General features: G+C 60.6%; 57 protein-coding genes and 4 pseudogenes (1 of these 61 cut by a window edge). 35 read left to right on the top strand and 26 right to left on the bottom strand.

All coding sequences use genetic code 11. From position 1 onward, the window contains the following. Window positions 1-313 precede the first annotated feature (313 nt). Together NL528_RS14500 and greA are read left to right on the top strand one after the other, a co-directional pair. On the top strand, window positions 314-1819 hold the full coding sequence (locus NL528_RS14500) for an ATP-binding protein (RefSeq protein WP_309183338.1): 1506 nt from the start codon (window positions 314-316) through the stop codon (window positions 1817-1819). Window positions 1820-2064: 245 nt separating this feature from the next. Then, window positions 2065-2546, top strand: a pseudogene (greA, locus tag NL528_RS14495) (transcription elongation factor GreA). Window positions 2547-2654: 108 nt separating this feature from the next. Here greA and NL528_RS47100 read toward each other — a convergent pair. From NL528_RS47100 to NL528_RS14485, 3 genes and pseudogenes are all read right to left on the bottom strand, one after another. Continuing rightward, window positions 2655-2764, bottom strand: a pseudogene (locus NL528_RS47100) (NAD-dependent epimerase/dehydratase family protein); the annotation flags it as partial. Window positions 2765-2869: 105 nt separating this feature from the next. Then, the gene (locus tag NL528_RS14490) at window positions 2870-3748 is read right to left on the bottom strand and encodes a LysR family transcriptional regulator (protein WP_309183337.1); all 879 of its coding nucleotides are present in this window, start codon (window positions 3746-3748) and stop codon (window positions 2870-2872) included. Between the two features lie 6 nt (window positions 3749-3754). Further along, window positions 3755-4375 (bottom strand): hypothetical protein, encoded by a 621-nt coding sequence (locus NL528_RS14485; RefSeq protein WP_309183336.1) that lies wholly within the window; start codon window positions 4373-4375, stop codon window positions 3755-3757. 423 nt (window positions 4376-4798) lie between these two features. Between NL528_RS14485 and NL528_RS47095 the strand changes: the two genes are divergently transcribed. From NL528_RS47095 to NL528_RS14475, 3 genes are read left to right on the top strand one after another with little or no spacing between them, the layout of a single operon-like run. Continuing rightward, a complete protein-coding gene (locus NL528_RS47095; protein WP_375144013.1) occupies window positions 4799-5053 on the top strand; it encodes a DUF3551 domain-containing protein in 255 nt (84 codons plus the stop codon). A 60-nt stretch (window positions 5054-5113) separates the two neighbouring features. Beyond that, window positions 5114-5542, top strand: coding sequence for a DUF202 domain-containing protein (locus NL528_RS14480; protein ID WP_309183335.1), 429 nt, complete (start codon window positions 5114-5116; stop codon window positions 5540-5542). Between the two features lie 49 nt (window positions 5543-5591). After that, on the top strand, window positions 5592-6695 hold the full coding sequence (locus NL528_RS14475) for a sulfite oxidase (RefSeq protein WP_309183334.1): 1104 nt from the start codon (window positions 5592-5594) through the stop codon (window positions 6693-6695). 1102 nt (window positions 6696-7797) lie between these two features. On the opposite strand, the gene NL528_RS14470 is transcribed toward NL528_RS14475, so the two are convergent. Further along, window positions 7798-9276, bottom strand: a complete 1479-nt coding sequence (locus NL528_RS14470; protein WP_309183333.1) for a cytochrome c peroxidase — start codon at window positions 9274-9276, stop codon at window positions 7798-7800. Window positions 9277-9586: 310 nt separating this feature from the next. Here NL528_RS14470 and NL528_RS14465 point away from each other — a divergent pair, with 310 nt between their 5' ends. The 21 genes and pseudogenes from NL528_RS14465 (at window position 9587) to NL528_RS14365 (ending at window position 26608) form a co-directional block, all read left to right on the top strand. Next, entirely contained in the window at window positions 9587-11065 is a 1479-nt protein-coding gene (locus tag NL528_RS14465; RefSeq protein ID WP_309183332.1) for a catalase, read from the top strand. Between the two features lie 217 nt (window positions 11066-11282). Next, window positions 11283-11494, top strand: a pseudogene (locus NL528_RS47090) (aminotransferase class I/II-fold pyridoxal phosphate-dependent enzyme); the annotation flags it as partial. 128 nt (window positions 11495-11622) lie between these two features. Further along, a complete protein-coding gene (gene hemH / locus NL528_RS14455) occupies window positions 11623-12705 on the top strand; it encodes a ferrochelatase (RefSeq protein WP_309183331.1) in 1083 nt (360 codons plus the stop codon). 93 nt (window positions 12706-12798) lie between these two features. After that, complete coding sequence (locus tag NL528_RS14450) at window positions 12799-13743, top strand: LysR substrate-binding domain-containing protein (protein ID WP_309183330.1); 945 nt, start codon at window positions 12799-12801, stop codon at window positions 13741-13743. A 574-nt stretch (window positions 13744-14317) separates the two neighbouring features. Continuing rightward, a complete protein-coding gene (locus tag NL528_RS14445; RefSeq protein ID WP_309183329.1) occupies window positions 14318-14758 on the top strand; it encodes a single-stranded DNA-binding protein in 441 nt (146 codons plus the stop codon). After that, entirely contained in the window at window positions 14755-15003 is a 249-nt protein-coding gene (locus NL528_RS14440) for a hypothetical protein (protein ID WP_309183328.1), read from the top strand. Before NL528_RS14445 ends, NL528_RS14440 begins: the two co-directional genes overlap by 4 nt. Further along, on the top strand, window positions 14996-16345 hold the full coding sequence (locus NL528_RS14435; RefSeq protein WP_309184899.1) for an AAA family ATPase: 1350 nt from the start codon (window positions 14996-14998) through the stop codon (window positions 16343-16345). Before NL528_RS14440 ends, NL528_RS14435 begins: the two co-directional genes overlap by 8 nt. Window positions 16346-16369: 24 nt before the next feature. After that, entirely contained in the window at window positions 16370-16720 is a 351-nt protein-coding gene (locus tag NL528_RS14430) for a hypothetical protein (protein WP_309183327.1), read from the top strand. 997 nt (window positions 16721-17717) lie between these two features. Then, window positions 17718-17927, top strand: coding sequence for a hypothetical protein (locus tag NL528_RS14425; RefSeq protein WP_309183326.1), 210 nt, complete (start codon window positions 17718-17720; stop codon window positions 17925-17927). A 149-nt stretch (window positions 17928-18076) separates the two neighbouring features. Beyond that, a complete protein-coding gene (locus NL528_RS14420) occupies window positions 18077-18403 on the top strand; it encodes a hypothetical protein (protein ID WP_309183325.1) in 327 nt (108 codons plus the stop codon). 413 nt (window positions 18404-18816) lie between these two features. After that, window positions 18817-19440 (top strand): recombinase family protein, encoded by a 624-nt coding sequence (locus tag NL528_RS14415; RefSeq protein ID WP_309183324.1) that lies wholly within the window; start codon window positions 18817-18819, stop codon window positions 19438-19440. An 870-nt stretch (window positions 19441-20310) separates the two neighbouring features. Then, complete coding sequence (locus tag NL528_RS14410) at window positions 20311-20952, top strand: hypothetical protein (RefSeq protein WP_309183323.1); 642 nt, start codon at window positions 20311-20313, stop codon at window positions 20950-20952. After that, window positions 20945-21691: a terminase large subunit domain-containing protein gene (locus tag NL528_RS14405; protein WP_309183322.1), complete on the top strand. Its 747-nt coding sequence runs from the start codon at window positions 20945-20947 to the stop codon at window positions 21689-21691. Before NL528_RS14410 ends, NL528_RS14405 begins: the two co-directional genes overlap by 8 nt. Window positions 21692-21707: 16 nt before the next feature. Then, window positions 21708-22406: a hypothetical protein gene (locus NL528_RS14400; RefSeq protein WP_309183321.1), complete on the top strand. Its 699-nt coding sequence runs from the start codon at window positions 21708-21710 to the stop codon at window positions 22404-22406. Window positions 22407-22423: 17 nt separating this feature from the next. After that, a complete protein-coding gene (locus NL528_RS14395) occupies window positions 22424-22741 on the top strand; it encodes a hypothetical protein (RefSeq protein WP_309183320.1) in 318 nt (105 codons plus the stop codon). Next, window positions 22738-22923: a hypothetical protein gene (locus tag NL528_RS14390; RefSeq protein WP_309183319.1), complete on the top strand. Its 186-nt coding sequence runs from the start codon at window positions 22738-22740 to the stop codon at window positions 22921-22923. The genes NL528_RS14395 and NL528_RS14390 overlap by 4 nt, the downstream gene beginning before the upstream one ends. A gap of 78 nt (window positions 22924-23001) precedes the next feature. Further along, on the top strand, window positions 23002-23340 hold the full coding sequence (locus NL528_RS14385; RefSeq protein ID WP_309183318.1) for a hypothetical protein: 339 nt from the start codon (window positions 23002-23004) through the stop codon (window positions 23338-23340). Window positions 23341-23386: 46 nt separating this feature from the next. Next, window positions 23387-24031: a hypothetical protein gene (locus tag NL528_RS14380; RefSeq protein ID WP_309183317.1), complete on the top strand. Its 645-nt coding sequence runs from the start codon at window positions 23387-23389 to the stop codon at window positions 24029-24031. Between the two features lie 138 nt (window positions 24032-24169). Beyond that, entirely contained in the window at window positions 24170-24370 is a 201-nt protein-coding gene (locus NL528_RS14375) for a hypothetical protein (RefSeq protein WP_309183316.1), read from the top strand. Further along, window positions 24360-26339, top strand: coding sequence for a hypothetical protein (locus NL528_RS14370; RefSeq protein WP_309183315.1), 1980 nt, complete (start codon window positions 24360-24362; stop codon window positions 26337-26339). The genes NL528_RS14375 and NL528_RS14370 overlap by 11 nt, the downstream gene beginning before the upstream one ends. Before the next feature lie 20 nt (window positions 26340-26359). After that, window positions 26360-26608 carry a hypothetical protein gene (locus tag NL528_RS14365; RefSeq protein ID WP_309183314.1) on the top strand — a complete coding sequence of 83 codons (249 nt, stop codon included), beginning with the start codon at window positions 26360-26362 and terminating at the stop codon, window positions 26606-26608. Between the two features lie 581 nt (window positions 26609-27189). Here the strand turns inward: NL528_RS14365 and NL528_RS14360 are convergent. Continuing rightward, window positions 27190-27495: a hypothetical protein gene (locus NL528_RS14360; protein ID WP_309183313.1), complete on the bottom strand. Its 306-nt coding sequence runs from the start codon at window positions 27493-27495 to the stop codon at window positions 27190-27192. Between the two features lie 406 nt (window positions 27496-27901). Between NL528_RS14360 and NL528_RS14355 the strand changes: the two genes are divergently transcribed. Together NL528_RS14355 and NL528_RS14350 are read left to right on the top strand one after the other, a co-directional pair. Beyond that, window positions 27902-28405: a hypothetical protein gene (locus NL528_RS14355; RefSeq protein WP_309183312.1), complete on the top strand. Its 504-nt coding sequence runs from the start codon at window positions 27902-27904 to the stop codon at window positions 28403-28405. Beyond that, on the top strand, window positions 28395-28577 hold the full coding sequence (locus tag NL528_RS14350) for a hypothetical protein (protein ID WP_309183311.1): 183 nt from the start codon (window positions 28395-28397) through the stop codon (window positions 28575-28577). Before NL528_RS14355 ends, NL528_RS14350 begins: the two co-directional genes overlap by 11 nt. Window positions 28578-28700: 123 nt before the next feature. Here NL528_RS14350 and NL528_RS14345 read toward each other — a convergent pair whose 3' ends face one another. Then, on the bottom strand, window positions 28701-29030 hold the full coding sequence (locus NL528_RS14345) for an Arc family DNA-binding protein (protein WP_309183310.1): 330 nt from the start codon (window positions 29028-29030) through the stop codon (window positions 28701-28703). A 77-nt stretch (window positions 29031-29107) separates the two neighbouring features. On the opposite strand from NL528_RS14345, the gene NL528_RS14340 reads away from it, so the two are divergent. The 4 genes from NL528_RS14340 to NL528_RS14325 are packed head-to-tail and all read left to right on the top strand — an operon-like array spanning window position 29108 to window position 30998. Continuing rightward, a complete protein-coding gene (locus NL528_RS14340) occupies window positions 29108-29278 on the top strand; it encodes an Arc family DNA-binding protein (RefSeq protein WP_309183309.1) in 171 nt (56 codons plus the stop codon). Continuing rightward, on the top strand, window positions 29279-29704 hold the full coding sequence (locus NL528_RS14335; RefSeq protein WP_309183308.1) for a hypothetical protein: 426 nt from the start codon (window positions 29279-29281) through the stop codon (window positions 29702-29704). Continuing rightward, window positions 29704-29889 carry a hypothetical protein gene (locus NL528_RS14330; RefSeq protein ID WP_309183307.1) on the top strand — a complete coding sequence of 62 codons (186 nt, stop codon included), beginning with the start codon at window positions 29704-29706 and terminating at the stop codon, window positions 29887-29889. Before NL528_RS14335 ends, NL528_RS14330 begins: the two co-directional genes overlap by 1 nt. Next, window positions 29886-30998 (top strand): hypothetical protein, encoded by a 1113-nt coding sequence (locus tag NL528_RS14325; protein ID WP_309183306.1) that lies wholly within the window; start codon window positions 29886-29888, stop codon window positions 30996-30998. Before NL528_RS14330 ends, NL528_RS14325 begins: the two co-directional genes overlap by 4 nt. A gap of 190 nt (window positions 30999-31188) precedes the next feature. On the opposite strand, the gene NL528_RS14320 is transcribed toward NL528_RS14325, so the two are convergent. From NL528_RS14320 to NL528_RS14235, 18 genes and pseudogenes are all read right to left on the bottom strand, one after another. Next, window positions 31189-31413, bottom strand: a complete 225-nt coding sequence (locus NL528_RS14320; protein ID WP_309183305.1) for a hypothetical protein — start codon at window positions 31411-31413, stop codon at window positions 31189-31191. A 107-nt stretch (window positions 31414-31520) separates the two neighbouring features. Further along, a complete protein-coding gene (locus tag NL528_RS14315) occupies window positions 31521-31646 on the bottom strand; it encodes a hypothetical protein (RefSeq protein ID WP_309183304.1) in 126 nt (41 codons plus the stop codon). 24 nt (window positions 31647-31670) lie between these two features. Continuing rightward, window positions 31671-32315, bottom strand: a complete 645-nt coding sequence (locus NL528_RS14310; RefSeq protein ID WP_309183303.1) for a molecular chaperone TorD family protein — start codon at window positions 32313-32315, stop codon at window positions 31671-31673. A gap of 11 nt (window positions 32316-32326) precedes the next feature. After that, a complete protein-coding gene (locus NL528_RS14305) occupies window positions 32327-32959 on the bottom strand; it encodes a DUF3306 domain-containing protein (RefSeq protein ID WP_309183302.1) in 633 nt (210 codons plus the stop codon). Beyond that, complete coding sequence (locus NL528_RS14300) at window positions 32956-33429, bottom strand: DUF3305 domain-containing protein (RefSeq protein WP_375144012.1); 474 nt, start codon at window positions 33427-33429, stop codon at window positions 32956-32958. The genes NL528_RS14305 and NL528_RS14300 overlap by 4 nt, the downstream gene beginning before the upstream one ends. 26 nt (window positions 33430-33455) lie before the next feature. Then, window positions 33456-34472: a DUF6352 family protein gene (locus tag NL528_RS14295; protein WP_309183301.1), complete on the bottom strand. Its 1017-nt coding sequence runs from the start codon at window positions 34470-34472 to the stop codon at window positions 33456-33458. Continuing rightward, window positions 34469-35005, bottom strand: a complete 537-nt coding sequence (locus NL528_RS14290; protein ID WP_309183300.1) for a DUF6505 family protein — start codon at window positions 35003-35005, stop codon at window positions 34469-34471. Before NL528_RS14290 ends, NL528_RS14295 begins: the two co-directional genes overlap by 4 nt. Further along, window positions 35002-36753 (bottom strand): annotated as a pseudogene (locus tag NL528_RS14285) (4Fe-4S binding protein); the annotation flags it as partial. The pseudogene NL528_RS14285 and the gene NL528_RS14290, both read right to left, overlap by 4 nt. Before the next feature lie 82 nt (window positions 36754-36835). Further along, a complete protein-coding gene (locus NL528_RS14280; RefSeq protein ID WP_375144011.1) occupies window positions 36836-37834 on the bottom strand; it encodes a formate dehydrogenase subunit gamma in 999 nt (332 codons plus the stop codon). A 45-nt stretch (window positions 37835-37879) separates the two neighbouring features. Continuing rightward, window positions 37880-38482 carry a formate dehydrogenase FDH3 subunit beta gene (fdh3B, locus tag NL528_RS14275; protein WP_309183296.1) on the bottom strand — a complete coding sequence of 201 codons (603 nt, stop codon included), beginning with the start codon at window positions 38480-38482 and terminating at the stop codon, window positions 37880-37882. Between the two features lie 12 nt (window positions 38483-38494). Continuing rightward, on the bottom strand, window positions 38495-41449 hold the full coding sequence (locus NL528_RS14270) for a formate dehydrogenase subunit alpha (protein WP_309183294.1): 2955 nt from the start codon (window positions 41447-41449) through the stop codon (window positions 38495-38497). 11 nt (window positions 41450-41460) lie between these two features. Then, the gene (locus NL528_RS14265; RefSeq protein WP_309183292.1) at window positions 41461-41670 is read right to left on the bottom strand and encodes a formate dehydrogenase; all 210 of its coding nucleotides are present in this window, start codon (window positions 41668-41670) and stop codon (window positions 41461-41463) included. Between the two features lie 204 nt (window positions 41671-41874). Then, window positions 41875-42021 (bottom strand): DUF2474 domain-containing protein, encoded by a 147-nt coding sequence (locus NL528_RS14260; RefSeq protein WP_309183288.1) that lies wholly within the window; start codon window positions 42019-42021, stop codon window positions 41875-41877. Further along, a complete protein-coding gene (gene cydB, locus NL528_RS14255; RefSeq protein WP_309183286.1) occupies window positions 42021-43028 on the bottom strand; it encodes a cytochrome d ubiquinol oxidase subunit II in 1008 nt (335 codons plus the stop codon). The genes NL528_RS14260 and cydB overlap by 1 nt, the downstream gene beginning before the upstream one ends. A gap of 2 nt (window positions 43029-43030) precedes the next feature. Further along, window positions 43031-44464 (bottom strand): cytochrome ubiquinol oxidase subunit I, encoded by a 1434-nt coding sequence (locus NL528_RS14250; RefSeq protein WP_309183283.1) that lies wholly within the window; start codon window positions 44462-44464, stop codon window positions 43031-43033. A gap of 595 nt (window positions 44465-45059) precedes the next feature. Then, on the bottom strand, window positions 45060-46679 hold the full coding sequence (locus NL528_RS14245; RefSeq protein ID WP_309183281.1) for an MFS transporter: 1620 nt from the start codon (window positions 46677-46679) through the stop codon (window positions 45060-45062). Window positions 46680-46729: 50 nt separating this feature from the next. Beyond that, window positions 46730-47965, bottom strand: a complete 1236-nt coding sequence (gene hemA, locus NL528_RS14240; RefSeq protein ID WP_309183279.1) for a 5-aminolevulinate synthase — start codon at window positions 47963-47965, stop codon at window positions 46730-46732. 182 nt (window positions 47966-48147) lie between these two features. Then, the gene (locus NL528_RS14235; protein ID WP_309183278.1) at window positions 48148-48549 is read right to left on the bottom strand and encodes a DUF983 domain-containing protein; all 402 of its coding nucleotides are present in this window, start codon (window positions 48547-48549) and stop codon (window positions 48148-48150) included. 31 nt (window positions 48550-48580) lie between these two features. Here NL528_RS14235 and NL528_RS14230 point away from each other — a divergent pair, with 31 nt between their 5' ends. From NL528_RS14230 to NL528_RS14220, 3 genes are all read left to right on the top strand, one after another. After that, window positions 48581-50002, top strand: a complete 1422-nt coding sequence (locus NL528_RS14230; protein WP_309183277.1) for a PLP-dependent aminotransferase family protein — start codon at window positions 48581-48583, stop codon at window positions 50000-50002. Window positions 50003-50439: 437 nt separating this feature from the next. After that, window positions 50440-51054 carry a tetratricopeptide repeat protein gene (locus NL528_RS14225; RefSeq protein WP_309183275.1) on the top strand — a complete coding sequence of 205 codons (615 nt, stop codon included), beginning with the start codon at window positions 50440-50442 and terminating at the stop codon, window positions 51052-51054. A gap of 186 nt (window positions 51055-51240) precedes the next feature. After that, window positions 51241-51594: a hypothetical protein gene (locus tag NL528_RS14220; RefSeq protein WP_309183274.1), complete on the top strand. Its 354-nt coding sequence runs from the start codon at window positions 51241-51243 to the stop codon at window positions 51592-51594. 50 nt (window positions 51595-51644) lie between these two features. On the opposite strand, the gene NL528_RS14215 is transcribed toward NL528_RS14220, so the two are convergent. Both NL528_RS14215 and NL528_RS14210 read right to left on the bottom strand, forming a co-directional pair. Next, a complete protein-coding gene (locus NL528_RS14215; protein ID WP_309183272.1) occupies window positions 51645-52028 on the bottom strand; it encodes a hypothetical protein in 384 nt (127 codons plus the stop codon). Window positions 52029-53775: 1747 nt separating this feature from the next. After that, window positions 53776-56407: the 3' end of an AAA family ATPase gene (locus NL528_RS14210; RefSeq protein ID WP_309183271.1), read on the bottom strand. The gene runs 3626 nt beyond the window's last position; only the last 2632 of its 6258 coding nucleotides appear in the window; its start codon lies beyond the right edge, outside the window; its stop codon occupies window positions 53776-53778.

Here is a 56407-nt window from a genome sequence, read left to right as displayed (position 1 = left end):
ATAAACCATTGTGCCAACGACCGCTTTCGCGGCAATATCGGCCGTTCGACGAATTGCCATGCGCTTGTCGTCCGTGTCGACACAGGTCGCAGACCGAACGATGTCGATCTGGCCGCGCTCACGCATCGCCGACAACCTTCGTCCACAACCTCGGCAGCCGCCTCCGGTGCGCGAAGTGTGCGGAGGTCGGCATTCATCCGGGCTGATGGCGTTCGAGCAGCCGTGGAGAACACGGAGTGGTCGGCCATAGGTGCTCGACGGGCTGCGATCAGGTTGTTAAGCCCGCCTCCGCAGGGAGACTTTGAGTCGAGACATGACCGTTGCGATCGAGATGGGACACACGACGGCAGGCGCCCCGGCGACTTTGGACCTTGAGGAACTGCTGGCGACCCGCCTGCTGGTGCAGGGCAATTCGGGCTCCGGCAAATCCCATCTGCTGCGCCGGCTGCTGGAACAGAGCGCCCCCTGGGTGCAGCAGACCATCATCGATCCCGAAGGCGACTTCGTGGCGCTTACCGACCGTTTCGGCCACCTCCTGATCGATGCCGAGGACCATACCGAGCGGGGCCTGCAGGTCGCCGGCGAGCGAGCGCGCATCCATCGCGTCTCCACGGTGCTCAATCTCGAGGGGCTCGACGCCGAGAACCAGATGCGGCGCGCTGCCGCCTTCCTCGGCGGGCTTTTCGAGGCCGCCCGCGACCACTGGTACCCGATGCTGGTGGTGGTGGATGAGGCACAGCTCTTCGCGCCGGCAGTCGCCGGTGAGGTTTCGGACGAGGCGCGCAAGCTCTCGCTCGGCGCCATGACGAACCTGATGTGCCGTGGCCGTAAACGCGGGCTTGCGGGAGTCATCGCCACCCAGCGACTGGCGAAGCTCGCCAAGAACGTCGCGGCCGAGGCGTCCAATTTCCTTATGGGCCGAACCTTTCTGGATATCGACATGGCGCGCGCCGCCGACCTTCTGGGCATGGAGCGGCGACAGGCGGAGGCCTTCCGGGATCTGGAGCGCGGGCAATTCATGGCGCTCGGACCGGCCCTCTCCCGCCGTCCGCTGGGGCTGCGCATTGGTCCAACGGATACCACGCCGCGCAACGCGACCCCGCGCCTGATGCCTCTGCCGGAAGCGACACTGGACGCACGCGCCATCATCCTGGCAGCGCCGCCGCCCGAGAATAATCGGCCCCCGCGCCGGTCGTCGCCAGATCTCCTCGGCCAGCTCATGGCGGCGAAAACCGCGGCGCTGGAGATCCGTCCCGAAGCGGTGGAGCAGCCACTCAGCGCTGAGGAACTGGCGGAGCGGCGTCAGCGAGTGGACCGTATTCTGGGCGCCGTCATGGCGGAACCCGACGCGGGATTCCGTGCCATCGGCCTCCTCTATCAGGAGTTCGTGGTCCGCTGCCGAATAGAGGGCCTCGGTTCGGCCGTGCCGGACCTGGGTGATTTCCGTCGCATGCTGACGCACGCCCGCGCCGGGCTCGGCTCCGATATGGCAGAGGATGACGGGTGGCAGGATGTCTCGGTCCGCGCCTCACTTCTGCCGGAGGATATGCAGGGCGTCTTCATGATGATCGCCCGCGCCGCGAAGGAAGGTTGGCCCTGCCCGGGCGACGCAGCGATTGCCCGCGCCTATGGCTCACATTCGTTGCGCCGTGCACGGCGTCTGCTGACCTACATCGAGGAGCAGGGCCTCATCGTTTGCCAGCTTGACGGTGCCGGTCGGCGGATCGTGACGCTCGTCGAACTGGCCTGGGCGACGGCACCGGGCGACCCCAATGCCGAGGAACTGCCGGCGGAGCAAGGCTGCAGTTCGGCTCTATGATGCGACGGTCGAGCACGCACTCAGAAAATACCACGCATCAAGCCGCGGCTGTCTGCAGCAGAGGACTGCCATAGCGCTTCCGTCGAGTGATACACAAACGAGGCAACTTGATAACGGCGCCCGTCTCGGTCCGCGGTATATGATTCGCAAAAATCGCTGAGCGTTGCGCTAGAGTTCCTTTGACGAGTCGGCGCTCTTGTCGCCGAACCGCTTTTTGCATATCTCGCGTAAAAGGAGTTCTGAGCTTGAGCGTTGCTTTCACCAAGGAAGACAGTGCCGAAACTGCGTCGGAGACTTTGCTTCCCGACCGCCCGGTTTCACCTCATCCGAACCTTGTTACGGAAGCCGGATTGAGGGCTCTGGAATTTCAGCTCCACCAGGCTCGCGAGGCATACGAGACCGCGCGGAAGATCGAAGACGTCAATGAACGACGGCGGCAAGCAGCAACCCCTTTGCGTGATGCGCGCTACTTTGCGGCGAGAGTTCGGACGGCTCAGGTCGTCACCAATCCAACGTCGACTGACACTGTCGCCTTTGGGAGCACCGTGACCTTCAGGCGCGACGATGGGCGCGTGCAGAAATATCATATCGTGGGAGAGGACGAAGCGGACCCTAAGGCCGGTTCGATTTCCTTCGTATCCCAGTGGCAAGGCTTCTGATCGGCAAAGCTGTTGGGGATGTCGTCGGTACATCCGGTCAGGAGCTTGAGATCATTGCGATCTCGTAGCACGCCCGCACCGGCCGCTTTGCGCCGCGTTCGGGCTTGGCGGCCGCCTTTCGAAAGCAACGTAGGCTAGGCTTCGAAATAGCTCGGCTGGTCGATATCGGAGATAAGCCCCGACTGTTTTGGCTTCCAACCCAGAAGCGCATGCCCCGCCGCGATCAGTTTCTTTGGACAACGGCGGAGCCGACAAATCCGGTGGCACCGGTAACAAAGACACGCATGAGGTAGTCTCCAAGTTTACGTAGTTGAGACTGTCCGCGCACAAGTCATTCTGGTAAAGTAGTGGCATTATAGAGGTATAATGAGTAGCAGAAATTGATTTTCATTTACATCCGGAACGAGGCAAACAAGGCTTTTTCCGCCTGGCTCGCATATCGCTCCCTGTGCCGCAAGACGAAGAACGAGCGCTTCGGCAAATCGATCTTTACTCGATGAAGCGTTCCTGCAGCCAGTGACGACGCTATAACCAGATCCGAAATCGCCGTGGCGCAATCCCCGGATTCCACGGCAACGCGTACGGCTTCGTTCGATGGCAGCTCAAGCCGGAGATCAAGGTCCGATAGCTTCATGCCGAGCTTCTTGAGCGCAGCCTCGAACATGGAGCGGGTGCCGGAGCCCGGTTCTCGCAGAATCCAGCATGTCTCGGTTAGAAGTTTTGGCGTGATGCGCGCCTTGCCGATCCACGGATGGCTCGCTCCGACCACTACGGCCAACGAATCGCCTTCTATTTTCCGGATGGCCAGCGAGGGATCGTCAACCTCACCCTCGACGAAACCGAGGTCTGCATCTCCTCGATGGACAGCTTGGGCGACTTGCTCGGTGTTTGCGATCGTGACGTGCAGATCGATTCCTGGATGGGCCTTGCGAAACGCCTCGATGCGTGGCGGCAGCCAATAATTTGCGACAGTCTGGCTGGCTGCCACGTTCAACGAGCCACGCTTGAGGCCAGCCAAATCATTTAAGACCTGTGCCGCGGCCTTGGCGCGAGCCACAACCGCGCGTGCCTCATTGAGGAAATCGCGGCCCGTCTGGGTCAGTACGATGCCGCGGCCGACGCGGTCAAACAGCTTGATTGCGTAACGCGTCTCCAGCGCCGCGATCGCGGCGCTCGTTGCTGATTGCGTCAAATTCAATTGGCGCGCGGCCTGCGTAACATGCTGCTTTTCGGCCACCGCGATGAAGATGCGAAGCTGCTCCAGAGTCATAGCGCGTTACTCCATCAATTCGATCAGCGTGAGGCCGAAGCCCGCGATGAACAGGAAGGCGAGTGCACCGGGCAAGGCAGGCCGAAAGCCTTTCGCCGTCAGCCTGCCGATGTCAGTCTCCAGGCCTATCGCGGCCAATGCAATCGAGAGAAATGTCGCCGCGGCGACAATCCATGCCTTGGCATCGGCAGCGATCGGATCGGCGAACATCACGACCGATCCGAAGACGGTTACACACGCGATTGCGCAGGCAGCCTCTTCATCAAGGGCATCGGTAACGGTATTGGTGGCAATACGAAGCAGCCAGCGGAGACGCAATGTCACGCCCTGTTTCGCCCAGGCCACCGTCCCGGCGATGTTGTAGAACGCAATTCCAACCATCATGGACAGGATCACGGGACTGAAGGTCGCCATGCCCGGCAGTTGTCTGATAGCGAGCGCCGCTCCCGCGATAACCCAATTCGGGAACAGGCCCGGCAGAATTTCGGGGGTGCTCCGGCCGGGCCCTCGTTGGACGGCGGAAGGAAGGCGGGCGTCGGCACCGTCGTTCAGCGATTCGGCAAGTTTGTTGCTTGAGATAAACGTCATGAGTTGGCTCCATCGGCCTTCCAACTCGATATCGGTCATCTCTATCGATCAATCTAACAGATAATAACGGTAAAACCAATCGTTTTCATATCTTGATCAAGGCTTGGCTCGCGTGGTGGAAAAGGCGATGGCGCAGGTTTATGCGCCGATCCCGCGACGCCATGGTCAACAGTGTCTGGTCAACTCATCAAGTTTCGAAGCGAAACGGGATACTGCATGCGCTGTCTCATGATCGCATCCGGTCTTCCCGACACGATCGGCAATGCCGTGCAAGCTCGAGCGCCCTGAAGATTACCGCGCCGCGTCGTGCTCCGAACAACCCGGCACAGCTAGTCTCCGGCGGTCTCATCTATCGATCGCATCGATTGGAAAGATGAAAACAATGAATTGGATTGCTGAAACGGGCACGCCTACGTTGACCAACATCACCAACGCTCAACAACAGACGAATGGAGAGACGAAATGCGACGATCTCTTATGATCCTGGCACCCCTTCTTACCTCGGCGTACATTCTTGGCGGGCCAACGCAAGCAGCTGCTCAGACATATCCAGTCTGCCTCGCCGGCGGCTCTACCGATGCAGTCCAGTGCGATTACGTGAACCTTGAACAATGCCGCGCCACCGCGTCCGGCGGCCTGGGCTATTGCGTCATGAACCCTGCCTACAGCTCCAATGCGTATGCGAGCTATCGCGCCGCCGGTAAGCGCATTCACTAATCGATGGGGATCGGGAGACCCGCGCCGCTCGCGAATTGATGTGCGAAGAGTCGTCACGATTTGGTCGGCGCGGAGCTTCATGTTCGTTGCACGAAGAGAGATTCAATGATCGCTAACTACACAAACCACGCGGCGAACGAGCGAACCTTTCTTGCGTGGATACGCACCGGCCTCGCCGTAGCGGCATTTGGATTTTTTCTCATCAAGCTGAACGTCTTTGTCGATGCGGTCGGTGGCGGAAGCATACCCCGTCTTGCTCCGGACGACGCCGGCGCGTTCGTCGCGGTCGCGACCCGCTATGCCGGACTGGCAATGGTTACGATCGGAATCGCCATCATCGCACGAAGCAGCTTCGCCTTTGTACGCACGCGGCGCGCGATCGATCGCGATGAGGTTATCCAGATCCCGCAGTCCCGTGCGGAGTTGCTACTTTCGGCGGCGCTCGCAATCGCCGTGCTGATTTTCTGCATCAATCTCGCGCGGATTTGACATTCTTGCCGCGCGATTCAATTTCGAAACCCGACAGGAGAACTCTGCGATGGATATGAAAACCGACAACTGGTCCGGCACGGCGACGCGCCCCGTTGGACTGATCATCCGGCAAAAAGGCCCGAATAATCTGGAAATGCCATTCGATCAGCTCGGCGACTTCATCACGCCGTCCGAGCTGTTCTACATTCGCAGTCATTTCCCCACGCCGGAGCTGGATCCGCTCGCCTATCGGCTATCGATAAGCGGCGCCGTGCGAAACGAACTAAGCCTGAGCTACGCCGATATCCGCGCCATGCCTTCACGGACCTGCGTCGCCACATTGGAATGCGCCGGCAACAGCCGCGTGTTCATGGTGCCGCCGGTGCCCGGCGCACAATGGCAACTCGGCGCGGTCGGCAATGCCGAATGGACGGGTGTTCCCCTCTCCATACTGTTGGAGCGGGCCGGACTCGCGGACGAGGTTTGCGAACTGGTGCTCGAAGGCGCCGATCGCGGCGTGCCGAAGGAAGAGCCCAAGCCCCCGGGTCCGATCTCCTATGCCCGCAGTATCCCGAGGACGAAGGCGATGGAGTCCGATGTGTTGATCGCCTACCAGATGAACGGGCAGGACCTGACGCCCGATCACGGCTATCCACTCCGCGCCATCGTGCCGGGGCATTACGGCATGGCGTCGGTCAAGTGGCTGACCGACATTGTTGCGACCACACAGCCTTTCCAGGGCTACTGGCAGACGTCGGACTACGGCTATTGGGATGATTCCGAGGGGACACCTGTGCGCCGGCCGCTCGCCGAAATGAAACTGAAGTCGCAGATCGCACGTCCACGCGTGTACGAGACGCTCGAACCCAATCGCTCCTACACTATTTTCGGCGCCGCATGGGCGGGGGACACCGATGTTGCCGAGATCTGGATCAGCCTCGACGGCGGCGCATCGTGGGTTCAGGGCGATTTCGTCGACCCGATCAACCGCCACGCATGGCGCCGCTGGAAATACGATTGGATCACGCCGGCACAACCCGGCGGTTATACGCTGTTGGCGCGTGCGGTGGGAGCAGACCAACGTGGCCAGCCAGACGCTCACAATCCAAATTTCGGCAGCTATGTGATCGATCACCCGCTGCCAATCGAGGTCTTTGTGGCTGCGGTTTGAATTGCGGCATACGCCGCTCGAAGTGAACCGGGGGGCGGGAATGTCCGGCAGCCAAAACCGGACCTTCCTCAAATGTGCCGTTAGACCCAGAGCTGACTTCACGGCCGGGCGCCTGTTCTCCGGACGGATTACGGGCGCAACCCCACGTGTCTGCGTTCACCGGCAGGGTGAGCTGAAACGTGGCACCGTGGGGTAGGTTTGCCGTGGCCGTTCATTTTGTTCTCTGTTCGCGTCGCCGGGAAACCCATTCGCGTCCCTTCAGCGTGCCCGCTCAAATCCCCTTCATAGGTCCGGCGCGACCGAGCCGACGTCGGCGTTTGGGCGAACGGCCGCTTTGCGCGGCGGGCCGCCATAACCGGTCGTTTCTCCGAGATCCGACTTTGATCCAGGCGATCGTCCAGAGTTAGCGGGGCTCAGCCATTGACGAATTGCCAGGTCACCTACGCGGCGACCGTCAATTCGATTGAACTCCCTAAAACCCAATTTAGTCGTTTTCGTTGCGCCCACGCTTAGCGTTGCGTCTTGAACGATGCGTGCAGAACTAAAATGTCGCGGCACCTGTTTCTGCGTCGCGCGCCCTCCGCCAACCATAGGCGAGCATCGACAACCACTTGGTCAAGTTACCAAGCCATCGGGTCCTTTCAGACCAAGCCGGCCTTCCCGAGCGCAGTGAGGGCCAATGATCCGCCACCGCCGACCATCACTTGGCCCAACCTATCCGCAAGCGTTTTCTTTGGTGGCTGCGGCAAGGGTCGCGTCAGCGGCCCACAAACGCACGGTTGCCGCGGCCCGGCCGATATACAGAGTATCGCGCGATGACGAAGAGCGTTGTGCACCGTCTTGCAAAAGTCGTCCACTCCGGAAGCAGGAGAAGCTTTGCTGTTCGCAAGAAGGTTTGCGGCACGCACGCCAAGGTCGGACTCGTTGCTGCGGTTTTTTTTCGTCTTGGATTACGCCGTCGAGACCAAGGCGATTTCTACTCTGGAGTCATCGCCAGATCTGTTCAAAGTCGTGCGCTAAATCACCGTCAGCGTGATGTGTGCGTGGACTTAGGAAATTCTATCGGTTCTACTTTCAGAGCATTTTTTTCAAGCTTCATCACCTACTGCCGATCGAGAGGCATAAAGCCGTCCGTCAGCGTCTGCATGAAGGCGACGAGCGCGTCCTCTTCTGTGTCAGACAGGCCTAGATTCCCGACTTTGCTCGTGTTCATGTTGTCGGTCGATTCTGGCGCAGGCCAGCATGTCGTGCCCTCACCGGCGTCGCCAGGCTTGCATCGGGGCAGAACGTCACGCGTGTTGTAGAAATGCACGATCTCTTTCAGGCTGGTAAAGTATCCATTATGCCCGTAAGCCTTCACGAATGCTGGAGACGGCCGCTTGTCGACATTGCGCAGTGTCGGCACTTGCATTCGCGCCTGGTTGTCGGGCGCGAGTTTCAGCCATCGCTGATCCACCGCAGAGGGCTGGCTCAGCAGATGCCCTTGCTTGAGAAAGGTGCCGACGCCGCCATCGACGAATGAAGATCCATTCGGATTTGCGGCATAGCCCAATGCGTCAGGCCGGTTTTCCTCATAGTAAGGAAGCCTCGGGTTGGCCGGCGTGCCGATATTGCTGGCGGTGAAGTCGGTGAACAACGGGTCTTCGCCGGGTCCGCCGTCACGGTGACACTCGTTGCATCGTGCCTTACCGCGGAACAGGTCGTATCCCTGCTGCTCCTGCGGCGTGAACGGCGTCTTTTGCGCGCGTACCGCGTCGAACTTTGAGGTGAACGACGTCACCTCGGCTGACGCCTCATAGCCAGCGATGGATTGCGCCATCTGGTCGAAGGTGGTGCCGGCCCGGCCGCGATCGATCCGGCTCAGATGAATAGGCAACGGATCGCCGGCGGTCGCTGGCCCGGGCCGATCGCAGACCTCCGCCACGTCGCCCGGCCATGCGATCGCAAAGCTCTGCGGCCCCCACACGCTCTCGAACAGGACGCGATAAGGCCGCTGCGAGGCGCGATAGACCGCGCAGGCGATATCGGGCAGGCCCATTTCCACCGGATTGGTCGGCGGGCCTTGCGCCTGCTCGGCGGCCGGGTTGCCCAGCCGGCGTCCGGTCGCGCGCATGTCCCAGAAATTGCCGCCGACGAGGTCACCCTGCCCGGGATTGTAGTGCAACACCGGCGACAGCGGCGCGTAGGCGTGCGACTGCGGCTTGCGATCGGAAAATCGCGTGCGCACTGAGCCGGGATAGGCGCCGGTGGAGCGGTTCAGCTCCGATACCGGACCGGTAAAGCCGGTCTCGGGCATATGGCAGAACGCGCATGCCTCGTTGCGGTATACCGACAAATTCTTGTCGTACAGCATCACCTTGCCAAGCAATTCGATTTGCTGGATCTGATTGTCCGGCGGCGCAGCAAGGCGCTCGATTGTCTGCGCTTCGATGCGGTCAATCTCGACCTCGACCTGCGCAATTTCCTGGAGCGCCTGAGGAGAGAGCTTCGCGTTGGCCTCCTGCGCGTTTGGCGCATCGGCGCCCAGCGTGGCAACGAAGATCGCAGCTGCGATCGAAAAGAGCGTGCGCCGTGTCTTCACTTTGGAACCCTGCAAGCCAGCGCTAAGCGGCACGTGCAGAACATAGCACCGTAGCCCGACCGCTTTAAGACGGAGTGCCCCGGCGCGACAATTCCGGCGTGACCTGCCTCATGCGGCGTGTTCAGGCAACGCCTGGAATACGACGGCTTATCTGTGCGCTTTCGTAAGCGAACGCGCACACTCATAGGAAAGGCCTATAAGAGTCTGCGGAAGTATATATTTCCTCTAATAATCATCGCCTCCTATCTTCGGATTCGGCACCACCGAACCTCGATGGCGCCAGCCCAGGACCATCAAAGGAGGCCAGACAATGAGTAATAAACTGACGACCGCATTCGGCGCCCCTGTCGTTGACGACAACAACATTATGACCGCCGGCCCGCGCGGACCCGCGCTACTGCAGGATGTGTGGTTCCTGGAGAAGCTCGCCCACTTCGACCGCGAAGTGATTCCCGAGCGGCGCATGCACGCGAAGGGCGCCGGCGCCTTCGGCACCTTCACGGTGACACACGACATCACCCGCTACACCAAGGCCAAGATCTTCGCCGAGGTCGGCAAGCAGACCCAGATGTTCGCTCGCTTCTCGAGCGTCGCCGGCGAGCGCGGCGCGGCCGATGCCGAACGTGACATTCGGGGCTTCGCCCTGAAATTCTACACCGACGAAGGCAACTGGGATCTCGTCGGGAACAACACGCCGGTCTTCTTCATCAAAGACCCGCTGAAGTTCCCCGATCTGAACCATGCCATTAAGCGCGATCCGCGCACCGGAATGCGCAGCGCCGACAACAACTGGGATTTCTGGACGCTGCTGCCGGAAGCGCTGCATCAGATCACGATCGTGATGAGCGAGCGGGGCATCCCGAGGACCTGGCGCCATATGCACGGCTTCGGCAGCCATACCTACAGCTTCTTCAACGCTCAGAATGAGCGCTTCTGGGTAAAGTTCCACTTCCGCACGCAGCAGGGCATCCAGAACATGACGGATGCCGAAGCGGTCGCGGCGATCGGCGGCGATCGCGAGAGTCACATGCGCGATCTCTTCGAGGCCATCGAAGGCGGCGATTTCCCACGGTGGACGCTCTATGTGCAGATCATGACGGAGGAGGAAGCCGACAACTATCCGATCAATCCGTTCGATCTGACCAAGGTCTGGCCGAAAAAGGACCATCCGTTGATCGAAGTCGGGGTCATGGAACTCAATCGCAACCCGGAAAACTTCTTCCAGGATGTCGAACAGGCCGCGTTCGCCCCGACAAACATCGTCCCTGGCATCAGCTTCTCTCCGGACAAGATGCTCCAAGGCCGCCTGTTCTCCTACGGAGACACCCAGCGCTACCGGCTCGGCGTCAATCACTCGCAGATTCCGGTAAACGCCCCGAAATGCCCGGTCCATAGCTACCATCGCGACGGCGCGATGCGCGTCGATGGCAATGGTGGCCGCGGCACCCATTATGAGCCGAACAGCCGCGGTGCGCTCCAGGCGCAACCCGATTTCTCGGAGCCGCCGTTGAAGACCGAAGGCGCGGTAGCGCGCTGGAACCACCGGGAGGATACCGACTACTTCTCGCAGCCGGGCAACCTCTTCCGCATGATGTCGCCCGCCCAGCGGCAGGTGCTGTTCGACAACACCGCGCGCGCGATCAATGGCGCTTCTCAGCCCGTCGTCGAGCGCCACATCGCCAACTGCACGCAGGCCGATCCGGCCTACGGCAAGGGCGTGGCCGACGCGATCGCCAAGTTCGCTCGATCGAGGATCGTACCCAACCCTGTGACCGAGGCAGCCGAATAGCATCTGATGCCTCAACCCTCGGGTAGATCGGCAACGCCCCCAATGCCGTCTGCCCTTGGCACCCTGTCCGCGCTGACCCCTCTCAGCGCGGACAGGTCATCCAGCGAAAAGCGCCGAAGGACGAACTGACCATGGTCGACTATGTCGCTCATTTTGAAGCGACGCTCGCCGCGCTCAAGGACGAGCGCCGTTACCGCGTCTTCGCCGATCTCGAACGCCGGTGATGGTCGGCGATCCCGATCTCTGCAAGCGGGCAGTGACCTGCTGCTGGAACGGCATGGGATCTACATCCAGCCAATCAATTATCCGACCGTGCCGCGCGGCACCGAGCGGCTGCGCATCACACCGGGCCCATTCCACGGGGCCCGCCTGATCGCGGAACTCGCACAGGCCATGATGGCGGTATGGCAGGAACTCGGCCTGGCACTCGGCGATGCACGAGCGCCGTCACGAACGGGCGGAAACGATAGGTGCCGACGGCTGAAGCGTCGGCCCTCCCCGCAACGGCAGGCCAATCTCGCTCGGTGCCCAATCATGGCGATTACTTCGAGGCACACATGACCTTCTACCGCGCGAACCTTGCAAGCCTGACAAAGGAGGCGTTTTCGCAGCCTCCGAAAGCCAACTTCATCACCCCCCGCAAAATCGGCATTTTGCTGAGCAACCTCGGTACGCCCGACGCAACCGATTACTGGTCGATGCGACGCTATCTTTCGGAGTTTCTTTCGGATCGAAGGGTCATCGAAGCACCGCGTCTGATCTGGTTTTTCATTCTCAACGGGTTGATCCTCACGTCTCGCCCAGCCACGAAGGGGAAAGACTATAAGACGATCTGGAATCGCGAATTGAACGAGAGCCCGCTGAAGACGATCACGCGCGCGCAGGCCGAGAAACTGCAGGCCGCGATCGACGCCGGCCTGCTGGGTCCAAACTCGGTTGACGTCGTCGTCGACTGGGGCGTGCGATATGGAAATCCATCGCTCAAATCGGCTATCGACCGATTGGCAGATCAGGGATGCGACCGGCTCCTGCTGCTGCCGCTCTATCCGCAGTATTCCGCGGCCACGAGCGCAACGGCCTGTGACAAGGTGTTCGAGGCGCTGGCTAAGATGCGGCGGCAACCCGTCCTTCGTGTGGCCGCTCCCTATTACGACGACACCTCCTACATCGAGGAGATATCGCGCTCGATCACGGATAGGCGGGATGGTCTGAGTTTCGAGCCGGAGGTGGTCGTCGCCTCGTTCCACGGCATGCCGGCCGAGACGCTGGCCAAGGGCGATCCCTATTACGAGCACTGCCAGAGGACCGGGGAACTGATCCGCTTGCGCTTGAGACTGCCCATGGACAAGTTCATCGTCACGTTCCAGTCGCGCTTTGGATCGGCCGAATGGCTTAAGCCCTACACCGATGAAACAGTGAAGGCGCTTGCGGCCAGCGGCGTGAAGCGCATCGCTGTCCTGACCCCGGGGTTCTCGGCGGACTGCCTGGAAACGATCGAGGAGATCGGCGAGGAGAACGCCGGGTATTTCTTTGAGGGCGGCGGCGAGGAATTTGTCCGGATTCAATGCCTCAACGCCAGTGACGGCGGGATGCGCTTGATCGAGACCATCGTCCGCCGCGAATTGCAGGGATGGATCTAGCGTGGCGGAAGGCCCCCCGCCGGCGACATCTTTACAAATAGGATTGTCACAACCTTCGTTGATTATTGATAGTCATCTCCTATATCCTCGCGTATGAATGTCTCGGGCCTATCTCTTCGCGATCTTGAATACGCCGTCGCCGTTGCGGAGCTTGGCAGCTTCGTCAAGGCGGCCGAGCGGTGTCACGTCGCCCAACCCTCCCTCTCCGTGCAAGTGAGCAAGCTCGAAGCCCGACTCAAGACGGTCATTTTCGAGCGTACGACCAGGCGTTTGATCGTGACCGCGGAAGGTCAGCAACTCGTCGATCAAATGCGCAAGATATTGCTTGAGACCCGTGGCCTCCTCGACCTCGCCAGCCGCTCCGGCGAACCCTTCGGTGGCACGCTCCGGCTGTCCGCGATAGCGACACTCGGACCCTATTATTTCCCCCACGTCCTCCACGATCTGCGCGCGCGCTATCCCGCTCTCTCCCTCGTCCTCGGCGAAGGCAGAACCGACGATTTAATTGCGGCGCTGATCCGCGGTGATCTCGATGCCGTCATCATGTCGGCTCCCGTCATCGAACCGGGGTTGAGTGAAGCCCCTCTGTTCCGGGAACCCTTCGTAATGGCGTGTCCACGCGGCCATTCGGCCACGTCAGCGCGCGGCATGGGATGGGTGGGCCTGGAGGCCAACGAGCGCCTGTTGCTTGAAGATGGCCATTGCCTCCGCGAGCAGGCGATCGAGGCATGCTCCGAGATCGATGCCTCAAACCGCCACGCGACCAGTCTTGAGACCCTGAAATACATGGTCGCAGCGGGCGAAGGATGCACCTTGATGCCAGCACTGGCGGTCACCGAAATCAACGGCATCGAATATGTGCCTTTGCCGCTGGCCGGTTACTCGCGGACGATTGAACTGGTCTGGCGCCGCAGCGACCCGCGCGCCGATGATTTCGCCAATCTCGCCGCCCATCTTCAGAATTTTCGTCATCCTGGCATCGAGCATTGCGACAGCGCCTCACTGACAGGCTCGGATCGTTCCAAAAAAGCTCTATAGGCTATTTAAACTGGCGATCTAGGCATAACGAGCATGACGGCCTAAATCAACCACTTGGGCTGTCTCACCGCGCTAAAGGCACGTATTGGGGCGAAACGGCTTTTCCCGGCATTGTCTCAGCGGGCCGCCACCAGGACAGCGGGGTAATTCCACCTTCGACCACAGCCCTTCTCTTACCACTCACAGCCTGACGAGGTCTCGATGGCCACCGGGCGCTTCCTCTAAGCAGGTTGCGCAACATGACGTTCAAAACGGCGAGGCCCGTCATCGGGGACGGGCCTCTGAAGAAGTCTGATAACCGGCCTGGCAGCCTAGATCAGACAAATATCCCCGATACCGCGAAACCGCAAGCGCCTTTGCTGGCCGATACCGCCGGCGAGTCGGATTACGCTTTTTTCGCCAAACGCCCCGACGTCCACATTCGCACCAGGCTGCCATTCCCAAACGAATATCCGGTCTGTGTGCTCGCGCCTGGCCGCGCCGCCTACGTTCAAATCTTGATCGATCGCGACGCCGCGGGGGCGCCTAAACGGCGCGCGCGCCGACGGCTGCGCTTCGCGACAGGGGGGACGGCATGAGCGTTCACATCCTCATTTCCGGCGCCCTCTTCAAGAATCCCGAGCTGAAAACTTCGAAGACCGGCAAGACCTACGCCACCGCATCAATCCGGACAGCATCGGCAGACAACAACGCGGCCGATTTCTGGAACCTCCTGGTGTTCGGCGACACTGCGCAGGCCGAGCTGATGCGTCTCGGCGAGGGCGACAAGCTCAGCGCACAAGGCAGCGTCAAGTTGGAGATCTACAACGGCAAAATTTCGCGCACGGTCTTCGTCGACCATGTGCTTGCGCTGCGCGCTCCGCCAAAGGAGCGAAAGCCGAAGGCACCGCCAGCCGGCAGCAAAGCCGGCGATGAGATCGCGAAGCGATCGATCTTGCCCGACGCGACGCCAGAGACCGCAGCAGGAGGGCCAGCGTTTTTCAATGACGACGTTCCGTTCGAGGCCGCCCTATGATCAGCGCAGCCCTCCGGATCGATCATCATCAAAGCCCGAAGCCGGCGCCGATCGACGTTTTCCTGGCGCGCTGCGAGGCGCGCGCGCACCTCGTTTCGCATGGCCTTCACAGTTTGCAGGACTCGGTCGACACGTTGCAGGCAGCCGCGGTCGCGCAAGGCCTTGTCGCAAAATTCGGTCAGGACCGAATTCAATGGATCCTCGCCGAAGCTTTCGCACGGTGGAGGCTGAGTGACGATGGATAAGCTCGCCCTCATTAGCAAGGATCTTTCGCTCGCGCCGGCCGGCGCCAAGATGAGCCTGTTCGTCGACCGCGTCAGCATGATCGGCGGCACGGTCCCCGGCTTCAGCCGCGAGATGGTGAAGCAAGAGCTTTGGGATATAGCGACGGCGCACGACTTGGCAGGCGAGCCCGGCAGCGGCGCGGAAGAGGTCATCAAGTACCAGATCGAAAGCGCGGTCACACGGGTCGACGACGCGCGCGCGACGAACGGGCACGAGCCGCCACCGTGGGCCGAGATCCCGGAAAATGCTGATGCCGATCCGGATCACGCGCCGCCGCAGATCGAAATCACTTCGTTGCCGCCGCTCACATTGGACGAGTGGCGCGAGCGCGATCTGCCGCCCCCTGATTTCATCATGGGCAATTGGCTGACAACCACGACCCGTTGCCTGCTGACGGCTGCGACCGGATTGGGAAAAACCAATTTCGGCTTGGCTTTGGGAATGCGCATCGCCGCCGGCCAGGACTTCCTGCACTGGCAGGCGCGCCGCACCGCCCGGGTGCTCTACATCGACGGTGAAATGTCGCGCCGTCTGCTCAGGGAGCGCGTACTCGACGAGGAACGGCGCGTCGGCGCGAGCCCGAAAACGTTCTTTGCGCTCAGTCACGAGGATATCAAGGGGTTCAAGCCGCTGAATACGATCGAAGGCCAGGAGTGGATGAATGCCTTGATCAAAAAGCTGGGCGGGATCGATCTCGTCATCGCCGACAACATTATGTGCCTCACCGTCGGCGACATGAAAGATCCGGAACCATGGCAACAGACGATCCCGTGGGCTCTATCACTGACAAAGCGCGCAATCGGGCAAATCTGGATACACCATACAGGCCATGATGAAACCCGTTCCTACGGCGACAAAACCCGGGAATGGCAAATGGACACCGTCATTCACTGCGATGCGGTGAGACGCGACGAGACCGACGTGTCGTTTTCCATGTCGTTCAAGAAAGCTCGGGAGCGCACGCCGGCAACGCGGTTCGATTTCCAGGAGGTCAAGATCACCCTCGTCGATGACCGCTGGACACACGAGATCACCAATGCGCGCCTGCCCGGCAAGGTGTCTCCGCAGACCCAGAAGGCGCTCGATGCACTCATCAACGTCCTGGCAGGCGATGAAGTCGTGATGATGGGAAGCCGCCGCACCGCTCACCGCGACCAGTGGATGAGCGAGTGCAATGCCCGCGGCCTGGTCGACGTCAAGAGAAACGGGAAAAGCGCCATCACGATTTTCAACAGGTTCCGGCGCGAACTCGTCGCCGCAAACCGCATCGCCTGCGAGGGGGATTTGCAGTGGCCGCTCTAACCAAACAAAAGAGGAGAACCAGAAATGAACGCGGAACGAACCTGCCCAACATGTCGATTTTGGCGGCAGCACGAAGGCAGCTCCATTGAACGCGAGCACGGCGAGTGCCGTAGGCGGGCACCCGTACCCTTCTCCTCGACCACGACAGAAGTTGCTATGCCGCTCCTCAGTCTGCTCACGCAGGCGGTATACAAGATTGCCAAGATCGACATCGAAGACCTCGACCTGTTCCACCGTGAAGAGGAAGCGTTCGAAGGCGCCGCAATGGGATGGCGCAGTAACGAATGGCCCGAAACGTCGCTCGATGATTGGTGCGGTGAATGGGAAGGCAAGCCGTCCGCTGACGGTATCGGGATGGCTCGGGAACCCTCCTAAACCTCAAAACGGACCCCGTAAAACGCGCGCGTTAAATGCAAGAAGTCCAATAAAACCGCTTGTTCGAAACAGGGGTTTCATTGTTCGAGACCCCAAAAAACCCGGGAAAACCATTGTTTCCAAACAGCAAAAAAACGACGCGGAAACAATGAAAACCGAAATGCCGGAAACCATTGATAAACAAGGCTCGAACAATTGGAAACAACGTGGAAACAACCCCTCGAACAATGGAAACAATCCCCTACGGGGAGGCGGATGTTTCTCCGCCCCTCCGCGCTACCGCTCCCGTCGCCTGGGGCTCCTACGCTCCCGCGCTCCCTCTTCCCCTCGCACCCGGTGCCTCAACACCGTCCCTCGCCAAGCCGCTTTGGCTCAGCAAAGGGATTTTAGGGGAAATCAAATACCAGCCGGTGCCGAGCGCCGGTAGTGGGTCAATTTGATTGTGGCAGCCTCGCGCGCGGTTAAACTTTGCTCTATGCTTGGTAGGGATGGATCAGAAAAAATCACCTATAGAGCGCGCGTTCGAACTGGCTAAATCGGGACGGGCTGCCAATGTAGCCCAGATTCTGGATATGCTAAGACGCGACGGATACGCCACTACTCAGATTCAGGGGCCGGCTCTAAACACCCAATTGCGGGAAGCGATCAAAGCAGCGCGTGCGGAGCACAAATGACCCCCAAACGCCCCCGCGACCCCAACCAGCTTGCTACGTGACCGCCGCTTTCTTTTACGCGACGCTGGGTCAGCGGCCATTGTGGCCGGCGCACCTGATCGCCGACGATGCCCGGATCGAGATCGATCTCGCCGAGGAAGCGCGCCACAAGCGCGCCGCATACCGCCTCTCACGGACGATTGGCCGGCCGAGTTCGATCATGAGCCGTTCTGAGATGGTGCTGTCACGGAAGCGGCCCGCAGCACCGGCGAGCAGCCGCGCTTGCACCGGACCATGTGCCGCTACCTCAAACACCGCCATGTTGGCGGGAAATGAGACAAGAGATGGATAAGCCTTGGCTGGGGCTTTACCGCCGGCCGGCGTCGTGTTCCGATGCGCGGATGGAGCAGAACGATGAACGCATTGACCGGATTTTGGAGGAGGTCGCTCGCCTGCGCGAGCGCGTCAACTCGATCCCGACGGTAGCAGAGATATCCTGGTTTGTGATCGGCGCGGCGACGCTGATCGTGATCTACCGATACTTCGCGCATTAGTCAGCGCCCGGTGCGTGAGGCATCCCGCGAAAGCAGCGAACAAGGCACCCGCATCCCCTCCCTGTCTAACGTATTCGCGTGCTAGACTTTCAGCAAAGCTGACCGTAGCCAATGCTTGGCGCGGCAGCTCGACGGCGGGGGGTATTGCCATGACTGATGCTGATTTTCACTGGTCCGAATATATCAAAGCAGGCTCCGAAGCGCTCGTTTTACTAAAGGCTCTCTATCCCCTTTTGCCGCGAGGGGGTGCGGAAATAGAAGCCAAGATCGAAGCCGCCGAGCGCGCCCTGCAAGCGGCGGATGTCGCTCTAGCTAAGGGCTGGGGATATGAGCTGCACGACTGCACATTCCCACCGCAAATCATGCTTTACGATAAAAACGTGAAAGATCGCGTTTGCAAAAACTGCGGCTTTTCCTCGGGCCTCAATCGACCTTTGCCGCGCGGCCCGCGCGGCGGCTCTTGGATGTCGGCTTAGATTTCGCCGTCTTCTTCTTCCCAACCTTCAATATCCCCGTGCGGCTTTGGCTTCATACGCATAGGTGGCACGCATCCACGGCCGCGAATTTTTTTCGGCATGCCTTCCAACTCGCCGCAAAAAAAAGCGACCCCAGCGCTTCCGGGGGAGACCCTACGCTGAGGCCTTAAAGTCGTCCCCGCCGCTTGTCGTGTCGTGGGCGGCGGGGCCGCGCCAGCGATGCCCAGGCCAGGGACTTCACCCGCGCCACATAACAACGGCAAGTCGCGCGTCGCGTTCCCCTCGATCTCACCCGGTCCAATTAGGGTATGCTTCCAGCGAACCAGCCTTTTTATGGTTCAAATAATGGCGTTTGACAATTCAAAATGAACTGTTATGATGTGAACCATCCTAATCAAACCGAGGAATTCCGGATGTGCTACGTTCGCGCTTACCTCAGAGCCTCCACCGACGAACAGGACGCTAGCCGGGCCCGCGACCAGGTGCAGGCATTCGCGGCCGAGCGCGGGCTCACGATCGTCGCCTGGTATGTCGAGAACGAAAGCGGCGCCAAGCTGGCGCGGCCGGAGCTGTTCCGCCTGCTCGCCGATGCATGCTACGGCGACATCGTGCTTGTCGAGCAGGTCGATCGCTTGTCCCGCCTCACCGCTTCCGATTGGGAAGCGCTTAAGGCCGATCTGGCTGCCAAGCGACTTCGCGTTGTCGCGCTCGATCTGCCGACCAGCTGGCTGATGGCGACGAGTGCCGCCGATGAATTCACGGTGCGGATGTTCGAGGCGATCAACGGCATGCTGCTCGACATGCTGGCCGCGGTCGCTCGCAAGGATTACGACGACCGGCGCCGCCGGCAGGCGCAAGGTCAGGCGAAGGCGAAGGCCGAAGGCCTCTACAAAGGCCGCCCCGAGGATACCGAGCGCAATGCCGGTATCGCCAGCATGATCGCCGCTGGCCAGAGCTGGAGCAGCATACAGGCCGCGACCGGCTGCAGCCGCGCCACCATCAGCAAGATCGCGAAGCGCGCCAAGCAAGCCGCGTGACCAGATAACCAAATCGAGGTTGAGCCCCGCGCTTCGTTGCGGGGCTTTTCATTTGCTCGATCAGCGGCACCGCGACGGCTTTCCGCGTCGCGCATTCGTACAGACATTCTGTCGATCGATTTGCCGCGCCCTGCAAGCCTCGCTGATTGATTTTGCCTCGTCTCCGCTATCACCGCGCCCCGCTCGAAATTAACTCAACCAGCGGCGCTGCGCCTTAAGGCGCGCGTGCATCGGCGCGCGATCGTCGCTCGGCATGCCGGCGTCGCTGGCGCGCAATGCTCGGGGCGATGCCGCGGCCTGGTCGACGATTGGCAACACCCTTGCCGACGTTCACGATGCCAGGTCGAGCGACGCGATGCGCGTTGAAAGCGTGCGGCGTCCGGCGCCGTCGGCGCATCCGCGATGATCGTGGCCACATAGACGGCGAGGGTATAGCCCTCGGCTATAGGCTGAAGCGGATCGCCCCCGCCCCGGCGTCCATCAGGGCAATATTCGCGCCGGCCGGAGGGGGCTATACAATTTATAGCCCCTTGCTGCTCCAACCTTTTGCGGGTTCTTCAGAGACAGATCGCTTTGGTTGGCGCCGGTTTTGACCTCAACGCCGCGCTCCCGTCGTATGACAACGGATATTGATGCAGCCTGGTTTAAAAGCTCTGGCAGAGCGCTACCTCGACGAGGCGGCTTGCGCGACAACTTTTCCGTAGTATATTTGGGTCAATCTGCTTTCCGCTGCGCCGTCATTGGCAGCGCGGATCAGGCGCTTTGACGGGGTCTCGACGGCCACCAAAGCGTTCCATTACCACTCCGAAGGGGTCTCGACGGCCACCGGGTGCATCGTGACGGCATTTAAGCCGATCGGAGCCCGAGACCGTGACCGCCAGATCCAGACTTAAATCCAAGAAAGGCCCTGCTTGCACCGTTTGCAGGCATCCGGATCGCGCTCGCATCGAGGCGACGCGCATAGCCGGCGCCTCGCTCGACTCGATTGCCGCGAAATACGCGATCGGCAGGGACGCGTTATGGCGGCACATGGCGCGGCATGTCCCGGAAGACCTCCGGGCACAATACCTGGCCGATGTCCCGATCGCGGAACTGGCGCAGAAGGCGGCCTCGGAAGGCCTCTCGGTGTTGCAGTATCTCAGCGTCGTCCGTGGCACCCTGATGACCCAATTCCAGTTGGCTGCGAGCGTGAACGATCGCTACGGCACCAGCGCGCTGGCCGGCCGGTTGAACGAGACCTTACGCGAGATTGGTAGGATTACCGGCGAGATCATGCGCTCCCCCGGCGTGATGAACGTGAACACCAGCGTCAACTTCATCAACAGTCCGGTCTTCATGGACCTGCAGACGATGCTCATCAAGCGACTGGCGGGGCACCCTGCGGCCATGGCGGCCGTGCTCGAAGGGCTGGCCGAGCTCGAAGCCAGATCCGCACCGCGTCCGATGGCTGCGCCTATGATTGAGCAGCAGCTAGCGTCGAGCGCGGCTTCGCTAGGCGGCGCCCATGCTTAGCCCGTACCGGCAGCTGGCCCGGGCGCTCGACCCCTGCACTTTGGCGAGGGACTGCGGCATCGAGCCGGACGCAATCCAGTCACAGCTGCTCACCACGACGTCGCGCAAGACGCTTGTGCTGTGCTGCAGACAATGGGGCAAGTCGACCATCACCGCGATCGTGGCTTTGTGGGAGGCTCTATACGCCGCGCCGGCCATGGTCATCGTGATCAGCCCATCCCAGCCGCAGTCGACCGAGCTATTCAAGAAAATTCGCACAGCTTGGCAACAGCTGACTGGCGCGCCTGCCGCGGAACAGGAATCCTTGACGCGCATGGAGTTGAGCAACGGCAGCCGCATCATCAGCCTGCCGGGCTCAGAGAAGACTGTGCGGGGCTACTCCGCCGCCAGCCTCGTTATCATGGACGAAGCGGCTAGGGTTCCGGACGAACTGTTGCAGGCGGTGCGCCCGATGTTGGCGACCACCTCCGGCCGGTTCATTGCGTTATCGACGCCCGCGGGACGTAGGGGTTGGCTGTACGAACAGTGGGAGCGCGGGGAAGACTGGGAACGGTTCTCGGTCAAGGGCGTCGATTGTCCCCGCATTTCGAAGGAATTCCTCGCCGAAGAACTGCAGACTTTTGGGCCGATGCGTTTTGCCGAAGAATACGAGTGTGCCTTCATCGACCAGAACACCAGTGCGTTCTCAACAGCTCTAATCGAACAGGCCTTGCGCGATGATTTTTCGCCCTTCCTTTGACGTCATCCGGGGCCCTGTGGCTGACGTCGCCAGACGGCCCACCTTCGAGATGGCCGCGGAGGTCAGCCGCGAGGACGTGCGCTATTTCATTGGCGTCGATTTGGGCCAGAGCCACGACCCGACGGCCATTGCGGTGGTGCGGCGTGTTCGCTTTCTGGTGTCGCATGATGTTCAGCGTTCGACACCGATATGGAAGGAGGAAAAGCCAACGATCTATCAATGCGGCTATCTCGAGCGCGTGCCGCTCGGCACCGTGTATCCCGCGATCGTGGCGCATGTTGGCCGACTGCTGGAGCGTCCGATCTGGAGCGGCAAAATTGATCTGGCGCTTGATCAGACCGGCGTCGGCAAGCCGGTTTGCGACATGTTCACCTCCGCCGGACTGACTTTCACGGGCGTGATGATCACCGGCGGCGATGCCGAGACGAATGAGGGCAAGACCTGGCGGGTGCCGAAGATGACGCTGGTGTCATCCCTTCAGGCGTTGCTGCACGAAGGCAGATTGCACATTCAAAAAGAGCTCACCGAAGCGGCCGAGCTGGTGCGGGAGTTGCAGGATTTTCGCGTCAAATACACGGAAGCCGGCCACCTGACGTTCAGCGCGCGCGAGGGCAAGCATGATGATTTGGTGCTGGCGCTGGCAATCGCTGTGTGGCGCGCCCGCAAGCACATCACAAAAACCGAAAGCTTTTACATGAACTGGATAGAGCGATGAAACACGACAACGAAGCCTTGAAGGCGGCGGCACTGAAAGCGGGCATGATCGATTTGGACGGGCTGAAGCTCGCCGACATGAGCAAGGTGACGCTGGAACCAAACGGCGAAGTCACAGGCGCGGACCAATTGATGGTCGGGCTCAAAGAGCGCTGGCCGGATCTGTTCGCGAAACATGCGCGCAACATGACTCCCGAAGAAGCAGCCGCAAGGCTCGCCGAGCTCAAACGCGAATCGGAAAAGTTCAAACCGCTGGACCTGAGCAAAACGGCCAAGGAAATGTCGTCGGTCGAGCGCAAAAAATTCTTGGACGAATGCAAGAGGCGATTCGGATGATGGAATCGCAATCGATCAAGCCTGCCTACCAGATTCGCTTGCTCGAGCGCTTTGTCTTCTATGCCCCAGACCGCGGCGTGCACCTGTGGCGCGAATGGCCGGAAGGCGCGACCGTCACCGACGCCGACGCAATCGAACTGCTGACGAAGCTCGGCGCGCCGGTCGAAGTAGTGAGGGACTGAGGCCGCGCAAAAAATTGCGAAGCGGCCAGCAAAAAAGGAAAGGAAATTTCGACTATGGACGCCTCGTATCAGAACAACATGACCGCGTTTGCCGGCGGCGGCCAGACATTGGCAACGCAGATCAGCCGCACCTTTTCTAGATTCACCGTCGTCGCAACCACTGGCGATTCCGCGGTGCTTCCTGGCGCGGGCCCTGGCCTGGAATACACCATCAAGAACGCCGCGGCGAATAGCATGAACGTGTTTCCGGCCGCGGCCTCTCAAGGTGGCTTCAAGGGCGACGGCGCGAACTTTCCCGCGGGCGACGCCGTCAACACGCTCGGCGCCAATGTGGCCTTCGCGCTCGGAGCCGGCAAAAGCGTGCGGTTTTTTTGCGTGGTACTCGGCATCTGGGACACGCTCCCGACAATTCCGTAATGGGCCCGCGGCGAGGGGCCATGGCGCATTGAGAAAGGAACAGAAAATGCAAAAACAACAGATCGAGCAGCAAGCCGAAACCGCAGCCGCGATCGCAGCGGATTGGAAAAACTCGATTGCCAAAATCGAGACGCAGCTCAACGTCGCGGGCCTCGCCCTGATGAGAGCAAAAAAACAACGCGAGGTCCACGCGCTGAAAGCTTCTCTTGGCGATCCAGCCGCTATCGAAGCAATCAAAGCCGCGCGAAGCGAACAGCACACCGCCGAGCAAACCATTTCCGACTTACGAATAGCGTTGCCCGAGGCGGAAGCAAATTTAGCCATCGCAGAGAAGGCCGCCGAATCTGCACGGCGCGCGTTAGCGCGCTTCGCTGCAGAAGGCCTGATGCGAAAGCGTGTCGATGTGGCCGCCCAGATTGACATCGTGACCGCCGATTTCGCCCGCCTCTATGCCGAATACGAAAGGCTGGGCCGCGAGATTATTAACATGGAGGCGTTGCCGCGGAGCTCGGCCGGAATGAACGATCACGACGGTGCAACAGGAGCAAGGCGCGTGCGGGCCTCATTGCCGAAGTTTTTTTGGCGACTCTTTCCTGGCGCGATCACCGATGAAATGAAGCATGAACCGTTGGCGGTGTCGGAATCTCGGTATTGGAATCTGGCGCCCGAGCAAGCCGAGAAAGCAGCGTGAGGAATCTGCGGCGTCCGCTCGAACGTCCGCTGATCCGCCGCTGGCGACATGACTGGACGCTGCGGCGGCATTTCTTTTTTGATGGGTGCGCACCAAATGAACCGAAGAGCGCGGGACCGCAAAGTTGCTCAAGAAATCGTGGACGAGCTGACCGCGGCGTTGGGCCCGGTGATGCCGCAGACCCTGGCCGAACACCCTGCCGTCGTCGAGCGCATCTTCGAATCCGTTTTTAATGCGCATGGAATCGTCGCCGAACATGCCGGTCGGAACGTCCTCCAGTGCGTGCCAAGAATTCTCGCGAATCCGCGATGCTGCAAAGGAAAGTTAAATGATCGTTAGTTATGAAGTTGGAAGTATTTTTCGCGTCATAGACGAAGCCTCACCGGCGCTGCGCAAGATCCTCGCTGAAGTTCGCAGGTTGAACACCGCGTTAGATCAGGCGCGCGCTTCGTTGGCGGCGTTTGGCAAGTCGCCGGTCGCACTGACAGCGGCGATTTCTGAGGCCGGCGCGCTGGCAACGGCATGGGGTGATGTTGCGAAAAATGCCGGTGCCGCGCGCCTCGCGATCGGGAACGCTTCGAGGGTCGCGGCGCGCACGGCATTGCCAGCGGCAGCTGCGGCGGCCACTGGTGGCCGCGCGGGCGCGCCGCCTCCAAGGGCCGGCGGTGGCGGCGGGGCTCACCGGCCGGGCTGGCTCGGCGGCGGCGCGCATGTCTACGGTCCAGGTGTCACCATGCCAGGCGGCACCCACATTCGCATGGGCGGCGGGCGCATGGGCGGGGCAGCTACCGGCGCGATGGCTGGCGCAGGCCTGCTCGGCTATGGCGTCTACGAAGCCGCGGAGATGGAGGACGCCGTCTTCCAGCTGATCTACCATAGCGGCCTGGAACAGAACGACGTCAACCGGGCGAAGTTTCGGAAGATCTTGCAGGATTCGATGGTGCAGTCCGGCTACGGCCTGAAGGACATCGCCAAATCGGCCAAGCAGGAAATAAGGATGTTCCAGGGCACGCCTGGCGGCGGCATCGACGTCTTGCCTGAGATGCTGCGCGCCGCGACAATCGAAGCACGGCTGAAGGATTCGACACCGGAAGAATCGATGCGCGCGCTGATCGGGCTTGCGCACATGACCAAGCAATATTCGCCGGAAGCGATCAAGAAACTGGCGCCGGCGTTCGCGTTCCTGTCGACGGCAAATCCGGCGTCTCTCGGCTCGATCGAACGCGCGGCGAGCTATGCGGTGCCGCTGTTGCAGAGCGGCCTCGAGATCGACCCTATGCAGACGCTTCTGCTCGGCACCGCGCTGACCCGCGCCGGTGCGACCAATACCAAATCGGGCACCTGGTTGAGGGAAATGGCGATCAGGGCGATGCCTGGCACGTCGCTCATGAGCAAGATGATGTATAGGAAGCATGAGGCCGCGCTGAAGGAACTCGGGCTGTCAGATGAAAAGGGCAAGCCGACGTGGTTCACGGACGGCAAGCCCGATCTTCTCAAGATGCTCGACATCGGCGGTACCAATGCGCCGAAAATCCCGGTCGAGCGACGGGCGGCGATCGAGAGGTCACTATTTGGAGCACAGGGCGGCGGCGGCTTTGCGCTGTTGGCCGATCCGGCGGTACGCCAGCAAGTGCAAAGCCTGCGCGAGATGATGGAATCGCCGGACTTCAAGAATAGATATGCCGGCTTTACCGAGAGCTACAGGGAAGGCAGCACCGTGCAGAATGCCCGCACGGCGATGCAGGAATTCAACATTACCATGATGGATCTCGGCAAGACCGTTTTGCCGGCTGTCAACGTTGGATTGCACGATCTCAAGAGTGTCTTGGAGGGGATCAGGTCTGTTCTGCCCAGCCGGAGCACGGCCACCGTAGGCGCGCGCACTGGCGAGGGCGCGCTCGTCGGCGCGCTTGCTGGTTCATTCATCCCTGGCGTCGGTACTTTGGGTGGCGCCGCGATCGGTGGCCTTGCTGGTGGCACCTTGGGCGTCGCTGAACAGTATTTGAAAAACATGGATCATCACGCGGTCATCACCGGCAACAGCGCTGCAGAGAAGGCCGCCACCGCGATCGCAGACGCCATCAGGGGGATGCCCGCAGGCCCTGGCGGTGTCTTTGCGGGCGGAACGAGTGTCGCGCCGAAGGCGACGCTGGCGCCGATCGCGCTGACGATCAATCTGGATGGCAAGCCACTGGCTGAAGCCATCAGCACGGCACAGGCGTCGCTGAGCGAGCATCCTCTACAGGCGCCGGCCGCCGACGGCATGGGTCAGCACTATGGCGGGGACCATAATTGGCCCGATAAGTAAGGGTTTGAACGATGGCTGACGTGATGACCGACGAATGGATTGCGGAAATGGTCGCAGCCGCAGGTTGTCTCGGTCAGCGCTTCGTCGGCACGCCTCAGGATTCGATGATGCTCGAATTGTATGCCATCGAGGCGCAGTTGGAAGATCGGCTGCAGCAGCTCGGCGCCGATGCGGCCGCGACGGTCGCGGAATCGTTCATCGACACCGTTATACGCGTCAAGCGCGCAATTGAAGCCGCGGGCGACGCAACGCCGTGCGTGTTGAACTAAGACGGCGGCGTAACCAAGGGAGAGTGACAGTCGCTTTTGCCGCCGCGGCCCGCGTCTCAGTTGGCCTTGCCACTCTGATGTGACGGGACATTCGCTGCGGCCCTGAGATCGGGCGGCAGGTGAACAATACTGTTCACCTGATTTGCGGGCTGTGTTGACCGTCCCGAGGCTGACGCCGGATCGTTGTCGGGATAGCGGTCGAGGCAATTAGCTTACTTAATCCCTGAGCCTCAAACTCAAATTCAAGGGACGGGAATGGGTCAGGCTTTATCGCCAACACCACGTCGCCGTTAGCCGCAATTCCAACTTGAAAGGATGGATGCTTTGACTTCAAAACAGCCTGCTGCAAATGAAGCGGTATTGTTGGATCAATCGGGAGAGCGTTTATCGCTTGGGCGATTGACGCTATCAGCGCGAACGCTTGATGCCGATCCAACTCCGCAGAAGCCGACGCCCCGTTGGCGTCCGATATCTCCAATGCGACATGGCCCACGCGTGGCGTCACTGATACCTGAGATGTCATCTCTTCCTCCGCTTGCGAGCGCGCCAGCGCAAAAAGCGCACAGCCTTAAGACCTGAAACTATTTTTGGTTAGCGTGCGGGGCGGTGACCTCGGGCGGGAACAGGGCCACGACCGCCAGCCTGAAGATGTACCTCACAGCTAGAACGAGGCCGATCACCACCAAGAATCCTTCGCTTAGTCGGCCCTCATGGTCCCGACTGACGACGAGCCATGCCACAAGACTGACAAGCATCACCGCCTGGCCGATACGCCAGACCTTCAAGCCGGTCGGCGACACGGGATAAATCCGCGCCGCGGGGTTGGGAAGCGCAACGCCGACGCGGACCCCGGGGATGCCGGTCCGGAACGAGATCCAGGCGCGCATGAGGTTTGGTCCTCCTCATTTTTTCTCGACGAGGCGACGGGTAGCCTTCGATCGCGCGGCTGCACGATCGGCGGCATCGCGTACGTTATCCGGCACTTCTCTCGCCAGCCCGAGCTCGAGGATGCCGCGTATGGCCTCGGGGCGGGTTACCGGCGGCTTTTGCTTGGCCGCCCAAGCGTCAACGGCGTTCAGCTGATCAGCCTGCAGGCGGACGCCGACGAGAGTGCCCTTTTCGGCCGATCGCTTCCAGCGTGGCGGTGGTGTGTTAACACTACTTCTTGATTTTCCCATTTCGTTGTGTTAGCACAAAAACAAGCCCAAAGGGAAGTTTCCCAAGGCCAGGAGCACCGCCCCGGGCTACGGCGCCGGCATAGAGCCGCCATCAAAGCCAGCGGAGGCAACAACAATGTCCCAAGCCGAAAATATGCCCAGCACGCCACTGCCTTTGCGAGCACTGACGATGTTCGATCACATCCCGGCCGGCTGCATCCTGCGTCCGGTTACCGATGACGACAGCGCCCCGCATCTTCGCGCCGGTGAGTTCGCCATCGTTGATACAACCGACACCGAGCCTCAGCACGGCGAGGTCTATCTCGTGCGATTCCACCGGCGGGCAAGATGGCCGCGGCAGGTTGAGGAAGTTTGCTATATTCAACAAGTGATCGCTCGGTCCCACACCTGCGAAGGCAGGTCTTTTATTGGCTTCTGGACCCAATGCCTGAATTTCGAGCCCTACGTCGAAGTCGTGGAGCAAACCCCCAGCCTGATGCCGGAAATTTCGCACCGATCGATGGCCGATGGTCCGCGCATGGCGGATGAGATCCAGGAGGCGCTGATCGGTCGCGTCGTCGGGATCTATCAAGCGGAAGATAAGCCCGCCCAAGCGGTGGGAGGCAAAAATGAACCGTGAAACTTACCTCGGCGATGGCCTCTATGCGTCATGGGACGGCTGGCAGGTGAAACTGCGCGCGCCGCGCGAGAACGGCGATCATGTCGTGTTTCTCGAGGACGGCCTGACCCTGCAGGCGTTCATGGAGTTTCTCGACCAACTGCCGAAGGCTGATCAGCTCGCCGGAGGGTGAAAAAACCCGGCCCTCTTTTCAGGTCGCAAAAATCGACATGCCCCGGTCGCTTCGGCGCCGGGGCCTTTCTTTCGTTTTTGGGCTATGCAGATCAAGCGGCGCGTGGGTGAGGCCCGGAGGGCGTCATTTTATTTTCTCCTTGAGAAGCTGAACGAGGCTTGTGTCGGCCTTCCTAATTAGCTCCGTGAGCTGGTCCAATCGAACGACGAGGTCCTCGAAACCCTTGGTGTCTGTTGACCCTTGACCGGGTGCTTGGATCTGCGCGCGGAGTGCGGCGGACTGCCTCTCGGTCTCGAAATACATCGCCAGGGCGGTGACGATCACGGCGTTCATCGTGTGCCCTTGGTGCTCCGCTACTTCAGCCAGATGTTCCCGCATTCCCTTGGGAAGCCGGAGCTGAAACTGATCTGACCCGCGGTCCGTCCTCCTGCTGATGATGGTCTTTTTCACCATTTGACCCCCAGATATCTCCGTGCTATATCGAAGCACATATAGGTTTGATACGCAACCCTAGACTAGGGAATAGGCCGATGCCGATGGTCCACAAGGAAGAAACCATCCAAGTGCTCATTCGCCTGCCAAAGGACGTTAAGGACTGGATCGAGAAGGAAGCGGCGCGCACGTTGGCCAGTCAAAACTCCGAGATCTTGCGCTGCATCAGGCAGCGAATGGATTCCGAGCCGAAGAAGGCGGCCGGCTAAATGTCCCGCGCCGCGCACACCTTCAGGCGGACAGACTCAAAGTACCGCGCAACCTTCGACCACCTATGCGCCAACGGCAAGCTGTTCACCGGCATCAAGCGCCCGAAAGGCTTCCGCCAGATGAGGCGCAAGGATTGTTTCCGAAATTCTCAGAGCCTCGCCATAGATGGACGCGCAACCTATGTCGAAGGGCTTTGCATTCATTACTCGGGGGGTGTTGCCTTTGCGCACGGCTGGCTGACACTAGATGGCGAACACGCCATTGATGTCACGCTGCATGACGCAGAGAGTTACGCCTATTTCGGGATTGCGTTCGAGGACAAGCGAGAGCTGGCTAAGGCCATCCTAAAGACCGGATACTACGAGAGCCGGCTGGGCCTCGACGCTATGATGGATGTCCCGCCGCAGTTGGTCGAGACGACCTGATGTCCCGCGGCGAGCACACCTTCAAGCAGGGCGACATCACCAAGGCGCTGAAGGCCGCAGAGAAGGCCGGCCTGAAGGTGCATCGCACCGAAGTGCGCCAGGACGGGTCAATCCTGCTTGACTTCGATCCGCCGGCAGCGGCACCGCAAGATCCGAACGTCAACGAATGGGACTCAGTCAAATGACCAGACAGAAGCTTCCCAAGCATGTTCAGGCCTATGTCACGCCCTGGGGAAAGCAGGTCTATTACCTGCGGCTGCCGGGTCGACCCAAGATCAGGATCCAGGTTGCGGATGATGTCCTGCCATGGAGTCCGACTTTCAACGCCGCGCTCGAGGCCGCCACCGAGAAGCTGTCGGTCGACTCGAAGCAAATCGTCAATCGGCCGCCTGTTGCGGGCACCGTCAACGCCGCGCTGATCGGCTATTACGACAGCACCGTGTTCAAAGACGGCCTAGGCAAGACCACGCAACAGAACCGCCGCGCCATCCTAGAGCGTCTGATCCGCACCGAGCACGGCGACAAGCGGACCCACATGATGCATGCGCAAGCGCTGCAGGCGATCATGAGCAAGCTCAAGCCGAACCCGCAGCGCAATTTCAAAAGGTCGATGCGTCATTTCATCAAGTACTGCATCGGACTCGGACTGATGACGGCCGATCCGCTCGCGTCGGTGACGCTGACCGACAGGCCGAAGTCAAAGGGCTTCCATGCGTGGACCGACGATGAGGTCGAGCAGTACCGCGCCAAGCACAAGCCCGGCACCAAGGCGAGGCTGGCGCTTGAGGTTCTACTGATGACCGGCCACGCGCGAAGCGATGTTGTCCGCATGGGCGACCAGCGCGTCAAGGGCGGCCGTCTCACCATGGCCCGCCAAAAAACAGGAACCGCGTTCTCGATCCAGCTATTGCCGGAGCTGGTCGCCGAGCTGGCGCTGCATCGGCGCGACGGCGCGGTGTCGTCCATGGTGTGGCTGACAACCGAGCGCGGCACGCCGTTTGGTTCGGCCGCATCGTTCGGGAATTGGTTCGCTGCTCAATGCCGCGAGGCTGGCGTACCGGGCAGGGCGCACGGTCTGCGCAAGGCCAGCGCGATCAGGCAGGCGATGCACGGCGCAACGCCGTATGAATTGATGGCGTGGCATGGATGGAAAACCATCGACGAGGCGCAACGCTATTGTGAGCAAGCCAACAAGATGAGGCTGGCCGACAACGCCGCGGCGAAGCTCATTTCAGGAACAAAGATTGTCTCAGCGGCCGACCCACTGAGCCAAATCGCCGAAAAGCATCAGTGATATCAAAGGGAGTTTGAAGATGTGGCGATCTAGGCATGACTCGAACATGCCGCCTTCGGTTTACGAAACCTTTCCAAAGAAAATATTTCAATATCTTGGCGGACGTCTGTTGCACATCCGTGGCGCGGAAGAGGAGGAATATGGGCTTGCGGGATGAACTAAATTTGCAGTCTGGGTCAGGCCATTGAAATCATTGAGGCTTGGTTAGCTTTTCCTGAGCAGTGTAGACCAGCGCTTGATCATCGATCTCCTGAACCGGGAGGTTGGGTATCCCGGCCGTGGCATGCAGCTCCTGCAAGGACGGCATGGCCGCGGTTCCGGCCGCTACCTCGATCGAGATCGACGGCCAGCGCATCATCATGATGGCAGCAACCAATGCTATTGCGGCGAATGCAGGGATTCTCAGGCGCATCATGGCGAGCCTCCGTTCCCACCCCTGAATGGGTCGTCGGTCCTGCCGATATGGTTCAAGGAACGCTGTCGATTCAGCGAACCGAAGCCGGCCCTTTTGTCGGCACAACGCTAGAGCCTCACGCTGCCCTCCGCGAAAGCAGCTGATGATGACTGTTGCACAAAAGCATCGAGAGCGGCGGCGGCACCGGCGGCTATGGCTGCGGCGATAAGGCATGCGGCGATGAACGAGCGCATGATATTTCTCCTGTTACCCCGCAATTACGCGGGAAATGAATAAGCTTCGGTTTCAATCTCCATGAAGGTGCGGCCGAGCGAACCGACACGGGCATAGAAGCAAGCCAGGTTCGCACGCTCCAGATCGATGAAAAAGCGCCTTGCCCATGTTGCCAGATGCTTCACGAAGAAATCGCGATCGCAACCATCCGGACCGGTGATTGCGCCGCCGATCAGGCCCGCCATCATCTCACAAAGAGTTGCAATGTGATCCTCGGGCTCGGACCGATTCACCCGCTCGATACCGAGAAGCTGGAAGGTCTCGCGCAATTCCACGAGCGGGCGACCGTACAACGAGCCGGTCAAATACTGGGACGCGTAGGGCACGAGTTGACCTTGGACCAGTCCGACGAACAGGTCGAAATACTCGCGGGCAGCGCTTGCTTCGCTGGATCGGCCCGAAGCGTCGGCGAGAGCCGCATGCGCCATGCCGAGCGGAGTTGCGTCACCCTGAAGCGATGCCAGGCGGCCAATCAGCTGGGCATCAGGACCCCGGGCGAGCAAAGTCGCCAGCAGTGCGTATTCGCGCGCACGGGCACGATCCAGTTCATCAACTACCCGCCTGTGAGAACTGCGAGTAGCCAGCTCCCCCATCGTTCCATCCTGGTCTGCGACCGGTACTGCGGCCAATCTGCAACTCCCTATCGCGGCAATGCGCCGCCGTGTGAGCGGCGCTTTGGCGGAGCGCCACTTTCTTCTTTCGCACTTGGATGCTCGATCTCCGCGCGCCCGGCAGCGGTTCCATTCGGTGCGCCCGGAATATCGGTCTGGTCGGGCGTTCCGATTTCCTGAACAATTTCCGCTGGCGCCGGCGGTTCCACCGCCATCGGCAATTCGGCAATCGCGCCAGCCAGGTCGGCTAACTGACCAAACGCCTGCCCGAGAAGAGCAGATATGTCATCGGTTCCTTGCAGCGGTCCAAAGCCCGGTATAGCGGTTGGGTCGTTGAAGTCCCATTGATTTTCTGCAATGCCGATGAAGTCGCGAATCGCCGGATCACTCATCCAGGCTCGACGTAACGCCGCGCGAGACAATTCGGCCGGCACCCGGCTCCTCAGAAATGCACGAATATCGGTATCGACTGTGATGGCGTCGATCGGCGGCAGATCTTCCGGATCGACGAGCCCCTCATCCAATCCGGCCTCGGGCTCCGCATTCGCCGGCCCGACCGAATCAGCCCGCGTATCGTCCTGGTCGCCGCCTGCTTGATCTTTGGAAACGGTCTCGCGCTTCAGTCGCGACCAGCGTGAGAGGGAGCTTTCCGACGCAGTCATGTCTCGTTCCCTTGCCCGTCCTTTTGACGGCCGAATTCGGCAGGCCCACGCCGGCGCTTGATGAAGGGCCGCTCAACATGATGTGTGGCGATGAATTGGCCGACGATCGCCTGGATGTCCCGCGGCATCGGCACCGTCTCTACGAGGTTGCTGCCCGTATCCGTGAAACCCTCACCCTCCGCTGGATCGGCCGTCACTGCGAGAAGCTCGAGAGGCGGATCCGATCTGGTGGGGCTCAAGACCACCCACAGCCTGGGTGTGTCGGACGCGAGATTGTCGCGGTAAAAGGTCGACTCGGTTCGGTGCAATTCGATCACAGCCTCGCCTGCGTAAAACAACACGCTTTCCGCCTGCACATCGAGCACTGTCCACGGTTCGGCCGAGGGTTTCCCGGCAAGCACCGAAACGGGTCGCCACAGAAATTCGGCCCAAACGCTCTTCGCTCGACGCCGTTCGACGATGACACCCACCGGAATGCTCACAAGTGTGGTCGATCTCAATTCGCGGCCTCCTCGCAACGGATCGGCAAGCCAGTCACGAGGTTTTGCGGCTTCAACCACAGCACTTCGTCGGCCGTCATGGCCGCCAGCAGATACACCGGCTCTCCTCTGACCTTCTCGATCACATCTGACGGATTGTGGAAACTCAACCGATACAAGCCGACGAGCCGCGCCTGCAGCGCACTATCCATGTCATTTCCATTCCAGATCGCGTCGCCGATCCGCGTCGCGTCGGCACTCAGCCCGACATACCATGACAGCGGTGCGTCGCGCAGTTTCGTCAGCGGTTCGACCGCGACGTCCACGGCAAGCAAGTGCAATATCCAGCGCGCGATCACCTGGCCCAGCGCGGCCGATCCACGTTGTCCGGCTGTCAGATCCAGCCCCATGTCGAATCGGTCGCTGCGCTTCCAGTAGCTGTCGACCGTGATATCGGTGAGCACGTCGGCCTCGATCGCCGCCGGTAATCCCAGCAAGGCAAACAGGGGCGACTGGTGCCGCCGGTCGGAAACGCTTCCCGCGGTCTCCTCATCCCAGGCGATGATCGAGTTGCCTTCGAGCGTCAGCTTCTGCGGACGAAAGAACATCTCGGCAGCCCGCAGAATAAACGCATCGGTGCAATCATTCAGCGCGTTGCGCAGAATGACCTGTATCAACTGCCCAACAAAAACCTGTGGCAGTTTGATATTGCGTCGCACGATTTCCAGATAAGCCGATTCTAGGGTGCGATACCTCACCAGATGATTGCGCCAGGCAATCATCATCTCCCAGTTTTCACGCGCATCCGGATCTGCGATGGCGGCGATCTGCGACGAGGTTACCGCCTGCCGTGGATTGCTCAGCAAGATATCGTGAAGCCGGCGTTCGACCGGACAGGCTTCGGGCGGCGGAACCAGTTCGGCGCGAGCCAAATACACCTTCAGGAATTCGTCCGTGAGGATCAGCCTTCCCGCGGCGTCGCGATCGAGCAGATGATGGCCGCAAGTTAGCCAGAAATCATGCTTCCCGCTCAAGGGCGTGTTCCTTCCCGTAGCGTCGCAAGGTCGAGATGTTCGTCCGGATCCTGCTCTCCTCCAACCACCTCCACGAAATGGAAGGCCCGCGACGGCGACTGCGCAGCGGGACGTAATGATCGGAACACCTCGCGGATCGACCCGCCCTCGACGCTCCGTGTCACCGCGACAACGACGCCGGCAGGATGATCGCAGAGCGACGCTGCAAATGCGACCTCCTCCCTGGCAGCGTTGCTCGCCGAGACGAGGTCAGGTGCACCAAATTCCCCGACCAGTTGCGCGGCAAGCAAATCAACTACATCCGCATGGTCTTGCTCGGTGGCATCGACGATCTGAACCAGCGTGGAACGCCCGAGTGAGCTCAGCCCCAAAAAGCCGGCGCGAAACGCCGCGCGGGTTTTGCCCGGCAGCGCCGGAATGTCCCGGTTGAGGAAGGCGAATGCGCCGGATACTGCCCATTCGCCCGGGGCGGCGGCCCGGTCGAAGACAAACGAGTCGGAGGCGTCGAGTTGAATGGTCCGCAGCAGTTTCACGTGCGCGGCTCCCGCTTGTCGATCCGGTCACGTTCCCGCAGATAATCGTCGGTGGTACGGACCGAGCGATCCGGTGCGCCATAAGGATCAAAATGCCCTTCGGAGACGACAGCGACTCGGCAGTCCTCGCACATCTTGATAAGGTCGGCGCGGCGCGACGAACCTGTATACATCCAGTGTCTGCCCTCGAGTTTAGCTACGACACGATCGATGGTGCTCTTCACTCCGAACGGCTTGTTGCACCGGATACAGCAGAACGGCTCCTCCTCCTTCAGCACACGGGCGGGAGCCGTGGCCGCGCGGAAGTCGATTTGGGGCTTCAGAGTAATGACCTGTTCCGGGCAAGTCGCCTGGCATAGCCCGCATTGCACGCAGGCATCTTCGATGAAGCGTAACATCGGTCGTTCCGGATCGTCTCGCAGCGCACCGGTCGGGCACGCCGACACGCAGGCCAGGCAAAGCGTGCAGTCAGCGGCGTCGACTTCCACCGCGCCGAACGGCGCGCCCTTTGGCAGCGCGATAACGTCGACAGGGTCAAAAGCCGCCCGGTGGAGTTCCCGCAGCGCGAATCGCAATACTTCGCGCTTGCCCCCCGTGGCCTGAAAGCTTGCCGGCCGCGGCGCTGACGGCATCGATGGAACCTCTCGCAAGGCGACACCGACCACATCCGGATCGTCGGTCTCCAGCATTGCAATGCGCGGGCCGGTGAAGCCCAGACCTTGCAGGATCGGCTCTGCCAGTGCGACCGTCTGCCTCAACCCGGAGACATCGTGACGTGGCCTGTCCCGCAGCAGGAAGCGGATGGCAGATGCTCCATATGCAAAGCCCGCCACGATGCTCTCCAGTCCAATCTGCGTGGTCTCATTGACGGAGAACGGCAACACATGCGCCGGCAATCCATCGCCGAACTGCGCCAGGGCTTCGAGCATGGGAGTCCCGTGCGCCTGATCATGGAACAGAACCACCGGATGCGTGCCACCTGCTCTGCGATAGGTAAGCAACATCGCCCGCAGCTTCCGCAGCAGCACATCCGGCGGCGGCATTGCGTAGGATGCCGCCCCTGTCGGGCAAGCTGCCGCGCATTGCCCGCAACCGGCGCAGACGTGCGGGTTGATCGCCACATGATCGCCCGCCGGCATGATGGCGCCCGCCGGACAAAGATCAAGGCACCGCCTGCAGCCAACGATATTCGAGCGCGAATGCGCACACAGCGATGCATCGAAGGCAACGTACCGAGGTTTCTCGAACGTGCCCGTGAGATCTCGTGCTTTGAGCACCGCCTCCAGCATGGCAGACCGGTTGTTCGGATCGACGCGCAGATAGCCGTCACGAAGGTCGGCTGCCGAAAATAGCGGCGATCCGCCGGAAAGATCCAGGATGATGTCGCAACGCGATTGCGCGCCGTTGCGCGCCGGTCCGTACAGCAATGCACCGCGCGACGACAGCTCAGGCTCCGCGAAATCATCAATGACCAGATCGAAAGCGCCAAAATGGCCTCTCGCGATCGCGACCTTTCCTTTCACAACGGGAAAGTCAGTACCGCCGGGGCATGCGATCAAGGCAGGCGGCGTGATCAGAACGGTAACGTCGAGATGCTCTTTGAGCAATTCTCCGGCCTCGATCGCGGTTTCGTCCCGTCCATACACGAGGATGATACCGGAGCTGTCGAAGCGCACGAAAAGCATGTCCGGCGTCGGTACAGCAGCCGCTGCCTGCAAGGCAGACATCGCTGGATCCGCATGGTTGCCCAGAGTGGGCTGAGAGTCTTGCATTTTCCCGGATGCCTTTCCGGCGCTGAACTCTGAGAGATGAATTATTGGTGCGATCGAACTATTCCGCCGGTGCGGATTGCCTGGTATTCCGCCTCTCTAATTGTTCGGCCAGCCAGACGTCGTGATGTTCCTTGGCCCAGTTGACATCCACTTCGCCCGTGCCCATCGCTTCGAATGCGCCCTCCATCCCAAGCGTACCGATGTAGATGTGGGCGAGGATCAACGCAATGAACAGCACGGCGACGACGGCGTGCACCACCTGCGCAAGTTGCATCTCGGCGATGTTGGTTTCGTAAAACGGAAACAGCAACAGAAAGCCGGAAACCGAGACTGCCAGGCCTGCGGTCAGTGAAAGCCAGTAGACCGCCTTCTCGCCCAGATTGAAGCGTCCGGCGGGCGCGTGTATCGACTTGATGAATCCGCCACCTCGCTTAAGCCATTCGATATCTACCCTCCTGGGAAGGTTGTCCTTGAAAAAGATCGCGATGATAAGGACGAGGCCGGCCACAAACGAGAAGCTGGTGAAATTGTGGACATACTTGGCGATCTGCGAAATCTCCGAGAAGGCCTCTGGGCCGGTCACGGGTAACAACACGATCTTGCCGAAGGTTATGTTGAGCCCGGTGAGGGCAAGGATGACAAAGGACACCGCCGTGAGCCAATGCGAAAATCTCTCAAAGGCCCGAAATCGGAGCACGGTGCGCCCGGACCGCCCCGCCGAAATCCGGATCCGACCCATGATGAGATAGGCGGCGCCCAGCAGAACGATGGTGCCGAGGATCACAACCGCAGCGACCCAGTGCAGCAGCACCTCGTGGAAATAGTCCCAGGTCCGTCCCGCCGGCTGGATCAGCACGCTGGCCTTTCGGTCCGGGATGTCAATGCGCCCCTCGATGCGCGGCGCCTGCATCAGCAGGTCGCGTTGAGCCGTGACGCTTGCCGTCGGGTTCGGCGCGCCATCCGGGCCGAGCTTCTGTGCAAACGCCGGAGCCGCAACCATTGCCAAAAACAGCAGCGCGGCGACGATCGGAAGACGAGTACGTGCGAAGCAAATCATGACGACATTACTCCGGGTGACGGCTCGTTCACCCCGCATTTCCTGTCAGACTTCGACATCCTCATGATAAGCGGTCATCCAGCCCCAGGCGCCGGAGCCGTAACCACGTTTGAGAACCCGTTCCTTGTAGATCTGGGCAATGATGTCACCGTCGCCGGCAAGCAGCGACTTGGTGGAACACATCTCGGCGCACAGCGGCAGCTTACCTTCGCCGAAGCGATTGGAACCGTATTTTTCGAACTCAGCGGCACTACCAGGCGCTTCCGTGCCGCCGCCACCCGCGCAATAGGTGCATTTGTCCATCTTTCCGCGCGAACCGAAATTGCCGACTTTGGGATACTGCGGCGCGCCGAATGGGCAGGCATAGAAGCAGTAGCCGCAGCCGATGCACAAATCCTTCGAATGCAGCACAATCCCGTCGTCGGTCGGGTAGATGCAGCTCACCGGACAGACCGCGGCACAGGGCGCGTCGGTGCAGTGCATGCAGGCCATCGATACCGACCGTTCGCCGGGCTTGCCATCGTTGATGGTGACAACACGCCGGCGATTGATGCCCCAAGGCACTTCGTTCTCGTTCTTGCATGCGGTAACGCAGGCATTGCAATCGATGCAGCGGTCAGCGTCGCAAAGGAATTTCATCCGCGCCATGGCTCTGCTCCCCTACGCGGCCCTGATCTGACAAAGCGTCGCCTTCGGCTCCTGCATGCCGGTCGCCGGATCGTATCCGTAGGTCGTCATTGTGTTCACGCTCTCGCCGAGCACGAAGGGATCGGCACCTCCGGGATATTTGGCGCGCAGATCGGCGCCCTCGAACCAGCCGGCAAAGTGATAGGGCATCCACGTCACTCCTTTACCGACCCTCTCGGTCACGACCGCCTTCATGCGCGCTTTCGAACTGTTCTCGGCTCCGGTTACCCAGACCCACCCGCCATCCTTGATTCCGCGGGCGCCTGCGTCCGCCGGATTGATTTCGACAAACATTTCCTGCTTCAACTCGGCGAGCCATTTGTTCGAACGCGTCTCCTCGCCGCCGCCTTCAAACTCAACCAGACGGCCTGAACTGAGAATCAAGGGAAATTGTTTGGCAATACCGCGGTCGACCGCGGCCTTTTGTACCGTGAAACCGATATTGGGGACGCGGAACTGCCGGGCGTCCGGCAAAGTCGGATAGTCCGCAACAAGATCCGGACGCGGCGTGTAAATCGGCTCGCGGTGCACAGGAATTGGATCAGGCAAATTCCAGGCAATCATGCGCGCCTTGGCATTGCCGTAAGGCGAACAACCATGCTCGATCGCGACCCGCTGAATGCCACCGGAAAGATCGAGCGACCAGGATACCGCATCGGGATTGGCGGAATTGACACGCTTGATAATCTCCATTTCCTGCGCCGTGAGGTCCTTGTCCCAACCCAGCTTCTTCAGCACCGCGAGAGTGAATTCCGGATATCCGTCCTTGATCTCGGAACCGACCGAATAAGAGCCCTCGGCGAGCAGGTTATCGTGTTGTTCTCTTTCGATCTCCTGACCGTTCTCCATCACCTTGCGCTTGACGACGCGTTCCACGCCAAATCGCGCGCGGAATGTCCCGCCGCCTTCCTTGATCGACAGATTAGTGTTGTAGAGAATCGGCGTCCCCGGGTGCCTGAACTCGGGCGTGCCCCAGCACGGCCATGGCAGACCATAATAATCCCCGCCCACCTCCGGGTCGTCTTTTGGCGCCCGCATGGTGACGAGGTCGAACTTGGCCTGGTTCTTCATGTGAGCCTTGAGCCGCTCCGGCGATTGGCCGCAATAGCCGGTGGACCAGCCGCCGCGGTTGATCTCGCGAAGAATGTCTTCAGCCGATACTGCCCCGTTCTGGACCTTGATGTTCTTGAACATCCGGTCAGCGAAGCCGAACTTGCGGGCTAGCATGTACATCGTGTCGTAGTCGTTCTTCGATTCAAAGACCGGGTCCACGATCTTCTCGCCCCATTGCAGCGAGCGATTTGAGGCGGTCCGCGAACCATCCATCTCGAAGCTGGTGCAGGCCGGCAAGAGATAGATGCCATTCTTGCGTTCCGAGAGCACCGACCACGCCGTCGGATAGGGATCGCACACAACCAGCAATTCAAGCTTTTCGATTCCTCGCTTCGCCTCCGGCATTCGGGTGATCGTGTTGACGCCATGGCCCATGATGAACATCGCCTGTACGTTGTCCGGCTGCGTCACCTGATCCTTGGGCAACAGCGTCGCGTCAAACCAGCGCGTACTCGGGATACCCGGCGCTTCCATCAGCGTCTTGCTGGCGAACCGTGACGCCATCCAACCGTAGTCCACCTCCCAAACCCGGCACCAGTGCTGCCAGGCATCCTGGGTGAGACCGTAATAGAGCGGCAATGACGTCACATCGAGGCCGAGATCGGTGGCGCCCTGCACATTGGTATGGCCGCGGAAAATATTCGCTCCGCCTCCGGCATGCCCGACATTGCCGGTCGCCAGCAAGAGAATGCAGCTCGCGCGAACATTCGCCGTACCGGTCGTGAATTGGGTCTGCCCCATTGCCCAGATCAATGTCGCCGGCTTCTGCTTCGCGAATACCTCCGCAACATGCTTGACCTGCGCTTCCGGCAAGCCCGTCACGCGCTCGACCTCTGCAGGGGTCCACCTGGCAACTTGTTTGCGGATTTCGTCCACGCCGTAGACGCGCTGGCTGAGAAATTCCTTGTCTTCCCAGCCATTCTCAAAAATGTGCCAGAGCATGCCATAGATCGTCGCGATGTGCGTGCCGGGACGGACGCGAACGTACTCGGTGGCGTGCGCGGCGGTCCGTGTCATGCGCGGATCGATGACGATCATGTTGGCACGGTTCAGCTCTTTCCCCTCGAGGATATGCTGGAGCGAAACCGGATGCGCTTCCGCAGGGTTGCCGCCCATGATCAAAATGGTCTTGGCGTTGCGGATATCATTGTAACTGTTGGTCATCGCGCCATAACCCCAGGTATTGGCGACGCCGGTGACCGTCGTGGAGTGGCAGATGCGTGCCTGGTGGTCCGAGTTGTTCGTCCCCCAGAACGCCGCGAGCTTTCGGTTGAGATAGGCAGCCTCGTTGGTGAACTTGGCCGAGCCAAGCCAATAGACCGAATCCGGTCCCGACTTAGCGCGAATCTCTAGCAGCTTGTCGCCGATCTCATCGATCGCTTTTTCCCAGGACAGGCGAACCCATTTGCCGTTCACAAGCTTCACGGGATAACGCAGCCGGCGCTGGCTCAGCACGTCGTCGCGAACCGCAGCGCCCTTGCAGCAATGTGATCCACGATTGATCGGACTGTCGTAGTCAGGCTCCTGCCCGATCCATACGCCGTTCGCGACTTTTGCAATCACCGAACAACCGACCGAGCAATGCGTGCAGATATTCTTGCGCGTCGTAACCGTGGCGCCCGCTGGAGCAGGCGGACCGGCTTCCGCCTTGCGGATGCCGCCGAGCGGCAGGTCGCCCAGCGCCGCCAGCGCCCCGACAGCGAGACCGGAACGCTTCAGGAAGCCACGTCGATCCAGATCGCCACTTGATTCAGTTAACGGTTCGCCGCCGAGGCTTCCGCGGTTTCGATGACGCTCCGACCTTTTGATCAGCATGAACGTCTCCCTTACCGGGCGGGATAGCGATTGACGCGGTAGAAGTCCTGAACCTCGGCGGAGTTGGCCTGATAGCGCGCCCTGCGCTTATCTTTGAGATCGACAGGTTTGGCTGCCGCCGGCTCCAGCACCAAGGTGCTCGCGGTCGCTGCTCCAGCACTGGCAATCGCAAAGCGAAACAAATCGCGCCGGTGGATAATCGTCTTGAGGCGCTCCTTCATGAAGGCAGCCCTCCCCCATCAGGCCGTGGCGATACCGCCACCACAGCCTGGCTTGGATCATCATCTTGCATGTACAATCTACTCCTCAGTCACCGGTATTTCAATCGTCGTCCCAAGTGCGGTAGCATTCCCGGCATACATACTTCCCTAAACGCTGACGCAATGCCGGGACACGACGGCAATGTGCGCGAGTTTTTTTGAACTTCACACGGTCAGCCCGGCGAGATTCATCACCACTCTGAAAAGGCCCGCGACAACACCCAGCGCCAGGACGCTGGCCGCCCAGATCAGAACAAGCCAGCCGACCCTCTGAAGCCATGTCTGTGCGCCGGCGGATGGGTGCGCGGTCATCAGTGATATCCCTCGCCGGCTCTCACCTTTCCGCGGAATACGTAATAGGACATTGCGGTGTAGGCGAGGATGAAGGGGATGACAAAAAGCGCACCGACGAGCGTAAAGCCCATGCTTTCCGGCGGCCCGGCGGCTTCCCTGATCGATATGGCCGGGGGAATGATGTTCGGCCACAGGCTGATCGCCAAACCAGTATAACCCAGGAACAGCAGCAGGAGCGCGAGCAGGAACGGCGACGCGTGCGTTTCGTTCCGAAGCACGCGCATCATGACCCAAGTCGTCACGACGACAAGCACCGGCACCGGCGAGAAGATGATGATGTTGGGAAATGAAAACCACCGTGTCGCAATGCTCGGATGCGTGAGCGGGGTCCACACGCTCACGATGACGATCGCCGCTACAAGGGCGAGAGTCACGCGAGGCGCCAACGCTTTAAGCCGGTGCTGGAGTTCGCCTTCGGTCTTCATGATGAGCCATGTGCAACCGAGCAGCGCATAGGCCACGATGAGGCCGACGCCTGTGAAGAGACTGAATGGGCTCAGCCAGTCAAAACTGCCGCCGTCGTAAGAGGCCCCAGTCACCCTGAAGCCGTTGATGAAGGCGCCCAGCGCGACGCCTTGCGAGAACGTCGCGATGTAGGAGCCCCAGGCGAAGGCCTTGTCCCAGAACGGCCTGTGCGCCTCGTCCGCCTTGAAGCGGAATTCGAAAGCGACGCCGCGCCAGATCAGTCCTGCCAGCATGAAGAAGATCGGGATGTAGAGCGCGCTGAGCAGCACGGAATAAGCAAGCGGGAAGACACCCATCAGCGTGGCTCCTCCCAGAACCAGCCAGGTCTCGTTGCCGTCCCAGACCGGCGCGACCGTGTTCACCATGGTGTCGCGATCGCCGCGGTCGCGGATGAACGGAAAGAGGATGCCGATTCCGAGATCGAAACCGTCCATCACCACATACATCATCAGTCCAAAGCCGATGATCACGGCCCAGATGACGGGAAGATCGATGCCCATCGCTATCTCCTCGTGCCGCCCGGCAAATCGATCGCCGGATCGATGGGGTCGGGAACAGCGGACAAAGGACGCGCCGGCCGCCCGCTTTGTCCTTCCGGCTCGGGTGGATGCTCGCCATACGGCTGGGGGCCTTTCGCCACCAGCATCACCATGTATCTGATGCCTGTGCCAAAGACGGCCAGATACATGACGATGAACACGATAAGCGTCATCGAAAGGGCGAGCGCCGAGTGGTTCGACACCGCGTCCTTGGTCCGCATCACGCCATAGACCACCCAGGGCTGGCGCCCGATCTCCGTGGTGAACCATCCGGCCAGGAGCGCCACCAGACCTGCGGGTCCCATCAGCACCGCGAAGCGCAGAAAAAGCTTCGACCGGTAGAGCTCATGGCGCCAGCGTGCCCATGCGCCCCAAAGGCCAAGCAGCAGCATGAGGAAGCCCAGCCCGACCATGATCCGGAAGGTCCAGAAAACGATCGTGGAGTTCGGACGATCCTGGGGCGCGAAGTCCTTCAGGCCGCGAATCTGGTTGCTCCAGCTATGGGTGAGAACCAAGCTGCCCAAATGAGGAATTTGCAGCGCATAGCGCGTCGTCTCGGCGTTCATATCGGGCAAGCCGAAGAGGATAAGCGGCACGCTCTCACCGGGTTGGTTCTCCCAGTGACCCTCGACCGCGGCGATTTTCGCCGGCTGATGCTCAAGAGTGTTGAGCCCGTGTTGGTCACCGATGGCGATCTGTATCGGCGTGACGATTAGCATCATCCACATGGCCATCGACAACATCGTGCGCACGGCCGGCGTGTCGCGCCGTTTGAGCAGGTGCCATGCGCCAGATGCCCCGACGAAAAGCGCCACCGAGAGATAGGCCGCTACCGTCATGTGCGCGAGGCGGTATGGAAACGAAGGATTAAAGATCACCTTCAGCCAATCGACGGGCACGACACGGCCGTTGACGATCTCGAAGCCTTGCGGTGTCTGCATCCAGCTATTGGAGGCGAGAATCCAGGTTGCCGAAATAAGCGTCCCGATAGCCACCATAACAGTGGCGAAGAAGTGCAGGCCCGGCCCGACCCTGTTCCATCCGAACAGCATCACGCCCAGGAATCCGGCTTCGAGGAAGAAGGCGGTCAGCACCTCGTAGCTGAGCAACGGGCCCGTAATCGATCCTGCGAAGGCCGAATAATAGCTCCAGTTGGTGCCGAACTGGTAGGCCATGACGATGCCTGAAACGACGCCCATGGCGAAGTTGACGGCGAAGATGTGCGACCAGAAATGATAGAGGTCGCGATAGGTGGTGTCCTTCTTCCACAACCACAGGCCTTCCAATGCCACGAGATAGCTCGCAAGGCCAATGGTGATCGCCGGGAAGATGATGTGGGATGACATCGTGAATGCGAATTGGATCCGCGCGAGTTCCAGTGCGGTCAGGCCGAACATGAATCTTCTCTTTCAGTACCCCCGGCAGCTGCATCCGGGGTCCGTGTTGCGTCGAAGACGAGCGGCGCTGCTCGGACGGAGGCCGCGCTGACGATCGGTTTGCTCACAGAGCACTCCTCTTCATCGACGACGAAGCTTCGAAAAAAAAGACCATGACTTCGTCAATATGGGTCCCAACCTTTGCGTTTTGACTGGTTTGGCTCACACTCGCCGGCTCCGTTACGGCTCCGGCTACCAACGCCAGCCTAAATCAGATAGGGCGAATAGCTCGATCCTACGGGGGTTGATCCGAACGTCTTGTTGGTTTGGGGCGCCACATACCTTGGTTTGGGAGCCCTTGGTTTGGGACAACCCGCTCCCGACACACGCGGAAGCGTTCGAAGGAGCCATAACAGGCGACATACGCGATGCTGCCCATACGCTCGCCATCTCACGTATTTGCTTCGCCGCGATGTCCCTCGAGCGCCGCCTCGAGGCATTTGATCAAGATGGCTGCGGCGAATGGCTTGGCCAGCAAACAAATTGGTGGTCGCGGGGAAGATGATGTGTGCTGATATCGTGAATCCGAATTGGATCCGCGCGAGTTCGAGTGCGGTCAGGCCGAACATGATTCCTCACTTTCATGCCCCCCGGAAGCCGCATCTGGGTTTCGTGTTGCGTCGAAGACGAGCGGCGCTGCTCGAACGGAGGCCGCGCTGACGATCGGTTTGCTCACGGAGCGGCCCTCTTCTACGACGGCGAACGCAGTCTGCGATGACGACCGGCCCCTCGCCGACCGCATTTGGATTGCGACCACGACCGCGGAAAGACCGGCGACGACGGCGGCGGTAAGCAGCGCGACCACGAAGCCCGTGGCATAGCCGCGATGAGCAATCTCGATGGCGATCGTCGGCGAGCCTGGGGACATCAGCGCGACCGCCTTCGGCATGTCGCCGGCGACGACGAGCCTGGCGAACTCCGCAGCGGCCTCGCAACGGCTCGCAATAGACGAGCAGATACTTGTCGTCACTGCGGCTCGCGCGCCGATCGCCACGATGGTGCTCAGCGCCACAAAGCCCAAAAGGATGCCGCTGAATCGCGATGTCGTGCTGATGCCGGAGGCCATGCCTGCCCGCTCGCGGGGCACCACACCCATGATCGCCTTTTGAGTGCCGCCATTCAGCAGGCCTCCACCGCTGCCGAGGATAATCATGCCGAGAATGAGGAGCGGCCACCAGCTGCCCGCCGCGCCCCAGGCTGTGACGAGGTTGCCGAGACAGACAACGCTGAGCCCGAGCGCAAGGATTTGGTGGGCTGCGAGATGACGGTCGAGCCATCGTCCGATCTGCGGCAGGATCAGCATGGCGATCGCGAAGGGCAACATGGCCAAGCCGGCATCAAGCGGCGGCAACCCGAGACCGTTCTGCAAGTAGAGTGGCAGAAGCTGTGCCATGACCTGCGCCGAGGCCGCATAGGCGAACATGGCAAGCACGGCGCCGATGAAGTGGGGCACCCGAAAGAGCGCGAGGTCGACCATCGGCCGGGCCTGGTTGGTCTCAGCCGCCAGAAACCCGATGAATGCCGCGAAACCGCCGGCAAAGCCCGCGAGGGCGGAGGTCGAAAGCCAGCCCTGCGCCTGGCCGTGGATCAAACCCCAGGTCAGGCCGAACATGGAAGCCGCGAAGAGGACAATCCCCCCGGGGTCCAGGCTGCGCGCCTCGCTGTCGCGCGACTCCTGGATGAGCGGAAGGACGGCGGTGCCCAAAAGCGCGCAAACCGGCACGTTGACATAGAAGGCCCAGCGCCAGCCCAGCCCGTAGGCGATGACGCCACCGATGATCGGCGCAAGCACCATTGTGAGGCCCATGATTCCGCCCCAGATCGCCCAGGCCCGTGCGCGCTCGGCCTCGTTGTGGAAAGCATGGCCAATGATCGCGAGCGCAGGCGCGAGTAGAAACGCGGCCCCTACTCCCTGGGCGCCGCGAGCCAAATAAAGTGCCGACGCGCTCGGCGCGTGCCCGCACAGCAGTGAAGCGAACGCAAATAAGCCGATCCCGCCGAGAAAGACCTTCCGCCGGCCGAAACGATCGGCGATCGAACCCGCGGGGAGCAGCAGTGCGGCGAAGCAGAGAACATAGGTGCTGACCACCCACTCGACATCGGCAAAGGAAGCACCCAGATCGCGCGCAATCGTCGGAAGGACGACGGCGACGACATTGGTATCCAGCACGGTCATCGCACAACCAGTCGAAGCAGTCAGGAGGACCGCCAGGGAAGCACCGGGTCTCAAGCCGCTTCCTCCCCGCGTGACCAGCCCAGTTGCGCGCGGACCGCCGCTAAGGCATCGACCAGATGCTGCATGTCATCATCTGTGTGAAAGGGCGTGGGGGTGATGCGCAGTCTTTCCTGGCCGCGCGCCACAGTCGGGTAATTGATCGGCTGGAGATAGATGCGGTGCTCTGCAAGCAGCAGTTCGCTCGTGCGCCGGCATTGATGTGCCTCACCGATGATCAGCGGCAGAATATGACTTGGCGTGTCGAGGATAGGCATGCCGGCCGCCAGGAGCATGGCCTTCAGCCGCCGGACATTGCGCTCCTGTCGCGCGCGCTGCTCAGGATGAGCTCTGACGTGCTGCACAGCCGCGAGCGCACCCGCGGCAAGATGCGGGCAGAGCGAGGTCGTGAAGATGAAGCTGTCCGCGAAACTGCGGATGACGTCGATCAGCAGCGCGGGACCGGCGACATAGCCGCCCATCACCCCGAAGGCCTTGGCGAGCGTAGCCTCGATGAGCGTCACCCGATGAGACACGCCATCGCGCTCCGCGATGCCGCCGCCGCGCGCGCCGTAGAGACCGACCGCGTGGACCTCGTCGAGATAGGTGATGGCGCCGTGCTTTTCGGCGACATCACAGATCGCCGCAATGGGCGCAATGTCGCCGTCCATGCTGTAGACGCTTTCGAACGCCACAATCTTCGGGCGCTCCGGCGCCACCGAATTCATCAGTTCATCGAGATGAGTAACGTCGTTGTGGCGGAAGATGAAGCGCTCCGCGCCGGACCGCCGAATGCCTTCAATCATCGAATTGTGGTTGAGCGCGTCGGAAAATATCGCGCAACCCGGCATCAGCCGACCCAACGTGCCGAGGGCTGCGAGATTCGAAATCCAGCCTGAGGTGAAGATCAGCGCGCCTTCTTTGCTGTGCAGGTCCGCAAGCTCGGTCTCCAGCTGGACATGCTGCCAATTGGTACCGGAGATGTTTCTGGTGCCGCCAGTGCCCGCACCGGAGCGATCAATTGCCCGGTGCATGGCCGTCAGCACATCGGGGTGTTGGCCCATCCCCAGATAGTCGTTGCTGCACCACACGGTCACGCGACGGGTCTGGCCGTCAGGACCGTGCCAAAAGGCGCTCGGGAACTCGCCCGCGATCCGCTCCAGTTCTATGAACGTCCGATATCGGCCGTCCAGTTTGGTGTCGGCAATGAGTGACTCAAATATCGCACGAAAGTCCGCTTTACTGTCCATCGGATAAGACCTGTCAGTTGTATCCTATGTTGCTAAAGTTGATGAAAACCATCAGCCGATCCGTAGTCGGCCGTGAAGCCGATCGCCAGCATCACGATCGTGGGTTCGGCATTCCGTTGCGGCCACCTGAGTTTTCCTTCCTCCGGTTAACCCACGGCGAGATATTCGGATGAAACCCTGGATTAGCCTGGGACCAGGCGCCGGAGTTTCGAGGTTTCGAACCCATGCATTCCAAGTTGCCATTGCAGGCCGACGATGGCTCCTTTGGTCGGCTGCAATAGTGCGAGTGCTGCCAGTGTAGTGACGGGCAGCCATATCAATAGCTGAAGCCACAACGCCGGCGCGTAGGCCGTCTCAACGGCGAGAATGGCGGGAACGATGACGTGGCCCACCGCGGCGATGACCAGGTAAGCCGGAAAATCATCGGCGCAGTGGTGGAACAACTCCTCAGCGCACTTCGGACAATGGTCCGCGACCTTCAAGAAGCGCCCAAACAGGGTTCCTTGGCCGCAATGCGGACACCGCATCCGGAAGCCGCGCCACATTGCCCGTGCGAGTGAAACTGACTCTTGTGAGGCTCTCATTGCCAACCCTCCTTGACAGCGTCCATGCAATATGCACAACGACACCTACAATCAAAGGGCAATGGTGGTAATTTGTATGGAGTGGATCCCTACAATCTCCGAGTGGCAAGGGCCGGTGTACCTGCGGATTGTAGACGCGCTGGCGACCGACATCGCGAGCGGCCGTCTCCACCGTGGTCAACAGATGCCGACGCACCGAGCGCTCGCGGCAACACTCAAGCTCGATCTCACAACGGTCACGCGGGCGTATGGTGAGGCGCGGCGACGCGGGCTCCTTGATGCGCGCGTGGGGCGAGGCACGTTCGTCTCGGAAACTTCGGCGCGGGCGCCGGCGGATATCCCGTTTCAGATCAAGGTCGATCTCTCGATGAACGTCCCGCCGCAACCAATGGAGGCGAATCTCGACACGCGCATCGCGCTGGGCCTCAAATCCATCCAGGATCAATCGAGTTTCAGTGCTTACCTTAACTACTTAAGACCCGGTGGCAGCAACGAAGAACGCGATGTGGCCGCCAAATGGCTTCGTACACGGGTGCCAAACGCGAGCGCCGACCGCTTGATCATCTATCCCGGGAATCAAGCCATCTTGTTCAATGCGCTGCTGGCACTCACGGCGCCCGGTGACGTGGTGATCACCGAAGCCCTCACTTTTCCTGGAATAAAAGCCGCCGCCGAAAAGCTTCGGGTCCACCTTATCGGTGTTCCCATGGACGCCGATGGGGTTCAGCCGGATGCGCTACGGCGTGCATGCGAACGGCACAACCCGAAAGCGGTCTATCTAACTCCCACGCTGCACAATCCGACGACGGCGACGCTGAGCCCCGAACGCCGAAAGGCTATTGCAGGGATCATTCGCAAGGCCGGCACGTTCCTGATCGAAGATGACGCCTACGGAATGCTGGAGCCGGCGGCCTCGCCAATCGCGAACCTCATTCCCGAGCGTACTTATCTCGCTGTCGGCTTGTCGAAGTGCATCGCTCCCGCACTGAGAGTCTCATATCTCCTGGTCCCCGACGCGGCCGCGGAATTGACGCTGCGGAGCAACCTTCAAGCCACGACGCTGATGCCGGCCCCGCTGATGGTGGCGCTGGTCACGCATTGGCTTCGATCTGGCGTTGCAAACCAAATCATTCAGGCGGTACGCAACGAAGCCGCAGGCAGGCAGAAGCTGGCCACGAAATTCTTGAAAGGGCTGCCTTTCGCGACGCAGCCAAATAGTCATCATCTGTGGCTGTCCTTACCCCGGCGCTGGAACAGCAGCGGCTTTTTGTCTCATGTTGCCCGCCACGGGATGGCTCTGGTCGGCGAAGATACATTTGCGGTGGGTGATACGTCCTCTCATGCCGTTCGTGTCTCGCTCGGGGCGGCGCGCAATCGCGCCGAACTCGCCGCGGCGCTTCAGTTTATAGCCGCGGCGGTGAAGTCGTCTGTCGCGTCTCCTCAGATCGTATAGTCCAGCGCGCACTGTCTATCTCGCCCCCAAGGCGAAATCCAACCAACCGACCCAGCTGTCCTACCAACACGAAATCGAGATGGGCTCGCGAAGGCACTCGACCTCATCGTATCTCTAGTGCAGCTTGGCCGCGCAGATGAGACGGTCGAATGAAGATGCTGTTTTGCTGCGGTGCGTATGTCGGTTCATGGCCCCTTTCGGACCCGACCGGCGGGTCTGACGATGTCCGCACACGCGGGCAAAGCGGACTTCGGCCAAGGACCTGCCGACTTCCAAGTTTGACCCCACAGCGGACATTGACCTGCTCATAAGACAACATTGCTGTCACACCAGATTCTCGTTTTTCTGAATACCTTTCCTGGAATGTTTGAAGCAAACCGGAGTTAACACGTTCGGCTGGATTGGGAGTTCGAAGGCGTAGCATGTAGGAGGTTCCTATGACCAACTTGATCATCAGGATTGTGACGCTGGCAACGTGTTCGATTGCGCTGATCGCTGCGTTCTCGGTCACTCCGGTTGTTGCGGCCGGGGGCAGCGATCTAGGTGGTGGTGAGGCAAACTATAGCGGGATGGACCACCGCTCCGCTTATCCGCCTTCGTCATACCCGAAGCGGTCGGGCACCAAGGCCACTCACGCCCCCAAGGCCAAGAAAGCCAAGCAGTCCCTTTTCGACGACCCCGCCTTCGCTCATGGGTACCGCGCCGCCCACGCGACGATCTATGACCGCAACGATTATGCTGGCGCGATTGAGCAGCTGAAAGCGCTCGGCCATGACGACAACGCAGGTGTCGCCAATCTGATCGGCTACTCCTATCGCAAGCTCGGCGACTACAAGGTTTCGCAAGTCTGGTACGAGCGCGCCCTGAAAGCAGATCCGAACCATGTGCTGACCTGGCAATATTACGGTCTGTGGCAGATCGAGCAGGGCAACCGCGATCAAGCGCAATATCATTTGAGTCGGATCGCGGCGATTTGCGGGACGGGCTGCGAGGAGTATCGGTCGTTGGCCGCCGCGCTAGAGAAACCGCCCGGCACCGGCCTGGTTTATTAGGACGCTTTGCAGCGGCGGTCAGCGCTCGGCGTTAACGCGATGGTTGAGGTCATGTCTGTTCCTGGCACCTCTGAGATATGCCGACCGATGCTGCCGATGGCTGTTCATAGGGGAAGAGCGGAAGTGATCGGCGCACCGTCAAACTGACGCGATTGACCCCAGGCGGACCTCGGCTACTGGGTCTGCATGTTCATTTCGGGAACGTTGGGCACCGTGATCGGCGACTTCTGCTCGCATAACATGGGCCTCGACGACGCCGGAGCGTCAATCCTGCTCTCGCCCATCATGGCGGTGTTGTTGCTGGCAGGGCGCGGTGGGCGGCTTCTTTTGCTGCCGTTTTATTGGCTGGCGGTTGTTTTGATCAGCGCCGCAGGAATGGCGGTTGGGGATTTCATCTCCGGACGCAACATGCTCGGCCTGTCCGTGAACACTGTCGTCACGGGGCTCTCTTCATTGCCGTCCTGGTCATCTGGAGGGAGCAGTCGGGATCGGAGAGGGAGATTGCCATCGCTTCCTGATGAGGTCCGCCTTGCGCCATAGCGCGCCACGCGGCCGTGGGGCCGCGCATGGCGCTGTACCGCGCGGTCGAGTCACGACCGGTGATGGCGGCGGGCATGATGACGCGGGAATGCGTCGGGCGCAAAAGCATATGAGTCGTAGCGGTCGCCGCAGTAAGAGATGCCGCCGCCGGCCGACGCACACGCGCCCTTCAACGCGGGCCAGTCGGGAGACAACCTGGCCGCAGGAGTTGGCGCCCCTCCGTTCAGAACGTCCAGATTGGGATAATAGAACGCGAACGCGCCCGGCTCCTGGATGGCGGCCCTTATGGTCCCGTTCGGATTGAAGTCGTTCCTCGGATTATACCCGGAATCGTGTAGATTTTTGATATACAGGGCGCGGTCTTGCGCGAATGCCGGCGTCGCTGCGGTCGCGAACAGCAGCAGGGCCGCTGCAAGAGCTTTGAATGAAATCATTTTCGTTTCTCCTGTATGGATCGGTTGTAGACCCGCGTGGGACGAGACGAATTGATCACGCTTCGTGAGGCGAGCGTGCTGTCCAGACCGCGAGCTATCTGCTTGCAGCATCCGATGCGGATACCTGCTGCTCGATGTAAGGGAGACCGCACGCCGTCCCATTAAATTCCACTTCAATAAACTCAACTCGGCGTGAAACGCGCGTTACAGAGTCAATCGCCTGCGGACCTGCATTCGCGCACAACAAAGCCGATTGCGGCGCGACAGGACGACGTGACGAAATCATGCCGCGTGAACACGGGGGTGACTCGACTCCTGAAGGGTCGTCGATCCCTCGCGCACTGGTTAGCTGACTGCCGTCGATTACTGTGTAATCGCGCGGGCAGCGCCGCTGCCCGGCTCAACAGTCCGGCATCGTTTTCATTTTCTCGATCCGGTTGTAACCGACGAAAACCTTGCAAGGGTCTGGTTAGTGCCTAATGCGAGGCACGTCTGTGAGTTGTCTCACCCCACGTATTTTCGTGATGTTTGCTTTTTGCCGTGCCGCGGCCAATTCCGGCCCTGACGTGTCAGGCGGGCAACAATAACGCTTACTGCGGTGGATGAGTCTCCTGTTGGCACTTTTCGGTCATGCCGCCGTGGCCGCCCTATGCGTTGTTGGGGGCAGAGCGGAAAACATATGCTCCCGTTGAGCTTTTCAGCTTTTGACCCCATTGCGGAAGTGCTCGGCCTTGAGGGCGAGCGCCATAAACCTTCGTATCGGTCCGTGATCCCTTACGTTCAATTGAGCCGCTGATCGCGATCGTCTTAGCTAGGGGTATGCGGTAGCGACCCCCAACCCCACCCCGCTATCGCTGCCCTCCTTGGGCGTTTCCTCCCTAGACTTGGGCCGCTTGTGGCAACGCAGGCGGCCTTTCTTTTTGTGCGCCCCCCATCGTTTTCAGGGTCCTTTGGGGCACAGAGCAAAGTGCTGGAGCCGCGCGACCGCACCCTTTCAGCATATTTCGAATTTCGGTTTTTCGATTTTTGTTTCGACCACCAGCGCAAATGTTGGACTGATATCCGGTTTATCGGCGGTCTCTTGGTACTTTACGGCTACGCTTCAGGATACGCCGCACAATTGCAGTGGCTGGCGCGGCTCTTTACCGCCCAAATGAGCAGAGGCCGCCTCATTTGGCGGCCTCTTTCATGACGGCCTTGGCCCACGCGGCGCGTGGCCTTCCACTCCCGTCAAATGATCTTCGATGTTATCGGCGATCTCCTCGCAGACCGACGCCAACGCAAGCAGCTCGGTTTTAACGAGAGGATCGTCGGCCTGCTCGACAAGTTTCCGACACGTGGCCGCTTGATCCCATAGATAGGTAAGCCAATCTTGTATGCCGAACACGGTACCGTTGAGCTTGGAGCGGTGACAATCCATGGTGAGCTTTCACTAGAACGCGCGTGAAGCTGATGTAGGTTCGCAATCTGCCGACACCATTAAATTTGGTTTTAGTTCGTGCTCCAATCTTTGGAAGCAGTCATTGCGAACCGAGGAGAGCAAGTAAGCCCGCCGCAGTTGGCGGCCTCCTCTTGTCAGCCAACAGCGGTATGTCGCCTGTTGGCACTTTTCGGACCTGACAGGCCCGGCTGACGATGTCTGTTCTTGAGGGTAAAGCGGACTGCCCGGTTGCGCGCGCGGACTTCTGAGTTTGACCCACAGCTGAACTCGCGGCCGAGCCTTCTGTTCTTTGGACGGGGCGCAACTTCACGACGCAGCGTCTGCATTCACGGGCAGTGTGAGCTGAAACGTGGCGCCGTGGGGTAGAGCTTCCGTGGCCGACAGCCGTCCTCCGTGGGCTTCCACGATCGAACGGCAGATCGAGAGCCCCATGCCCATGCCGCCGGACTTGGTGGTGAAGAAGGCATTGAATAGTCGGTCCGCATTTTCGGCGGAGATTCCGACACCGCAATCCGTCACACTTACGAACACTCGGTGTGCCTCGTCCCGGCCTGTTCGGATCACCAGTTCGCGCGGCCGATCCATGATCGGCTGCATGGCTTCGATACCGTTCATCATCAGGTTGATGACTACCTGCTGCAGCTGGACCCGGTCACCAAGGAGCGCGGGGAGAGCCGGCGCCAATTCCGTTCGCAATGATACACGGTGGCTGCTTAGCTCACGCTGTACCAGCGCGATGACCTCCCTCACGACGTCATTGACGTCGAGCGGCACCTTCTCGATATCGGACTGTTTAGCGAGCGCTCGGACACGCTGGATCACCTCACTTGCCCGGTCACCGTCGTTGATAACCCATTCCACCGAACGGCGCGCAGCGGGCAGGTCGGGAGTTTCGCGGTCGAGCCATCGCAAACAGGCATCAGCGTTGGCGATGATGGCGGCGAGCGGCTGGTTCACTTCATGGGCGATGGAGGCCGTCAGCTCGCCCAGCATCGTCACCCGCATGACATGTGCGAGTTCCGTCTGCGCCTTGTGCAACTTTTCCTCGGCCCGCTTGCGGTCCTCGATGTCGGTGGACGACCCGTACCATTTGACAATGTTGCCCGACTCATCGCGCAGCGGCACGGCTTGAAACCAAAACCAGCGGTATTCACCATCGAAGCGCCGAAGCCGGGCTTCAAGCCCACCTGGCATACCGGACTCCCGTATGGCGCTCCACTTCACCAACATGCCTTTCTTATCGTCAGGATGAAAAGCGCGAGGCCAACCAGTTTCGGCTTGGTCCAACGAAAGGCCGGTATAGTCAAGGGCTGGTTGATTGAGGAAGTCGGGGCTCCCTTCCGGTCCGGCGCGCCAGACCAGCGTCGGGATTGTGTCGATGACCAGCCGAAGGCGATCTTCGGATTTCTTGATTTCGTCAAAAGCTTTTTGCAACTCCTCCTTAGCGAGGTGCTGCTCGGTGACATCAATGTGCGTACCAACCAGCTCGAGCACTTCACCATCGTCACCGACGAGCGGATGACCAACCGAATGTACGTATCTTGTCGGACCGTCCGGAAGATCTATGCGAAAGTCGACTTCAAAGTCCCCCTTCTCTTGGATCGCCTGCCGCGCCATTTCGATAACCAGGTCCCTGTCTTCGGGGAGAATACGATCCTGGAAGGATTGCGGTGACAGAGGGTCCTTTTCCGGATCGAACCCAAACAGGTGGTACACTTCGGGCGACCGATAAACGAATTCTTGAAGGCGTACATCCCAGGCCCAACTGCTCGTATGACTCAAACGCTGGGCTTGGGTCAAATAGGCCTGGCTCCGCTGCAGAGCACTTTCGGTGCGCTTGCGCTCCGTCAGATCGAGCACGAAGGCGACGCCCGCGTCTTGGCCGTCGCCGAATGTCGTCGCGCCGAGCAGAACCGGCACGCGGCTGCCGTCTTTGCGAAAGTACTCTTTTTCACGCGGTTGGACGGTCCCAGCCGCCTTCAGCTCTGCGCCGGCCCGTTCGTCGGCGTCGCGCCATTCGGCTGGCGTCAGCTCAGTCCATCGCAGTCGACCCGACATCAGGTCTTCACGGCTGTAGCCCAACATATCAAGAAAGGCTTGGTTGGCTTCGATGATTCGGCCCTGAAAATCCCAGATTATGATCCCGATGATGTTCGAGTCGACCAGGCGGCGGATCCTGGCTTCCCGCTCCTGCAGGTCGTTGTACAGACAGGCGTTCTCCAGCGAGATCGCCGCCTGCGACGCCAGGAGTTCCAGTACCGAAATCCGGGCGGGCGTGAATACGTGCGATGCCAGCGTGTTCTCGAGATGGAGCACCCCGATCAGCTTGGCTTGCTTTATCAGGGGCAGGCAGAGGACCGACCGGGGGCGCTTCTGGCAGATGTACTCATCTTCCGAGAACGGATTCTGCGCCAAAGCGTCATCAAGGATCACACTTTCCCGCGTCCGGGCCACATAATGGAGCACGGATAGGGGAAGCTCGGCGGGTGACACGGCCGCCTCGCGCAGCGTGACCTCGACATGGCTGCGGCCGCTCGTTGCTTCTGCGACGGTCCGCGGTTCGTCGCTCTGAAACAGGATAAGCAAACCACGCTCGGCGCCGGCATGTTCGACCGCGATCCGCAGCAGTGTCTTGATGAGCTCACTGAGGACCATCTCGCCGGATACCGCCTGGGAGGACTTGACGACGCTCGCTATATCTAGCTCCTGGACCGCGGAGCCAATGGTTGCCGTGGCAGGCTGCCCTTCCGGGACCGCCAGACGCGGATAAAGTCGATCGAGCTGCCGAACCTTGCCGTGCGCCCCCCAGCGGAGATAACAGTTCCTTGCATTGCGCAAATAGAGATGAGCGATCGCCTCGAAGCCGCGCGCTGCATAGAACCGCGCAGCTACTTCATGGGCCAGGCCCTCCTCATGGACCAAGCCGTTGACACCCGAC

Source organism: Bradyrhizobium sp. Ash2021 (assembly GCF_031202265.1).
Taxonomy (GTDB): Bacteria; Pseudomonadota; Alphaproteobacteria; order Rhizobiales; family Xanthobacteraceae; genus Bradyrhizobium.
The sequence above is the reverse complement of the archived record's forward strand: the minus strand, read 5'-3'. Positions and strand labels throughout refer to the sequence as shown.

Excerpts from the sequence above, each read along its gene's own strand:
- NL528_RS14345 (WP_309183310.1), bottom strand. The coding sequence starts at position 29,030 with ATGGTGAAAAAGACCATCATCAGCAGGAGGACGGACCGCGGGTCAGAT.
- fdh3B (WP_309183296.1), bottom strand. The coding sequence starts at position 38,482 with ATGGCGCGGATGAAATTCCTTTGCGACGCTGACCGCTGCATCGATTGC.
- NL528_RS14315 (WP_309183304.1), bottom strand. The coding sequence starts at position 31,646 with ATGCGCTCGTTCATCGCCGCATGCCTTATCGCCGCAGCCATAGCCGCC.
- NL528_RS14355 (WP_309183312.1), top strand. The coding sequence starts at position 27,902 with ATGTCCCAAGCCGAAAATATGCCCAGCACGCCACTGCCTTTGCGAGCA.
- NL528_RS14340 (WP_309183309.1), top strand. The coding sequence starts at position 29,108 with ATGCCGATGGTCCACAAGGAAGAAACCATCCAAGTGCTCATTCGCCTG.
- NL528_RS14245 (WP_309183281.1), bottom strand. The coding sequence starts at position 46,679 with ATGACCGTGCTGGATACCAATGTCGTCGCCGTCGTCCTTCCGACGATT.
- NL528_RS14260 (WP_309183288.1), bottom strand. The coding sequence starts at position 42,021 with ATGACCGCGCACCCATCCGCCGGCGCACAGACATGGCTTCAGAGGGTC.
- NL528_RS14280 (WP_375144011.1), bottom strand. The coding sequence starts at position 37,834 with ATGATTTGCTTCGCACGTACTCGTCTTCCGATCGTCGCCGCGCTGCTG.
- NL528_RS14465 (WP_309183332.1), top strand. The coding sequence starts at position 9,587 with ATGAGTAATAAACTGACGACCGCATTCGGCGCCCCTGTCGTTGACGAC.
- NL528_RS14420 (WP_309183325.1), top strand. The coding sequence starts at position 18,077 with ATGACTGATGCTGATTTTCACTGGTCCGAATATATCAAAGCAGGCTCC.
- hemA (WP_309183279.1), bottom strand. The coding sequence starts at position 47,965 with ATGGACAGTAAAGCGGACTTTCGTGCGATATTTGAGTCACTCATTGCC.
- NL528_RS14405 (WP_309183322.1), top strand. The coding sequence starts at position 20,945 with ATGCTTAGCCCGTACCGGCAGCTGGCCCGGGCGCTCGACCCCTGCACT.
- NL528_RS14490 (WP_309183337.1), bottom strand. The coding sequence starts at position 3,748 with ATGACTCTGGAGCAGCTTCGCATCTTCATCGCGGTGGCCGAAAAGCAG.
- NL528_RS14325 (WP_309183306.1), top strand. The coding sequence starts at position 29,886 with ATGACCAGACAGAAGCTTCCCAAGCATGTTCAGGCCTATGTCACGCCC.
- NL528_RS14265 (WP_309183292.1), bottom strand. The coding sequence starts at position 41,670 with ATGAAGGAGCGCCTCAAGACGATTATCCACCGGCGCGATTTGTTTCGC.
- NL528_RS14305 (WP_309183302.1), bottom strand. The coding sequence starts at position 32,959 with ATGACTGCGTCGGAAAGCTCCCTCTCACGCTGGTCGCGACTGAAGCGC.
- NL528_RS47095 (WP_375144013.1), top strand. The coding sequence starts at position 4,799 with ATGCGACGATCTCTTATGATCCTGGCACCCCTTCTTACCTCGGCGTAC.
- NL528_RS14500 (WP_309183338.1), top strand. The coding sequence starts at position 314 with ATGACCGTTGCGATCGAGATGGGACACACGACGGCAGGCGCCCCGGCG.
- NL528_RS14380 (WP_309183317.1), top strand. The coding sequence starts at position 23,387 with ATGCAAAAACAACAGATCGAGCAGCAAGCCGAAACCGCAGCCGCGATC.
- NL528_RS14440 (WP_309183328.1), top strand. The coding sequence starts at position 14,755 with ATGATCAGCGCAGCCCTCCGGATCGATCATCATCAAAGCCCGAAGCCG.
- NL528_RS14235 (WP_309183278.1), bottom strand. The coding sequence starts at position 48,549 with ATGAGAGCCTCACAAGAGTCAGTTTCACTCGCACGGGCAATGTGGCGC.
- NL528_RS14385 (WP_309183318.1), top strand. The coding sequence starts at position 23,002 with ATGACCGCGTTTGCCGGCGGCGGCCAGACATTGGCAACGCAGATCAGC.
- NL528_RS14445 (WP_309183329.1), top strand. The coding sequence starts at position 14,318 with ATGAGCGTTCACATCCTCATTTCCGGCGCCCTCTTCAAGAATCCCGAG.
- NL528_RS14270 (WP_309183294.1), bottom strand. The coding sequence starts at position 41,449 with ATGCTGATCAAAAGGTCGGAGCGTCATCGAAACCGCGGAAGCCTCGGC.
- hemH (WP_309183331.1), top strand. The coding sequence starts at position 11,623 with ATGACCTTCTACCGCGCGAACCTTGCAAGCCTGACAAAGGAGGCGTTT.
- NL528_RS14435 (WP_309184899.1), top strand. The coding sequence starts at position 14,996 with ATGGATAAGCTCGCCCTCATTAGCAAGGATCTTTCGCTCGCGCCGGCC.
- NL528_RS14335 (WP_309183308.1), top strand. The coding sequence starts at position 29,279 with ATGTCCCGCGCCGCGCACACCTTCAGGCGGACAGACTCAAAGTACCGC.
- NL528_RS14370 (WP_309183315.1), top strand. The coding sequence starts at position 24,360 with ATGATCGTTAGTTATGAAGTTGGAAGTATTTTTCGCGTCATAGACGAA.
- NL528_RS14430 (WP_309183327.1), top strand. The coding sequence starts at position 16,370 with ATGAACGCGGAACGAACCTGCCCAACATGTCGATTTTGGCGGCAGCAC.
- NL528_RS14215 (WP_309183272.1), bottom strand. The coding sequence starts at position 52,028 with ATGATTTCATTCAAAGCTCTTGCAGCGGCCCTGCTGCTGTTCGCGACC.
- NL528_RS14250 (WP_309183283.1), bottom strand. The coding sequence starts at position 44,464 with ATGTTCGGCCTGACCGCACTGGAACTCGCGCGGATCCAATTCGCATTC.
- NL528_RS14450 (WP_309183330.1), top strand. The coding sequence starts at position 12,799 with ATGAATGTCTCGGGCCTATCTCTTCGCGATCTTGAATACGCCGTCGCC.
- NL528_RS14225 (WP_309183275.1), top strand. The coding sequence starts at position 50,440 with ATGACCAACTTGATCATCAGGATTGTGACGCTGGCAACGTGTTCGATT.
- NL528_RS14220 (WP_309183274.1), top strand. The coding sequence starts at position 51,241 with ATGTTCATTTCGGGAACGTTGGGCACCGTGATCGGCGACTTCTGCTCG.
- NL528_RS14360 (WP_309183313.1), bottom strand. The coding sequence starts at position 27,495 with ATGCGCGCCTGGATCTCGTTCCGGACCGGCATCCCCGGGGTCCGCGTC.
- NL528_RS14485 (WP_309183336.1), bottom strand. The coding sequence starts at position 4,375 with ATGACCGATATCGAGTTGGAAGGCCGATGGAGCCAACTCATGACGTTT.
- NL528_RS14350 (WP_309183311.1), top strand. The coding sequence starts at position 28,395 with ATGAACCGTGAAACTTACCTCGGCGATGGCCTCTATGCGTCATGGGAC.
- cydB (WP_309183286.1), bottom strand. The coding sequence starts at position 43,028 with ATGGGCATCGATCTTCCCGTCATCTGGGCCGTGATCATCGGCTTTGGA.
- NL528_RS14390 (WP_309183319.1), top strand. The coding sequence starts at position 22,738 with ATGATGGAATCGCAATCGATCAAGCCTGCCTACCAGATTCGCTTGCTC.
- NL528_RS14475 (WP_309183334.1), top strand. The coding sequence starts at position 5,592 with ATGGATATGAAAACCGACAACTGGTCCGGCACGGCGACGCGCCCCGTT.
- NL528_RS14330 (WP_309183307.1), top strand. The coding sequence starts at position 29,704 with ATGTCCCGCGGCGAGCACACCTTCAAGCAGGGCGACATCACCAAGGCG.
- NL528_RS14415 (WP_309183324.1), top strand. The coding sequence starts at position 18,817 with ATGTGCTACGTTCGCGCTTACCTCAGAGCCTCCACCGACGAACAGGAC.
- NL528_RS14425 (WP_309183326.1), top strand. The coding sequence starts at position 17,718 with ATGGATAAGCCTTGGCTGGGGCTTTACCGCCGGCCGGCGTCGTGTTCC.
- NL528_RS14230 (WP_309183277.1), top strand. The coding sequence starts at position 48,581 with ATGCACAACGACACCTACAATCAAAGGGCAATGGTGGTAATTTGTATG.
- NL528_RS14320 (WP_309183305.1), bottom strand. The coding sequence starts at position 31,413 with ATGATGCGCCTGAGAATCCCTGCATTCGCCGCAATAGCATTGGTTGCT.